The 57,671-nt window shown below is 39.8% G+C and carries 53 protein-coding genes and 1 pseudogene (2 of these 54 only partly in view); 14 read left to right on the forward strand and 40 right to left on the reverse strand.

The features are described from left to right. From QM859_RS07380 to QM859_RS07395, 4 genes and pseudogenes are all read left to right on the forward strand, one after another. Positions 1-580, forward strand: the 3' portion of a protein-coding gene (locus tag QM859_RS07380; RefSeq protein WP_006152791.1) for a magnesium transporter CorA family protein. The gene continues 365 nt to the left of window position 1, outside the view; the window shows 580 of its 945 coding nt (coding positions 366-945); its start codon lies beyond the left edge, outside the window; it ends in the stop codon at positions 578-580. A gap of 12 nt (positions 581-592) precedes the next feature. Then, positions 593-1,267: a DUF1129 domain-containing protein gene (locus tag QM859_RS07385; protein WP_016466360.1), complete on the forward strand. Its 675-nt coding sequence runs from the start codon at positions 593-595 to the stop codon at positions 1,265-1,267. 197 nt (positions 1,268-1,464) lie between these two features. Continuing rightward, positions 1,465-1,728 carry a SemiSWEET family transporter gene (locus QM859_RS07390; RefSeq protein WP_004250486.1) on the forward strand — a complete coding sequence of 88 codons (264 nt, stop codon included), beginning with the start codon at positions 1,465-1,467 and terminating at the stop codon, positions 1,726-1,728. Between the two features lie 150 nt (positions 1,729-1,878). Then, positions 1,879-2,910, forward strand: a pseudogene (locus QM859_RS07395) (S66 family peptidase). Positions 2,911-2,960: 50 nt separating this feature from the next. Here QM859_RS07395 and QM859_RS07400 read toward each other — a convergent pair. The 4 genes from QM859_RS07400 to mutL all read right to left on the reverse strand — a co-directional run bounded on the left by QM859_RS07400 (position 2,961) and on the right by mutL (position 6,877). Continuing rightward, positions 2,961-3,644 (reverse strand): CPBP family intramembrane glutamic endopeptidase, encoded by a 684-nt coding sequence (locus QM859_RS07400; protein WP_414262629.1) that lies wholly within the window; start codon positions 3,642-3,644, stop codon positions 2,961-2,963. After that, positions 3,645-4,205, reverse strand: a complete 561-nt coding sequence (locus tag QM859_RS07405) for a DNA-3-methyladenine glycosylase I (RefSeq protein WP_414262630.1) — start codon at positions 4,203-4,205, stop codon at positions 3,645-3,647. A gap of 9 nt (positions 4,206-4,214) precedes the next feature. Further along, positions 4,215-4,808 (reverse strand): Holliday junction branch migration protein RuvA, encoded by a 594-nt coding sequence (gene ruvA / locus QM859_RS07410; protein WP_414262631.1) that lies wholly within the window; start codon positions 4,806-4,808, stop codon positions 4,215-4,217. 119 nt (positions 4,809-4,927) lie between these two features. Beyond that, on the reverse strand, positions 4,928-6,877 hold the full coding sequence (gene mutL / locus QM859_RS07415) for a DNA mismatch repair endonuclease MutL (RefSeq protein WP_414262632.1): 1,950 nt from the start codon (positions 6,875-6,877) through the stop codon (positions 4,928-4,930). Between the two features lie 183 nt (positions 6,878-7,060). Between mutL and tyrS the strand changes: the two genes are divergently transcribed. After that, positions 7,061-8,317 (forward strand): tyrosine--tRNA ligase, encoded by a 1,257-nt coding sequence (gene tyrS / locus QM859_RS07420; protein ID WP_315640316.1) that lies wholly within the window; start codon positions 7,061-7,063, stop codon positions 8,315-8,317. 77 nt (positions 8,318-8,394) lie between these two features. On the opposite strand, the gene QM859_RS07425 is transcribed toward tyrS, so the two are convergent. Then, complete coding sequence (locus QM859_RS07425; protein ID WP_414262633.1) at positions 8,395-10,455, reverse strand: heavy metal translocating P-type ATPase; 2,061 nt, start codon at positions 10,453-10,455, stop codon at positions 8,395-8,397. Between the two features lies 1 nt (position 10,456). Beyond that, a complete protein-coding gene (locus QM859_RS07430) occupies positions 10,457-10,735 on the reverse strand; it encodes a DUF6110 family protein (RefSeq protein ID WP_000910903.1) in 279 nt (92 codons plus the stop codon). A 151-nt stretch (positions 10,736-10,886) separates the two neighbouring features. On the opposite strand from QM859_RS07430, the gene QM859_RS07435 reads away from it, so the two are divergent. Further along, a complete protein-coding gene (locus QM859_RS07435; RefSeq protein ID WP_414262634.1) occupies positions 10,887-11,735 on the forward strand; it encodes a putative RNA methyltransferase in 849 nt (282 codons plus the stop codon). 108 nt (positions 11,736-11,843) lie between these two features. Here QM859_RS07435 and QM859_RS07440 read toward each other — a convergent pair whose 3' ends face one another. The 9 genes from QM859_RS07440 to malQ form a co-directional block, all read right to left on the reverse strand. After that, positions 11,844-12,050 carry a hypothetical protein gene (locus tag QM859_RS07440; RefSeq protein WP_414262635.1) on the reverse strand — a complete coding sequence of 69 codons (207 nt, stop codon included), beginning with the start codon at positions 12,048-12,050 and terminating at the stop codon, positions 11,844-11,846. Between the two features lie 184 nt (positions 12,051-12,234). Then, entirely contained in the window at positions 12,235-12,984 is a 750-nt protein-coding gene (locus QM859_RS07445) for an ABC transporter permease (protein WP_414262636.1), read from the reverse strand. Further along, positions 12,977-13,801: an ABC transporter ATP-binding protein gene (locus QM859_RS07450; protein WP_414262637.1), complete on the reverse strand. Its 825-nt coding sequence runs from the start codon at positions 13,799-13,801 to the stop codon at positions 12,977-12,979. Before QM859_RS07450 ends, QM859_RS07445 begins: the two co-directional genes overlap by 8 nt. Positions 13,802-13,842: 41 nt before the next feature. After that, positions 13,843-14,064: a hypothetical protein gene (locus tag QM859_RS07455; RefSeq protein ID WP_033679542.1), complete on the reverse strand. Its 222-nt coding sequence runs from the start codon at positions 14,062-14,064 to the stop codon at positions 13,843-13,845. A gap of 159 nt (positions 14,065-14,223) precedes the next feature. Continuing rightward, on the reverse strand, positions 14,224-15,120 hold the full coding sequence (locus QM859_RS07460; RefSeq protein ID WP_414262638.1) for a helix-turn-helix domain-containing protein: 897 nt from the start codon (positions 15,118-15,120) through the stop codon (positions 14,224-14,226). Between the two features lie 78 nt (positions 15,121-15,198). Then, on the reverse strand, positions 15,199-16,101 hold the full coding sequence (locus QM859_RS07465; protein ID WP_414262639.1) for a helix-turn-helix domain-containing protein: 903 nt from the start codon (positions 16,099-16,101) through the stop codon (positions 15,199-15,201). A 150-nt stretch (positions 16,102-16,251) separates the two neighbouring features. After that, complete coding sequence (locus tag QM859_RS07470; RefSeq protein WP_414262640.1) at positions 16,252-17,154, reverse strand: helix-turn-helix domain-containing protein; 903 nt, start codon at positions 17,152-17,154, stop codon at positions 16,252-16,254. Positions 17,155-17,395: 241 nt separating this feature from the next. Beyond that, on the reverse strand, positions 17,396-19,654 hold the full coding sequence (gene glgP, locus QM859_RS07475; RefSeq protein WP_414262641.1) for a glycogen/starch/alpha-glucan family phosphorylase: 2,259 nt from the start codon (positions 19,652-19,654) through the stop codon (positions 17,396-17,398). 22 nt (positions 19,655-19,676) lie between these two features. Further along, on the reverse strand, positions 19,677-21,194 hold the full coding sequence (gene malQ, locus QM859_RS07480) for a 4-alpha-glucanotransferase (RefSeq protein WP_414262642.1): 1,518 nt from the start codon (positions 21,192-21,194) through the stop codon (positions 19,677-19,679). A gap of 416 nt (positions 21,195-21,610) precedes the next feature. Here malQ and QM859_RS07485 point away from each other — a divergent pair, with 416 nt between their 5' ends. From QM859_RS07485 to QM859_RS07505, 5 genes are all read left to right on the forward strand, one after another. Beyond that, a complete protein-coding gene (locus tag QM859_RS07485; RefSeq protein WP_414262643.1) occupies positions 21,611-22,882 on the forward strand; it encodes an extracellular solute-binding protein in 1,272 nt (423 codons plus the stop codon). 111 nt (positions 22,883-22,993) lie between these two features. Next, positions 22,994-24,286: a carbohydrate ABC transporter permease gene (locus tag QM859_RS07490; RefSeq protein ID WP_414262646.1), complete on the forward strand. Its 1,293-nt coding sequence runs from the start codon at positions 22,994-22,996 to the stop codon at positions 24,284-24,286. 1 nt (position 24,287) lies between these two features. After that, entirely contained in the window at positions 24,288-25,130 is an 843-nt protein-coding gene (locus QM859_RS07495; protein ID WP_414262647.1) for a sugar ABC transporter permease, read from the forward strand. 206 nt (positions 25,131-25,336) lie between these two features. Beyond that, positions 25,337-26,137: a DUF1189 domain-containing protein gene (locus QM859_RS07500; protein ID WP_254724667.1), complete on the forward strand. Its 801-nt coding sequence runs from the start codon at positions 25,337-25,339 to the stop codon at positions 26,135-26,137. A 9-nt stretch (positions 26,138-26,146) separates the two neighbouring features. After that, positions 26,147-27,133, forward strand: coding sequence for a LacI family DNA-binding transcriptional regulator (locus tag QM859_RS07505; protein ID WP_254724666.1), 987 nt, complete (start codon positions 26,147-26,149; stop codon positions 27,131-27,133). A 53-nt stretch (positions 27,134-27,186) separates the two neighbouring features. On the opposite strand, the gene QM859_RS07510 is transcribed toward QM859_RS07505, so the two are convergent. The 13 genes from QM859_RS07510 to hisS all read right to left on the reverse strand — a co-directional run bounded on the left by QM859_RS07510 (position 27,187) and on the right by hisS (position 46,800). Further along, on the reverse strand, positions 27,187-28,128 hold the full coding sequence (locus QM859_RS07510) for a YitT family protein (RefSeq protein WP_314944272.1): 942 nt from the start codon (positions 28,126-28,128) through the stop codon (positions 27,187-27,189). Next, entirely contained in the window at positions 28,106-29,869 is a 1,764-nt protein-coding gene (gene aspS / locus QM859_RS07515) for an aspartate--tRNA ligase (protein ID WP_414262649.1), read from the reverse strand. The genes QM859_RS07510 and aspS overlap by 23 nt, the downstream gene beginning before the upstream one ends. Before the next feature lie 137 nt (positions 29,870-30,006). Continuing rightward, positions 30,007-30,222 (reverse strand): hypothetical protein, encoded by a 216-nt coding sequence (locus QM859_RS07520; RefSeq protein WP_414262650.1) that lies wholly within the window; start codon positions 30,220-30,222, stop codon positions 30,007-30,009. Positions 30,223-30,240: 18 nt separating this feature from the next. After that, entirely contained in the window at positions 30,241-30,882 is a 642-nt protein-coding gene (locus tag QM859_RS07525; protein WP_414262651.1) for a CPBP family intramembrane glutamic endopeptidase, read from the reverse strand. A 9-nt stretch (positions 30,883-30,891) separates the two neighbouring features. After that, positions 30,892-31,593, reverse strand: coding sequence for a DUF3169 family protein (locus QM859_RS07530; RefSeq protein WP_414262652.1), 702 nt, complete (start codon positions 31,591-31,593; stop codon positions 30,892-30,894). A gap of 14 nt (positions 31,594-31,607) precedes the next feature. After that, entirely contained in the window at positions 31,608-31,958 is a 351-nt protein-coding gene (locus QM859_RS07535) for a PspC domain-containing protein (protein WP_414262654.1), read from the reverse strand. Continuing rightward, on the reverse strand, positions 31,955-32,158 hold the full coding sequence (locus QM859_RS07540) for a hypothetical protein (RefSeq protein WP_414262655.1): 204 nt from the start codon (positions 32,156-32,158) through the stop codon (positions 31,955-31,957). Before QM859_RS07540 ends, QM859_RS07535 begins: the two co-directional genes overlap by 4 nt. Continuing rightward, positions 32,158-32,361, reverse strand: a complete 204-nt coding sequence (locus QM859_RS07545) for a helix-turn-helix transcriptional regulator (protein WP_414262656.1) — start codon at positions 32,359-32,361, stop codon at positions 32,158-32,160. The genes QM859_RS07540 and QM859_RS07545 overlap by 1 nt, the downstream gene beginning before the upstream one ends. 209 nt (positions 32,362-32,570) lie before the next feature. Beyond that, a complete protein-coding gene (gene pgfM1 / locus QM859_RS07550; RefSeq protein ID WP_414262657.1) occupies positions 32,571-35,504 on the reverse strand; it encodes a glycosyltransferase PgfM1 in 2,934 nt (977 codons plus the stop codon). 22 nt (positions 35,505-35,526) lie between these two features. Continuing rightward, complete coding sequence (pgfS, locus tag QM859_RS07555; protein WP_414262658.1) at positions 35,527-36,486, reverse strand: glycosyltransferase PgfS; 960 nt, start codon at positions 36,484-36,486, stop codon at positions 35,527-35,529. A 77-nt stretch (positions 36,487-36,563) separates the two neighbouring features. Beyond that, positions 36,564-38,531, reverse strand: a complete 1,968-nt coding sequence (locus QM859_RS07560) for an Ig-like domain-containing protein (protein WP_414262659.1) — start codon at positions 38,529-38,531, stop codon at positions 36,564-36,566. Positions 38,532-38,676: 145 nt separating this feature from the next. Continuing rightward, positions 38,677-45,249: a G5 domain-containing protein gene (locus QM859_RS07565; RefSeq protein WP_414262660.1), complete on the reverse strand. Its 6,573-nt coding sequence runs from the start codon at positions 45,247-45,249 to the stop codon at positions 38,677-38,679. A gap of 273 nt (positions 45,250-45,522) precedes the next feature. After that, positions 45,523-46,800 carry a histidine--tRNA ligase gene (gene hisS / locus QM859_RS07570; RefSeq protein WP_414262661.1) on the reverse strand — a complete coding sequence of 426 codons (1,278 nt, stop codon included), beginning with the start codon at positions 46,798-46,800 and terminating at the stop codon, positions 45,523-45,525. Positions 46,801-46,996: 196 nt separating this feature from the next. Here hisS and QM859_RS07575 point away from each other — a divergent pair, with 196 nt between their 5' ends. Continuing rightward, positions 46,997-47,569, forward strand: coding sequence for an MptD family putative ECF transporter S component (locus QM859_RS07575; protein ID WP_414262662.1), 573 nt, complete (start codon positions 46,997-46,999; stop codon positions 47,567-47,569). A 21-nt stretch (positions 47,570-47,590) separates the two neighbouring features. Here the strand turns inward: QM859_RS07575 and QM859_RS07580 are convergent, their stop codons facing one another. The 12 genes from QM859_RS07580 to QM859_RS07635 all read right to left on the reverse strand — a co-directional run bounded on the left by QM859_RS07580 (position 47,591) and on the right by QM859_RS07635 (position 57,048). Continuing rightward, positions 47,591-48,283 (reverse strand): methionine ABC transporter permease, encoded by a 693-nt coding sequence (locus QM859_RS07580; RefSeq protein ID WP_373076139.1) that lies wholly within the window; start codon positions 48,281-48,283, stop codon positions 47,591-47,593. Continuing rightward, the gene (locus tag QM859_RS07585) at positions 48,267-49,346 is read right to left on the reverse strand and encodes a methionine ABC transporter ATP-binding protein (protein WP_414262663.1); all 1,080 of its coding nucleotides are present in this window, start codon (positions 49,344-49,346) and stop codon (positions 48,267-48,269) included. The genes QM859_RS07580 and QM859_RS07585 overlap by 17 nt, the downstream gene beginning before the upstream one ends. Continuing rightward, entirely contained in the window at positions 49,339-50,712 is a 1,374-nt protein-coding gene (locus QM859_RS07590; RefSeq protein WP_414262664.1) for a M20 family metallopeptidase, read from the reverse strand. Before QM859_RS07590 ends, QM859_RS07585 begins: the two co-directional genes overlap by 8 nt. A 122-nt stretch (positions 50,713-50,834) precedes the next feature. After that, positions 50,835-51,689, reverse strand: a complete 855-nt coding sequence (locus tag QM859_RS07595; protein WP_414262665.1) for a MetQ/NlpA family ABC transporter substrate-binding protein — start codon at positions 51,687-51,689, stop codon at positions 50,835-50,837. A 153-nt stretch (positions 51,690-51,842) separates the two neighbouring features. Further along, the gene (locus QM859_RS07600) at positions 51,843-52,685 is read right to left on the reverse strand and encodes an amino acid ABC transporter substrate-binding protein (protein WP_414262666.1); all 843 of its coding nucleotides are present in this window, start codon (positions 52,683-52,685) and stop codon (positions 51,843-51,845) included. 102 nt (positions 52,686-52,787) lie between these two features. Then, complete coding sequence (locus tag QM859_RS07605; RefSeq protein ID WP_414262668.1) at positions 52,788-53,111, reverse strand: AzlD domain-containing protein; 324 nt, start codon at positions 53,109-53,111, stop codon at positions 52,788-52,790. After that, positions 53,101-53,796 (reverse strand): AzlC family ABC transporter permease, encoded by a 696-nt coding sequence (locus tag QM859_RS07610; protein ID WP_414262669.1) that lies wholly within the window; start codon positions 53,794-53,796, stop codon positions 53,101-53,103. The genes QM859_RS07605 and QM859_RS07610 overlap by 11 nt, the downstream gene beginning before the upstream one ends. A gap of 140 nt (positions 53,797-53,936) precedes the next feature. Beyond that, positions 53,937-54,545 carry a hypothetical protein gene (locus QM859_RS07615; RefSeq protein ID WP_414262670.1) on the reverse strand — a complete coding sequence of 203 codons (609 nt, stop codon included), beginning with the start codon at positions 54,543-54,545 and terminating at the stop codon, positions 53,937-53,939. A gap of 66 nt (positions 54,546-54,611) precedes the next feature. After that, positions 54,612-55,622, reverse strand: a complete 1,011-nt coding sequence (tsaD, locus tag QM859_RS07620; RefSeq protein WP_414262671.1) for a tRNA (adenosine(37)-N6)-threonylcarbamoyltransferase complex transferase subunit TsaD — start codon at positions 55,620-55,622, stop codon at positions 54,612-54,614. Then, positions 55,612-56,049 (reverse strand): ribosomal protein S18-alanine N-acetyltransferase, encoded by a 438-nt coding sequence (rimI, locus tag QM859_RS07625; protein WP_414262672.1) that lies wholly within the window; start codon positions 56,047-56,049, stop codon positions 55,612-55,614. Before rimI ends, tsaD begins: the two co-directional genes overlap by 11 nt. Further along, positions 56,046-56,729 carry a tRNA (adenosine(37)-N6)-threonylcarbamoyltransferase complex dimerization subunit type 1 TsaB gene (tsaB, locus tag QM859_RS07630; protein WP_414262673.1) on the reverse strand — a complete coding sequence of 228 codons (684 nt, stop codon included), beginning with the start codon at positions 56,727-56,729 and terminating at the stop codon, positions 56,046-56,048. The genes rimI and tsaB overlap by 4 nt, the downstream gene beginning before the upstream one ends. Positions 56,730-56,841: 112 nt before the next feature. Further along, positions 56,842-57,048, reverse strand: coding sequence for a hypothetical protein (locus QM859_RS07635; protein ID WP_414254168.1), 207 nt, complete (start codon positions 57,046-57,048; stop codon positions 56,842-56,844). A gap of 272 nt (positions 57,049-57,320) precedes the next feature. Here QM859_RS07635 and QM859_RS07640 point away from each other — a divergent pair, with 272 nt between their 5' ends. Together QM859_RS07640 and rnjA are read left to right on the forward strand one after the other, a co-directional pair. Next, positions 57,321-57,554 carry a DNA-dependent RNA polymerase subunit epsilon gene (locus tag QM859_RS07640; protein ID WP_049496700.1) on the forward strand — a complete coding sequence of 78 codons (234 nt, stop codon included), beginning with the start codon at positions 57,321-57,323 and terminating at the stop codon, positions 57,552-57,554. A gap of 1 nt (position 57,555) precedes the next feature. Next, positions 57,556-57,671, forward strand: the 5' portion of a protein-coding gene (gene rnjA / locus QM859_RS07645; protein ID WP_414262674.1) for a ribonuclease J1. Its footprint extends 1,564 nt past the window's final position; the window shows 116 of its 1,680 coding nt (coding positions 1-116); its start codon is at positions 57,556-57,558; the stop codon falls past the right edge of the window.

Genomic DNA, 57,671 nt, shown 5'->3' on the forward strand with positions numbered 1-57,671 from the left:
TACCTTTATGCGTTCGCGCTTTATCTTTCAAATCCTCTACCGCAACGCTGAAATCTACCTGACAGCCCTCCGTTCAATCGAACGCAAGAGTGAGCAAATCGAAACCCAACTTCACAAATCTACTCGAAATGAAGAATTGATTGAACTCATGGAGTTAGAAAAGACCATCGTCTACTTCAAGGCCTCTCTTAAGACAAATGAGCGTGTGATTAAAAAATTGACCAGCGCAACTAGCAATATTAAGAAATACCTTGAAGACGAAGACCTACTGGAAGACACATTGATTGAAACGCAACAGGCCATCGAGATGGCGGATATCTATGGAAACGTCCTTCACTCTATGACAGAGACCTTTGCCTCTATCATTTCAAACAACCAGAACAATATCATGAAAACCTTGGCCCTCGTGACCATCGTTATGTCTATCCCGACTATGATTTTCTCAGCTTACGGAATGAACTTTAAGGACAATGAAATCCCTTTAAACGGAGAACCGCATGCTTTCTGGCTCATCGTCTTTATCGCCTTTGCTATGAGTGTTTCTCTCACTCTTTACCTCATCCATAAAAAATGGTTCTAAACAGGAGTTATTATGTCACAAATTGATTTAAAAGAATTAACAAAGAAAAACCAAGAATTTATCCATATTGCAACCCAGCAATTTCTCAAGGACGGGAAAACCGATGCCGAAATCAAGGCTATCCTTGAAGAAGTGATTCCTCATATCCTTGAGGAGCAACCAAAAGGAGTGACAGCCCGCTCTATCTACGGAGCACCAACTCACTGGGCTCATAGTTTCAGCGAAAAAGAGCAATACGAAAAAGAACATCCAAAGGAAAATGACGATCCAAAATTGATGATGTTGGATTCAGCCCTTTTCATTACAGGACTGTTTGCAGTAGTTAGTGCCTTGATGAGCTTCTTCTCAAACCAACCCGTAGCTTACGGATTGGTAACACTTATCAGTGTAGGGGCCTTTGGTGGAGTTGCCTTTTACCTTCTCTATCACTTCATCTACCGCTACTACGGACCAGATACTGACCGTAGCCAACGCCCTCCATTCTGGAAATCACTTTTGGTTATGTTAGCAACTATGTTTGCATGGGTTCTCATTCTCTTCTTGAGCAACTTCCTTCCACAAGCCATCAACATCAGCCTCCCACCACTTGTTTTGTTGGTGATCGGTGGAGCACTTCTTGCTCTACGTTTCTACCTCAAAAAACGTTTCAACATCAAGAGCGCAAGTGCAGGACCTGCTAGATATTAAGATAAACAATAAAAGTAGTGTGTTTTGTAGACAGACTACTTTTTTGTAGTTCCAAATCATTTTTCGACTCTCAAAAGAAGTAAACACATTTTCTAATAACATTCTAATGTAAAGTCTTCCCTTGGAATCCCGAGGTTTTATCCTTGAATCCAAGTTGTTTTTCTGTTATGCTAATAAAGTAATAAGGAGAAATATATATGACTAAACAGAGAATTAATCAAATTGTTGGTTCAATTGGTGCCTTTATCGGGATTATTGTATTTATAGCCTACATCCCCCAAATTTTTGCCAATTTACAAGGAAATAAAGCTCAACCATTTCAACCTTTATCAGCAGCAGTCTCTTGCTTAATCTGGGTCATTTATGGATGGACAAAAGAGCCTAAGAAAGACTGGATTCTAATCATTCCAAACTCGGCTGGGGTTATCCTTGGCGGACTGACCTTCCTTACTGCTCTATAAGAATGCAACTACTATAAAAAGCAACCACATCGAACGGTTGCTTTTTTACTACTCTCGTGATCTAAAAGCCATTTTCTGATTCTAATTCTTGTTGTTTCTCCTCATCTTTTGTGATACAATAGCATCAATTTATTTCTAGGAGGATGAGATATGGTTTCTACTATTGGTATTGTTAGTTTGTCTAGTGGCATTATCGGAGAAGACTTTGTCAAACACGAAGTGGACTTGGGTATTCAACGTCTCAAGGATCTAGGACTCAATCCTACCTTTTTGCCCCATTCGTTAAAAGGCTTAGACTTTATCAAGGACCATCCTGAAGCACGTGCGGAGGATTTGATGCAAGCCTTTTCTGATGATAGTATCGACATGATCCTATGCGCCATCGGTGGAGATGATACCTATCGTTTGTTGCCCTACCTTTTTGAAAATGACCAACTAGAAAAAGTTATCAAACAAAAGATTTTTCTTGGCTTCTCGGATACGACCATGAACCATCTCATGTTGCATAAACTAGGAATCAAGACTTTTTATGGGCAATCCTTTTTAGCAGACATTTGTGAGTTAGACAAAGAAATGTTGCCATATAGCTGCCACTACTTTAAAGAATTGATTGAGACTGGAAGAATCTCCGAAATCCGCCCTAGTGACGTTTGGTATGAGGAACGAACTGACTTCAGTTCCAAGGCTCTGGGGACACCTCGTGTCAGTCATGCAAATACAGGTTTTGACTTGTTATAAGGAAATGCCCAGTTCGAGGGAGAAATCCTCGGTGGTTGCCTCGAATCTCTCTACGATATCTTTGACAACTCTCGATACGCAGACAGCACGGAGCTCTGCCAAAAATACAAACTTTTCCCTGACTTGTCAGACTGGAAAGGAAAAATCCTCTTGCTAGAAACCAGCGAAGAAAAGCCTAATCCTGAAGACTTCCAAAAGATGTTGCGGACTTTAAAGGAAACTGGTGTATTCGAGGTCATCAGTGGACTCTTGGTCGGAAAACCTATGGATGAAACTTTCTATGACGACTATAAAGAGGCTTTAATGGACACCATTGATAGCAATATCCCGATTGTCTATAATCTAAACGTTGGCCATGCCACACCAAGAGCAATTGTTCCCTTTGGAGTTCACGCATATGTGGACGCAACGGAGCAAGTCATTCGCTTTGACTATAAAAAATAAAGCTGGGAAGAGTTTCTCAGCTTTTTTCAGTATCGTTACTAGCATTTTCATCACATACTACCGATAGCTACAATGATCAAGACTAGGCTATTGCCTAACATGTGAACAAGTAGGGGATAGTAGATATTCTCCTTTTCTTTCACATAAATAATAGAAAAGGCAAGGCCACCACCTAGATAACCGACTGCACCGACCCACTCTGACAAAGACAAACTGTGCATATGGATTAAGGCAAAAGCAAGGCCGACTATGAAGATACTCAGCCAAGTTGGCAGACTTTTTCTCAAATATCTCAATAGAATTTGACGGAATAAGAGTTCTTCCATCAAAGGTCCAATGATGCAGGCAAAAACCGCTATCAGTAGTGGTTGTTCTTGAAAGATGCTTTGAAGATTCGACTGATTTAGACTTTGTCCGTCTAGTCCCAAAAACTGCCTCAACATCTCTGATACAAATTCAAAGATAACAGTCATCAGAATGAGAAAGAGCAAGCCTTTTAAAACGCCAAAGAAGAATTTTCTTTTCGTCTTTCTAATCTCCTTCCATTGTTGGATCAATCTATCCTTGCACAAGAAAGAGCCATATAGAGCTAATACTACATAGACTAGATATTTTAGATAATTCGCAATGGCAGATGGCATCACAGAAGCCAGCAATTTAGCACCATCAAACACAAAGAGAACTGTATAGAGAATCGCAAAAATCAGAATTCCCTTATTTTTGTTAGACATCATTTAATTTCCTTTCCATTCACAATCATTCTCATGGTCATCAACCAACCCTGTAGCCTGTAGAAAGGACAAAACAGCGACTGGTCCAGTAAATTTGAAGCCTCGTTTTTTGAGATTTTTGGATAATTTCTCAGATAGAGCTGTTTTGGCAGGAGACCCTCTGTAGTCAGGTACATCATTCACAATCGTATTCCCACCGACAAAAGACCAAAGATAAGCATCAAAAGTTCCGAATTCTACCTGAACTTGTAGAAAGGCCTGGGCGTTGGCTCGCGTCGCAAAAATCTTGGCACGATTGCGGATGATAGCTGGATTGTCCATCAATGCTTCCAATTCAGAGTCGGTCATCTTTGCGACCGCTTGAATTTGATAGTCATGAAAGGATTCTCGGAAAGCTTGGCGTTTGTTGAGCACCGTCTCCCAAGAAAGACCAGCCTGATAAGTCTCCATGCAGAGTAACTCAAAAAGGGCTTGGTCGTCATGGAGAGGTTGACCCCATTCCTCATCGTGGTAGGCTACATATAGAGGGTTGTTCATTTTAACCCAGCCACAGCGTTTTGGCATAGAAATCTCCTATTTCACCAACATCTTGAGAGCAGATTTAATGTAATTTTCTGCTGTATCCGAAGTTCCTTCAAAGAATTTCTTAATTTTCTTGAGCTCAGTTGCCTTGTAGCCCAAAGCCAACATGGCTTCCATAGCTTCTTCCAGTTCTTGGTTGTCACTGCTAGATGGAACTGCAGCCTTAGCAGGGAGGTCGTCCCCTGCCACAACCACCTTACCTTCTAGATCCAATACCATCTGTTGGGCTGTTTTCTTACCGATTTTAGGAAATTTAGTCAAGTAAGTGATATTCTTAGTCTCAATCGCTTGAACCAAGCCAGCATTGTCATCGGCAGCGATAATAGCAAGAGCTGACACAGGACCAATCCCAGAGACCGAAATCAGACTGAGGAAGAGTTTTTTCTCATCTTCTGAGCGAAAGCCGTAAAGCAGATGGGCATCCTCACGGACAACTTGGTGCACATAAATCTGAGTTTCTTGATTAACCTGACCTGAGTAAGCATAGGGATTGGCTACATGCAAGATATAACCGATACCATTTGCCTCAAGGACAATGTATTTAGCAGTAATTTTGGTAATGATACCTTTTAAATATTCGTACATAATTTTCCCTTCAATTTATACTCAATGAAAATCAAATCTAAACTAGGAAGCTAACCGTAGGCATAACTTGAGTTAGGCAAGGTAAGGCTGACGCAGTTTAGAGAGATTTTCGAAGAGTATTAGTATTTTCCTAGCTCTCGGAGACTGGTATGATTTTCCTGAATGCGACGGAACATCTTTTCCATGTCCGACTTGGTAAAGTGAACCAAAACAGGACGTCCGTGTGGACAATTATAGGGGTTGTCACATTGAGAGAGTTGATAGAGGAGTTGTCTAGCCGAGTGGTCATCAATACGATGGTTGGCCTTGATGGACCGCTTGCAGGACATCATAATGGCTAGTTCAGCTCGGTATTTCTTGATTGAAACTTCCTTGGTCAAGAGGAGCATGTCGCACATCTCATAGATTCCAGACTCAATTTCCTCCTCTGCCATCCAAATGGGATGTTCGCGCAAGATAAATTGATTCTCCCCGTACTCTGCTAGAAAGACGCCTACTTCCTCTAAAAGAGACATTCTTTCCTTGAGACGAAGGGCATCATCCGCAGGAAATTCAAAGATATAGGGCACTAGGAGTTGCTGCTGGCTCTGGTCAACATTGCCAATGCTCTCACGGTACTCCTCATACTTAACCCGTTCCTGAGCCGCGTGCTGATCTATGATGTAGAGCCCATCTCGACCTTGGGCAAAGAGATAGGTTCCATGCATCTGACCGAAAAATTCCAACTCTGGGAAGCTTGAAGATTCTTCCCGCTCCAACTTGTCATAAGCCTTATCCAGACTAGCCAGGTCTAACTCTGGATGGTCTAGTTGGTCATAGTTAGCAGGCTTTCTCTCTGCAAAATGGAGTTTGGCTGGTTTGGTTATCTGGTCTAAGGTTTCCTTAGCAAACAGATTCAAATCCTGTTTCTCTTCATTCAGGTTCACCTGATGGTCTGCCACCTCAGCTTGTGTCGGTCTTGTCAGCTCCGTTTGCTCGTAGTAAAGATTATTTTCTTTAAGTGGGAGAATGGTTTGCTCCACCTTTTCACGATTGCGAACGGTAGACTTTGCAAGATTTTCCAAGGCATCTGGAATCAAGGTCTGTTCCTTTAGACTCTTTGCGATAGCTTCTGAAACCAGTGCCATCAGCTCTCTTTCCTTAGAAATACGCACCTCTTGCTTGGTTGGGTGCACATTGACATCGGCTAAGTAAGGGTCAATCTGGATGTGAATAACAGCTAGTGGAAAACGCCCCACCATGAGCTTGCTGCCGTAACCATCTAAAATAGCACGATTGAGTAGGAAGTTTTTGATATAACGGCCATTGATAAAAAGGCTGATATAATTGCGGTTAGCACGTGTCAATTCCGGCAATGAGACAAAACCAGAAATTTCAAAATCTAGGTCAGCATTCTCAATTTCAACCATCTTTTTAGCACTGGCTAAACCATAAATCCCAGCAATGGCTTGACGCAGTTGACCCGTACCAGCTGTTCGTGTCATTTCCTTGCCATCGCTAATCAGGCTAAAAGAAATCTCCGGATGGGCTAGCCCCAGACGATTGACAATATCAATGATATGAGACAACTCTGCCTGCTGGCTCTTCATATACTTGAGACGAGCCGGTGTGTTGAAAAAGAGGTCTTCCACACAAACCTTAGTCCCCACAGTACTGGTCGCTGGAATGATTTCCTCAACTTCTCCCCCACGAGCCACTAGCTTGGTCCCGTGACTGGCACCGTCCACCGCTGTCAACAAAGTCAAAACACTGACAGAAGCGATAGAAGGCAGGGCTTCACCACGAAAACCGAGGGTCCGAATCCGAAAAAGATCCGCTTGATTCTTAATTTTACTGGTCGCATGACGACGGAGGGCTAACTCGACCTCATCGTGGGCAATCCCGTGACCATTATCTGTGATTTGGATTTTCTTAAGTCCAGCTTCCTCGATTTCAACGATAATCTGGCTAGAGCCAGCATCAATGGCATTTTCAACCAACTCTTTAACTACGCTGGCAGGACGTTCGATGACTTCTCCTGCTGCGATCTGGTTGGCCAAGACTTCTGGCAATTCAATAATATGAGACATCTTTCAGCCCCTTTCTTAACGATTTTTATCTATTTCTCCGAAAATAAGCTAGTGCTATTATACCATATTTCACTCGTTTCCAAAAAAGTCCGAGTAGCAACTTTCTTCCCGATTTTACTAGGTTATTTGCCAAGTTTGTGGTAAAATAGGTAGAAATAATATTTTAAAAAGGAGAAAAGACACATGCACATTTTTGATGAGCTAAAAGAGCGTGGTTTGATTTTTCAAACGACTGATGAAGAAGCTTTGCGTAAAGCCCTAGAAGAAGGTCAAGTTTCTTATTATACTGGCTACGATCCAACTGCTGACAGCCTTCACCTAGGTCACCTTGTCGCAATCTTGACAAGTCGTCGTTTGCAGTTAGCAGGTCACAAACCATATGCGCTCGTTGGCGGTGCTACAGGTCTCATCGGAGATCCGTCCTTCAAAGATGCTGAGCGTAGTCTCCAAACAAAAGACACAGTAGATGGCTGGGTCAAGTCTATCCAAGGACAACTTTCTCGTTTTCTTGATTTTGAAAACGGTGAAAATAAAGCTGTCATGGTCAACAACTACGACTGGTTTGGCAGCATCAGCTTCATTGACTTCCTCCGTGATATCGGAAAATACTTCACTGTCAACTACATGATGAGTAAGGAGTCTGTGAAGAAACGTATCGAAACAGGGATTTCTTACACTGAGTTTGCCTACCAAATCATGCAAGGTTATGACTTCTTTGTCCTTAACCAAGAGCACAACGTAACCCTACAAATCGGCGGCTCTGACCAATGGGGAAATATGACCGCTGGTACCGAATTGCTTCGTCGTAAGGCTGACAAGACTGGTCACGTAATTACTGTCCCACTCATCACAGACGCAACCGGTAAGAAATTTGGTAAATCAGAAGGGAATGCTGTTTGGCTCAACCCTGAAAAGACTTCTCCATACGAAATGTACCAATTCTGGATGAACGTCATGGATGCTGACGCTGTTCGCTTCTTGAAGATTTTTACTTTCTTGTCATTAGACGAGATTGAAGACATCCGTAAACAATTCGAAGCAGCACCACACGAACGTTTGGCTCAAAAAGTCCTCGCTCGTGAAGTCGTAACTCTGGTTCACGGCGAAGAAGCTTACAAAGAAGCCCTTAACATCACTGAGCAACTCTTTGCTGGAAATATCAAAAACCTTTCTGTCAAAGAACTCAAACAAGGACTTCGTGGCGTTCCGAACTACCAAGTACAAGCAGATGAAAACCACAACATCGTAGAACTTCTCGTATCTTCTGGTGTGGTTAACTCAAAACGCCAAGCTCGTGAAGATGTTCAAAACGGAGCCATCTACGTCAACGGTGACCGTATCCAAGACCTTGACTATGTCTTAGGAGATGCAGATAAGTTAGAGAACGAACTCACTGTTATCCGACGTGGTAAGAAAAAATACTTTGTATTGACTTACTAAATTGTTCAACATTTACCTATAAACAAAGGAGTTAACCTCGATAAAGGTAACTCCTTTTTGCTATGAATAGTCCCCTCCTATCCCTTAATAGACAGGCTACGCAGTACAATGCGTAAGGTTGTTAGATTATGTAAGATAGAAAGATTTGAAGGGCTAAGCCAGTTAAACAAGCCAAAGCCAATCAAACTACTATTTACGACAACGGTATCTTGAATATTCTTCTTGATGAGTGTTTGCAAAGATGATGATAGCGAATCCAACTCTTGGAAGAAATCCAAACGATTATCTAACAACAAGATATCGCTCATCTGTTTAGAAATATCTGCACTCTCATTCATCACCACACCGATATCTGATAGGGTTAGAGCCGCTGAGTCATTCAATCCATCTCCAACCATCAAAATAGTGTGACCTGCTTTCTGCAGTTCCTCTACTAACTCAAATTTCCCATCAGGTTTCAAGTCTGTATAGACCTGATCAAAGGGCAAATCTTTGACTAATTCCTCTGTTCTAACCAAGGTATCCCCTGTTGCCAGAATCAATTTTTTCCCTTGTGCCTTAAGTTTCTCCAAGGCTGCTTTTGCTTCTTTTCTCAAAGGAGTATGAATACAGAACATTCCAATCAATTCATTCTGATAAGCCAAGAATAAGAGATTGTAGTGACTCTTGTACTCTTCAATTAAAGCATTTTGTTCTGAACTGATATGAATCTGCTCATCCTGCATCAAGACATAATTCCCAATAAGAACTGGTTGGCCATCTATATGAGATTTGATCCCCTTACTTGCGATATATTGGAGTTTCCCATGCATTTCCTCATGTTCAATCCCCTCTATCTCGGCTTGCTTGACGATGGCATTAGCAATAGGATGATAAATGTGTTCCTCAAGACAGGCACTGATTCTGAGAATATCTTCCTCACTATTGTCTCCAAAAGGTAACACCTTTTCAACTATCGGATAGCTAGTTGTGATCGTTCCCGTCTTATCAAACAAGAAAGTATCAACTTCCAGGTATTTCTCCAGAACATCTCCATCCTTAATCACCATTTCACGGTTCAACCCCTCCTTGATAGCTGTCAAATAAGCTACAGGAGTAGAGATTTTCAAAGCGCAGGAGAAATCGACCAATAGGAAAGAGATGGCCTTAGAAAAAGAACCCGTTAATAGGTAAGTCAGCCCAGCCCCCAAGAAATTATATTTGACGACCTTGTCCGCCATCTTGATGAAATAGCGTTGTTTCGTTTTCTTGTTTTCTTCAGATTTTTTCATCAACTCAATCAGTTGTAAAATCCGGCTGTTCATCTGATTATCGGTTATACGAATGCGTAACTCTCCGGTTTCTAATACTGTATTTGCACAAACCAAATCAGACTCTCTTTTTTCAACTGGAAAACTCTCTCCCGTCAAGGAACTTTCGTTGACCATACCTAAACCTGAAACTACTTGTCCATCAAACAGAATTTCATTTCCTTGAGAAAAGATCAAGACATCTCCTATTTGAACATCGGAACTCTTGATACTAACAACCGTATCGCCCTGTACTAAGAATACATCGCTCTCTTTTGCAAGAAGACTCTGTTCTAAATCTGTTGCAGTTTTTTTCAAGGACCACTGATCTAAATGATTCCCCAAATCAAGCATAAACATGATATTGCTAGCTGTCTTGGATTGGCTCATAAACAAAGACAATAAAATAGCCGAACAGTCCAAGACCTCCATCGTTAGTTCCTTACGCGCTAGTGTTTGATAGGCTTCTCTGATATAACCCAAAGCCTGATAACAAGTCCATATATAGCGAATAGGATACGGCACAAAAATACGAAAAATCATACGCTTAATCGCTGCACCTGAAACAATAGAATAAGCACTCTCTTCTCTACGAATGGGAAGAGTCATCAACTCAGAAACTTTCCCTTTATCAATTCTTTTTAAAAAGGCTTCTGCATTATCTAATACAGAAAAGCCTTCTTTTATACGTAGAGTAAAGTGCTGTTGATCCATGTAAAACTGGATAGACTCAATCCCCTTTTCATCTCTCGCCAAGGAACGAAGATAGTCTTGAATATCCAAGGTGAGTGAAAAAGAAGATGATAGTCGGATATGTTGGTATCCTCTATGTAGCACTTTAAAAGACATATTATTCACCTATAAGGCTATCTAATTGCTCTTCTTTTTTCTCTTGCTCGTACAAATATTTGGCATCTTGCAAGACATCGTCTCCATGTTGCTTCACAACAGAAACAGATGCATCTAGCTCGTCTTTCAACTTGTAAGCCTTAGCCAAAGCTTTAGAATAACCTTTTTTAGCTTCCTTACTTGCCAAGATTTTCAAACCAAGGGTACCAAATGCGACACCACCCAAAAAGAGTGATGATTTTTTCGCAACTTTTGCGACGCTTAATACTTCTTTTAACATACTTATTTCCTCCTTATCATTATTATATAACAATTTAGATATAAAAGCAATTTCATTCCATAAATTGGAGAATTAGTTTTATTTCTACTGAATCTCCCATCTACTTATTCCTAAAGTTGCTTTCATTTGCCTCTTTTGATACACTTAAACTATGAATACAAACCTCAAACCCAAACTCCAGCGCTTTGCTTCTGCGACTGCCTTTGCCTGTCCCATTTGCCAAGAAAATCTGACCTTGGTAGAGACTAGCCTCAAATGTAGCAACCGCCATTCTTTTGACCTAGCAAAATTCGGCTATGTCAATCTAGCTCCGCAAATCAAACAATCGGCTAACTACGACAAGGAAAACTTTCAAAATCGCCAGCAAATCCTAGAAGCTGGCTTTTATCAGGCTATCTTAGAAGGCATCTCAGACATACTAGCGACTAAATCATCTGCAAAAACTGTCTTGGACATCGGTTGTGGCGAAGGCTTCTACTCTCGTAAACTCCAAGAAAGTCACTCTGATAAAACCTTCTATGCCTTTGATATTTCAAAAGACTCGGTCCAAATCGCTGCTAAAAGTGAACCTAACTGGGCGGTCAATTGGTTCGTTGGCGACCTGGCTCGTCTTCCTATAAAAGACGCCAGCATGGATATCCTGCTTGATATCTTCTCACCTGCCAACTACGGTGAATTTCGCCGCGTTTTATCCCAAAACGGTATCTTAATGAAGATCATACCAACTGAAAATCACCTTAAAGAAATCCGCCAAATGGTACAGGATCAACTAACAAAGAAGGACTATTCCAACCAAGATATCAAGGAACATTTCCAGGAACATTTCAGCATCCAATCTAGTCAGATAGCTTCCCTGACCAAACCTATCACCGCAGAGCAACGCCAAGCCCTGCTTAGCATGACCCCCCTACTCTTTCACGTCGATCAAAGCAAGATTGACTGGAGCCAGTTAACTGAGATTACCATCGAAGCAGAGATTCTGGTTGGGAAAGCACTGTAAATAAATTTTTGAGATACTACAAAGCCCGCACCTCTTCTTGAGATGCGGGTTTAAAACACGATTTTCCACTGTCTTTCCGAAAAGTATAAAAAATTTTGACCTCTCCATTTATTTTCGATTTGAAATGAGAAATTTATCAATAAATAGCAAGTGATATAAGGCAAGTGCTGCCCCATAACAACATCCATGGAAAGAGATTTCTTGATGAGTAAGTGGAAACGAAGAACTATTACCCGTATAAAGGCATGACCAAATTACAAAAAGAATCCAAAATAAATCAGTCCATTTATATTTTGAAAAATATTTTTTCCACATATAAACACCCTCTTTCTTTACTACAATACTATTATAATACTGTTTGTAGACGAATCTAAGAAATTTGAGGTGATTTCTAAGTAAATTCTAAGGCTTAAAGGTAGTGAAAACCAGCATTGTTAAGTGCTGGTTTTTTGTCTGACGCTATACCCCATCCATAAGACTAGGTTATGGGGACTGAACATTAAGCTTTAAAAAAAGTTAGTTTTTGAAGTTGATTAAGTGTTAACTTTCCAAACGGAACTCTTTTTTTATTTTTCAATCCCCAATAACTAAGGGCAAGTAATGCTACAACCCAAGCAAAAGTAACCCCCAAACTGTCAAAATTCAACTTGAAATCTGGTTTATTAAAGAAATCTACATAAGCTCCTAAGAAGGTTGTGTCCATAAATTTCTTGACCTCTGAGCTAACTTGAGAAAACATCGGCAAGAATGAGAGACCAAGCATTGGAATCAAACCATAAACCTGAGCCTGAGTTTGTGTCTCTGAAATAGCTCCAATCACTAAATTTAAGAGGATTGTACATAATGCTACCAGAGAAGCTACTACAAGGTATACAGGATAATCTTTTGCGAAATCCACTTCAACCATAATAGGGAAAGAAATAACTGAAGCCAAGGCAAAGATTACAGGATAAAACAAAACGGAAACAAGGTATTCTCCACGGCGAACTCCGCTTAAAATGAGAGTCTTAAAAATTCTTTTTTCTTTTTCCTCTGCAATAGAGTTTGAAATCATTGATCCAGAAGAAAATGAGAATGCCATTGTTAAAGAACTAAACAATAGTGTTTTCCCTTGAGTGCCATCTGTATTCATAAAATTTTGGAAGAGTAGAACAAGAAAGAATGGGAATACTACCTGTACCAAAGTGTTTTTGTTTGTTAATAATACTTGTGTCCTCAACCAGATAAGGGCTAAAATTCTCTTAAACATCTAATTTTTCTCCTGTCAATTTAATAAAAATATCTTCTAAAGTTGGTTCGCATGAGTGAATCGTCATCATTTTTTTATAATCTTCGTGCTGCAAGTCTTCGAATCGCACTACTTTTTTAGTAGAGTCACTATAGGTTACTGCAACCTTTTTTTCCGTGTTATATTTTTGGATAATTTCGCTTGGGCTTCCTTGTTCAATAAGATCACCTTTATTCAAAAGAGCTAGGTTATCACATAATAAAGTCGCCTCATTCATATCATGAGTAGTTAAGAAAATGGTTGTTCCTCTTTCCTTTAACTCCTGTAGTAATTTGTGAATTTTCTTTGAGGTGGTGGGATCTAACCCACTTGTAGGTTCATCTAAAAATAGAACTTTAGGATAATTGATTAAAGCACGAGCTAAAAGCATTCGTTGACGCATTCCTGTAGAAAGTTTCTCAGCTGGAGTGTCTTTACTATCATACAGACCAACTTGTTTTAGAATTTCTTCAATTCTAGATTTTGAAATTCCGTATAGTCTTGCAAACAGTAACAAGTTATTGTACAAACTTAATTTTTCGTAATAACCACTTGTGTCACCTACTAAACCTAACTCTTCAAAATCTGACGGCAGTAATTTTTGAGAATCTTTCCCTAATAATTCTGTCTTTCCGCTGTTAGCCTGTAGCTGTCCTGTCAGAATATTGATCATTGTTGTTTTCCCTGAACCAGATGGCCCTAGGAATCCAAAAATTTCTCCTTCGTTTATTGAAAAACTAATTTGATTTAATGCAATATTATCTCCAAATCGCTTTGTAACTCTTTCTACCTTAATCATTGTATTACCTCTTTCTAATTTTAATTTCTATTTTAGAAACTTCACTCACTCCCATCGGTTATGTCAACAACTCTAATTCTAGGCTTTAAGTTGGAGTCCATTTTGATTTCTCTCATTTCATTTGGAAGTAAGAGAACTAATTTTAGTAGCTTCTCATCAAGTGTTACTTTACATAGGCGTCTGCTATCTAGACTATTTTTGATAATCAGATAGTCCTTCTTGACAAACTTTTCATCCATATAATAGTCAATTGTTTTTACCATATTTTCCTCCCGCCTGCTAATCTACATCCCTTTTAAATAGTAATGTTTCTAGCACTGCGTTCTGCTTAACTTATTTACAATAACAGTATATCCCTTATGAGAGTAAAAAAACAGGACATTTATGTCCACTGACATTTATGTCCTGTTTTTAAATTGAAATTATGGAAAATCCTTATTTTTTTCCTCTATCACTCTATCCCTAAATGATTTATCATTTAATAGTTCCGCACCATTTATTGCTTTATCATAGTAGTCCAAAGCAAGATCTTTATTCTGATTGGTATGAATATAATATTTGGCTTCAAAAAAATCTACTGTAGGTAGTAAAGCAAAATCTTGTATTTCATCTATTATTTCTCGTACAGCATTTAGCGTTTGGGGCATTAAATCATAATATTCAATATTAAAGTGATATAAAACAATTGATACAATAACCCTTTGAATCAAATGAATATTGTTGGCATCAGAGAAATTAGTTTGCTCCAAGATGTTAGAATAGATATTTTCAAATACATTATCAATTGGCTTAGCATTCAAAGTACACTTTAAGAAATACAAGTGTAAAATTAGTAAATCATTGGTATCATAATTTGTTTTTAAAAGCAACTGCTCAAAGTACTCCTCAATCAATCCTTCCCCAAATTCAGCGTTTTCAGAAACATATACATCATCAATGGCTTGTAGAACTTCAACAGCTACTTGTTCATCCTCAGGAAGTTGATCATAAAAACGTTCCTGAATTTCTTCAAAGATAGCCTCACGTTGGCGGATTTTTTCTTCATCTCCATGAATAGATTGACGAATCAATTTCGTTTTTAGTTTTAAATACTCTTTAGGAACAATTAACAAGCCCTCGTCAATTAACTGAGATATTGGAACTCCCAATACTTTGGCTATATAGTCTAGTTTCACTAAGCTGGGCAAGTTATTCCCTGTTTCAATTCGGCCCAACTGACGAACAGTAAGTTCTTTTTCATCTCCACAAAAGGCTTCTCTACTCAATCCTTTTTCAGTCCGTAAGGTACGAATTCTTTTCCCTATTTCCAAATTACTCATATCATCCTCTTTACTCAATCTTCATTATGATTATCTTGATAACTATTTATCAAGGCATTACAATGAAAAAGAGACTTTTCACATATCAGGTAAATCTTTTCTAAGTTCCTCTATCACTCGATTTTTAAAATTCATGTCATTCAAAAATTCTGCTCCGTTAATAGCTTTTTCATAGTATTGTAGGGCTTTTTCTTTATCTTTTTCTCCGTATAAGTAATATTTTGCTTCAATGAAGTCTACAGTTGGTTTTAAACTAGTATCTCCGATGTCAATCATAATTTCTCTTAAAATGCTCAATATTTCAGGTATAAATTCATGATAATCGATGTCAAGCTGATAAAGTACTAAACCTATTAGCACCCTTTGAAGCAAGTGAATATAGTTTGTATCATCATAATTTGTTTGAGATACAATATTTAGACAAACTTTTTTTAAAGTTATTTCATCTCGTTCTGCATTAACCGCTAAAGATAAAAAATACAAGTACAATAGTAGTAGATCATTTGTCGAATATTCTGTTCGCAGCATTGTTTGCTCAAAATACTCCTCAATCAATCCCTCTCCAAAGTCAGAGTTTTCAGAAACATACACATCATCAATAGCTTGTAGAACTTCAACTGCTACTTGTTCATCTTCAGGGAGTTGGTCATAAAAACGTTCCTGAATTTCTTCAAAGATAGCCTCACGTTGACGGATTTTTTCTTCATCTCCATGAATAGATTGACGAATCAATTTCGTTTTTAGTTTTAAATACTCTTTAGGAACGATTAGCAATCGTTCATCAATTAACTGAGATATCGGAACTCCCAATACTTTGGCTATATAGTCTAGTTTCGCTAAGCTGGGTAAATTATTTCCAGTTTCAATCCGGCCCAACTGACGAACAGTCAGTTCTTTTTCATCTCCACAAAAGGCTTCTCTACTCAATCCTTTTTCAGTCCGTAAGGTACGAATTCTTTTTCCTATTTCCAAATTTTTCATCTTATTCCTCTGTAAATAGTCTGTTGTACATAAAAATAAAAGTACTTATGCTATTTGTTATCATCTATTATTTCAAATATATTAAATTCTTACTAACAAAGCTCCCCATATTGCCTATCAGCAACCCTCAACAATAAACAAAGAGTTTTTTTACATATCAGGAAACTCTTCTTTCATCTCCTCTATCACTCGATTTTTAAAATTCATGTCATTCAAAAATTCTGCTCCATTGATAGCTTTTTCATAGTATTGCAGGGCTTTTTCTTTATCTTTTTCTCCATATAAGTAATATTTAGCCTCAAAGTAGTCTACAGTTGGTTTTAAGTTTGAATCTTGAATTTCCATCATAATTTCTCTGAAAAAACTAAAAATAATCGAGATATCTTCGTAGTATTCGTTTCTCAGTTGATACAACAGTATTGCAATTAATACTCTTTGTAGTAGATGCATGTAAGTGTTATCTGAACAGTCAATTATGGTCACGATATTATTTCTTACTTTTTTAAAAACGTCATCATTTCGTTTAAAACTAATAGCATTTGATAAAAAATATAAATATAAGATCAATAAATCATTTACAGAATACTCCGTTTGTAGCAAAGTTTGCTCAAAATACTCCTCAATCAATCCCTCTCCAAATTCAGCGTTTTCAGAAACATATACATCATCAATTGCTTGTAGAACCTCAACTGATACTTGCTCATCTTCAGGAAGCTGGTCATAAAAACGTTCCTGAATTTCTTCAAAGATAGCTTCACGTTGGCGGATTTTTTCTTCATCTCCATGAATAGATTGACGAATCAATTTCGTTTTTAATTTTAAATACTCTTTGGAAACAATTAGCAGGCCTTCATCAATTAACTGAGACATCGGGACCTCTAACACTTCTGCTATATAGTCCAGTTTCGCTAAGCTAGGTAAGTTATTTCCAGTTTCAATTCGACCCAACTGACGAACAGTAAGTTCTTTTTCATCTCTACAAAAAGCTTCCCGACTCAATCCTTTTTCAGTCCGTAAGGTACGAATTCGTTTCCCAATCTCTAAATTACTCATAATAAGCCTCTTTAAATTCTAATTTGATATTCAAATAACAAATTGTATGCGTTCTCATTTTAACACACTTTCTTACAATTTTCAGAAAAAAATAATTACAACGAACAGTTGTAATCCATAATTCTATATAGATGACCCTTTCACTATAGTATCTGAAGTCTATTTCTACACAAGTATTAAAAAAAGCGAATTTCAATTGAAACTCGCTTTTTTACAAAGTGTATTCGTATAATTTTGTATCTTAGTTCAAGTGCCAGATATCTTCGTTATACTGAGCGATTGTACGGTCAGATGAGAAGAATCCTGCTTTAGAAATGTTAACGATGACTTTATCCAACCATGCGTCACGGTCTTCGTAGTCAGCAAGCATTTGCTCTTTCACTTTGATGTAGTCTTCCAAGTCAAGAAGAGTCATGAACCAGTCTTTGTTGATCAATTCATTGTAAAGACGTTCCAAGCGTTCTTTCTTACCTACTGCAAGAACAGCATCGCTAACGATGAAGTCAACCAATGGTTTGATAGCTTTACGAGCGTAGAATTCGCTTGATTTGTAAGCTGATTTTGCGTAAAGATCAATAACAGTTTCTGAATCTTCACCGAAGATATAGATGTTTTCGTCTCCAACCAACTCAGCGATTTCCACGTTAGCACCGTCCATAGTACCAAGAGTCAAAGCTCCGTTCAACATGAATTTCATGTTACCAGTACCTGAAGCTTCTTTAGAAGCAAGTGAGATTTGTTCTGAGATATCACATGCTGGGATGAGGAAGCTTGCTGCAGTAACGTTGTAGTTTTCAACCATTACCACTTGCAAGTGCGGAGCTACTGCTGGGTCGTTTGCAATCACTTCTGACAAGCAAAGGATCAAGTGGATGATATCTTGAGCGATTGTGTAGGCAGGAGCTGCTTTACCACCAAAGAATACTGTGATTGGACGAGCAGGGATGTTACCAGCCTTGATGTCCAAGTATTTGTGAATCACATACAAAGCGTTCATTTGTTGACGTTTGTACTCGTGAAGACGTTTGATTTGGATATCAAAGATAGAGTTAGTATTGATTTCCACACCTTGGTGCTCTTTCAAGTGGCGAGCCAATTTACGTTTGTTGTGAGCTTTGATGCTTTCCAATTTTTCTTTGACAGCAGCCTTGTCTTCGTATGAAAGAAGGTCTTCCAATTTAGAAGCTTCATGGTGCCATTCGCGTCCAAGAATTTCATCCAAGTAGTGAGACAAGCTTGGGTTAGCATGCATGAGCCAACGACGGAAAGTAATACCGTTTGTTTTGTTGTTGAATTTTTCTGGGTAGATGTCGTAGAAAGCTTTCAACTCAGAGTTCTTCAAGATTTCAGTGTGGAGGGCTGCTACCCCGTTAACACTGTATCCGTAGTGGATATCCATGTGAGCCATGTGTACACGGTCGTTTTCATCAATGATTTGAACAGCTGGGTCTTTGTATTCTGCTTTAACACGGCGATCCAATTCTTTGATGATTGGTACCAAGTGAGGAACCACTTCTTCCAAGAATTCAAGAGGCCATTTTTCAAGGGCTTCAGCAAGGATTGTGTGGTTAGTGTAGGCAGTCATGCTACGAACGATAGAGATTGCTTCGTCAAGTTCGATACCACGTGCAGTCAAAAGACGGATCAATTCAGGGATTACCATTGATGGGTGAGTATCGTTGATTTGTACAACTGCGTAGTCCGCAAGGTCATGCAAGTTGCTTCCTTTTTCGATCGCTTCGTCGATGATCAATTGAGCACCATTTGAAACCATGAAGTATTGTTGGAAAATACGGAGCAATTCACCTTGACGGTCGCTGTCGTCTGGGTAAAGGAAAAGAGTCAAGTTGCGAGCGATATCTGTCTTATCAAAGTTGATACCATCTTCGATGATAGAAGAATCAACTGAATCCAAGTCAAACAAACGCAAGCGGTTTTTAGTAGCTGTTTTGTAACCAGGTACATCGATATCGTAAAGAGTAGATGTCAATGTGAAGTGTGCAAATGGTACTTGGTAGCTACGGCTTGAGCGAACCAACCAGTTTTGGTCAGTCAACCAAGCGTTAGGAATTGTTTCTTGTTGGTTGTTTTTAAGAACTTGTTGGAAAAGACCAAAGTGGTAGTTCAAACCAACACCGTCACCGTTCAAACCAAGTGTAGCGATTGAGTCGATAAAGCAGGCTGCCAAACGTCCCAAACCACCATTACCAAGTGATGGTTCCAATTCTACTTCTTCGATTTCGATCAACTCTTTACCTGCGTCAGCAAGTTCTTTTTTAACTTCGTCATAAAGACCAAGGTTAATCAAGTTGTTTGACAAGAGTTTACCAATCAAGAACTCAGCTGAGATGTAGTAAACTTTTTTCTTACCAGTGTTCACTGGTTTTTGGCTGCTTGCAAGTTTGCTGTAGTTAAGAAGAGCAAGGTAAAGCTCCTCATTGCTACATTCTGCGATAGATTTATTGTAACGATTTTGTACAAATTCTTTTAATGGTAACATTTTTATGTCTCCTGATAATGTCTTATTTCTTTAATTCTACCAAATTTTCATTGATTCGGCGATAAATTGTAGTCAAGTCAAGCAAAGTTTCTTCGACAGCAGGAGTCAGTTGATCCTCTGTCATACGCCATGACCAGTTCCCACCAAGAGTAGATGGGAAGTTCATACGAGCTGAACCATCCAACTCTAGCAAATCTTGCATAGTAGCGATAGTCATAAAGCTTACTGATAAGAAGGCTGTACGAAGCATAGCATGTACTACTGTTTCATATTCTTTGCGGTTTGTATAACGTGCCATGTACTCACGAGTTGGATCATCAATCTCATCACGGTACCAACCAAGAACAGTGTTGTTATCATGTGTTCCTGTATACATAACTGAGTTGGCTGGTGCCAAGTGTGGGCTGTCGATACTTTCGTGCTCTGGGTTGAAGGCAAATTGAAGGACTTTCATTCCTGGGAATCCAGTGCGTTCACGTAGTTCAATAACTTCATCAGTCATGAATCCAAGGTCTTCTGCGATGATGTTCAAGTCACCAAGTTCCTCTTTAACCGCTGCAAAGAGTTTGTAGTCAGGTCCTTTCACCCATTTACCAGGTGCCGCTGTTTCAGAACCAGCAGGAATTTCCCAGTAAGACTCAAATCCACGGAAGTGGTCAATACGAACGATATCGTAGATTTTGAAGCTTTCACGCAAGCGTTCAATCCACCATTTGTAGCCATCTTTGTCCATAGCTTCCCAGTCATAGATTGGGTTACCCCAGAGCTGACCAGTCGCAGAAAACTCATCTGGTGGGCATCCTGCGATGCAAGTTGCTTTCCCGTTTTCATCTGTTTTAAAGAGGTGTGGATTTGCCCACATATCGCTTGAATCCTCAGCAACATAGATTGGCATATCTCCGACAATCTCGATGTGGTTTTCGTTAGCGTATGCTTTCAATTTCAACCATTGTTGGAAGAAAAGGTATTGGGTTACTCGGTGGTAAACAAGCTTGTCAGCTAATTTCTCACGGTAGCTTTCAAGAGTTGAAGTTTTACGAGCACGGGCATCTGCATCTGGCCATTCTGTCCAAGCAAGATTATCAAAATGCTCCTTGATTGCCATATACTCTGCAAATAGTTCAAGCCAAGCTTGATTTTGTTGAGTAAATTTTTCAAAGTCTTTGACATCTCCGACTTCAAGGAAACGTTTGACAGCTTTCTCTAGAAGTGGACGACGTGCATAGTAGATTTTAGCGTAGTCAACTTCAGTTGGGTTGCTACCAAAGTCCACACCTTCAAGATCACTTGCTTCCAACAAACCTTGCTCCACCAAAATATCAAGGTCGATAAAATGAGTGTTTCCAGCAAAGGCTGAGAATGATTGGTAAGGAGAATCTCCATAGCTAGTTGTTCCCAAAGGAAGGATTTGCCAGTAGCGTTGCTTCGTGCGAACCAAGAAGTCAACGAAATCATAGGCGCTTTGACCAAATGATCCGATTCCGTATGCTCCTGGAAGTGATGAGATGTGCATCAACACACCGCTTTGACGTTTTTTCATATTAGCACCTCAAGTGTTTATATTGTTAATTATTTCAATTTTTGCGCAAACGTTTGCGCTAAGTAAAGTATACCCCATTTCTAAAATAAATGCAAGCGTTTGTAAAAAAACTTTTTCTCTACTTTTTATTTCCGAAATCGGAAATTCCCTATATTTTCATTTTCCCCCTCCATTTATTTCGTCTTCTATTTATGCAATCGTTTCCCTTCAATTATTTTTGAATTGAAATTTACACGATTTCCTATTTCTCTTCTATTATACAAACAATTTTAGGAATTAGCTAGTCGCAAGCTTTTTAAAATTTTTTCAAAAAAACGCTTGCAACCGTTTTCTGTTTGTGCTATACTAGGGTCATAAGGGAAAACGTTTGCGTTTCCTCGAAATTAAAATTTGTTATTCTTTAGGAGGAATACACTATGTCAACTAAATTCATGAAGAGCGCAGCTATACTTGGTACTGCTACTCTTGCTAGCTTGCTTTTGGTAGCTTGCGGAAGCAAAACTGCTGATAAAGCAGCTGATTCTTCTGCATCTGAAGGTAAAGAAATCACTTTCTACGTTGAAGATCAATATAAAGCTTACGCTGAGAAAGTTGCTGCTGCTTATGAAAAAGAATCAGGAACTAAAGTTAACATCAAATCTGGCGACCAACTTGGTGGACTTGACAAACTTTCACTTGACAACCAATCAGGTCAAGCCGCTGACGTTATGATGGCTCCATACGACCGTGTAGGTAGCCTTGGTACAGACGGACAACTTTCAGAAGTTAAACTAAGCGAAGGTGCTAAAACAGATGATACTACTAAATCTCTTGTAACAGCATCTGACGGTAAAGTTTACGGTGCCCCAGCAGTTATCGAGTCACTTGTTATGTACTACAACAAAGACTTGCTCAAAGAAGCTCCAAAAACTTTTGCTGAATTAGAAGAACTTGCTAAAGATAGCAAATACGCTTTCGCTGGTGAAGACGGAAAAACTTCTGCATTCCTAGCTGACTGGACTAACTTCTACTATGCATACGGACTTCTTTCTGGTAACGGAGCTTACGTATTCGGACAAAACGGTAAAGATCCTAAAGATATCGGTCTTGCAAACGAAGGTTCAATCGCAGGTATCAACTACGCTAAATCTTGGTACGAAAAATGGCCTAAAGGTATGCAAGATGGAACAGCTGCTGGAAACTTAATCCAAACTTCATTCCAAGAAGGTAAAACAGCTGCTATCATCGATGGTCCTTGGAAAGCTCAAGCATTCAAAGATGCTAAAGTAAACTACGGTGTTGCTACTATCCCAACTCTTCCAAACGGAAAAGAATACTCAGCATTCGGTGGTGGTAAAGCTTGGATTATCCCATCAAGCACTAAGAACCTTGAAGGCGCTCAAAAATTTGTAGACTACCTTGTATCAACTGAACAACAAAAAGCATTCTACGAAGCAACTAACGAAATCCCAGCTAACACTGAAGCACGTGCATACGCTGAAGGTAAAAACGATGAGTTGACTACAGCTGTTATCAAACAGTTCAAGAACGCTCAACCAATGCCAAACATCTCACAAATGTCAGCAGTTTGGGAACCAGCTGCAAACATGCTCTTTGACGCTGTAAGTGGCAAGAAAGATGCTAAAACAGCTGCAGATGATGCTGTAACATTGATCAAAGAAACTATCAAACAAAAATTTGGTGAATAATTAAATTTGTTCAAGGGGGGGATAGTCGAAATCCCCCTTTGAATTTATCAATTTTAACCTATATAATTTATCTTTCCATAAGGAAACCAGTATCATATGAAAGGAGTAATTATGGAAAAACAACAACCTAGTAAAGCAGCCTTGCTGTCTATCATTCCTGGGTTAGGACAAATCTACAACAAACAAAAAGCTAAAGGTTTTATCTTCCTTGCTGTAACAGTGGCTTTTGTCCTCTATTTTATAGTACTTGCAGCACCTGAATTGAGCAACTTAATCACGCTTGGTGAAAAACCTGGCCGTGACAACTCTCTCTTCATGTTGATTCGTGGTGCATTCCACTCTATTTTTGTAATTGTTTATCTAGCCTTTTATATTCTCAATATTAAAGACGCTCACACTATTGCAAAACGTATCAATAATGGCATCCCTGTCCCATTGACACTTAAGGATATGATTAAGGGTATCTATGAAAATGGATTCCCTTACTTGCTTATCATTCCATCTTACGTTGCCATGACATTTGCCATCATCTTCCCGGTTATTGTAACCTTGATGATTGCCTTTACTAACTACGATTTCCAACACTTACCACCAAATAAATTATTGGATTGGGTTGGATTGACTAACTTCACAAATATCTGGAGCTTGAGTACCTTCCGTTCAGCCTTCGGTTCTGTTCTTTCTTGGACTATTATCTGGGCTTTATCTGCATCTACTTTGCAAATCGTACTCGGTATCTTTACAGCTATTATTGCTAACCAACCATTCATCAAGGGTAAACGTATCTTTGGTGTTATCTTCCTTCTACCTTGGGCGGTTCCAGCCTTCATCACTATCTTGACATTCTCAAACATGTTCAACGATAGTGTTGGTGCTATCAATACTCAAGTTTTGCCACTTTTTGCTAAGGTTCTTCCTTTCTTAGATGGCGTTCTTATCCCTTGGAAGACAAATCCAACTTGGACTAAAATTGCCTTGATTATGATGCAAGGATGGCTTGGTTTCCCTTATATCTACGTCTTGACTCTCGGTATCCTACAGTCTATTCCAAATGACTTGTATGAAGCAGCTTATATCGACGGTGCAAACGCTTGGCAAAAATTCCGCAACATCACTTTCCCAATGATTTTGGCTGTTGCGGCACCTACTTTGATCAGCCAATACACCTTCAACTTCAACAACTTCTCTATTATATACCTCTTCAATGGTGGTGGTCCTGGTAGTGTCGGTGGTGGAGCTGGTTCAACCGATATCTTGATCTCATGGATCTACCGTTTGACAACTGGTACAGCTCCTCAATACTCTATGGCAGCTGCAGTTACCTTGATTATTTCAATCATTGTCATCTCTATTTCTATGATTGCATTCAAGAAACTACACGCATTTGATATGGAGGACGTCTAAGATGAATAACTCAATCAAAATCAAACGTAGACTGACTCAAACCCTTACTTATCTTTACTTAATTGGACTTTCAATCGTTATTATCTATCCTCTTTTAATCACGATTATGTCAGCCTTTAAGGCCGGTAACGTTGTGGCCTTCAAACTCGACAGCAATGTCAATTTCAGTCTTGATAACTTCAAAGGGCTCTTTACAGAAACCTTGTATGGCACATGGTACCTCAACACTTTGATTATCGCTTTGATCACTATGGTTGTTCAGACAAGTATTATCGTACTTGCTGGTTATGCCTATAGCCGTTACAACTTCTTGGCTCGTAAACAAAGTTTGGTCTTCTTCTTGATTATCCAAATGGTGCCAACAATGGCCGCTTTGACTGCCTTCTTCGTTATGGCCCTCATGTTGAACGCCCTTAACCAAAGCTGGTTCCTCATCTTCCTCTACGTTGGTGGAGGTATCCCGATGAATGCTTGGTTGATGAAAGGTTACTTTGACACCGTGCCAATGTCTCTTGATGAGTCTGCAAAACTGGATGGTGCAGGACATTTCCGCCGCTTCTGGCAAATCGTTCTCCCTCTTGTTCGCCCAATGGTTGCTGTACAAGCACTCTGGGCCTTCATGGGACCTTTCGGAGACTATATCCTCTCTAGTTTCTTGCTTCGTGAAAAAGAATACTTTACAGTTGCCGTTGGTCTACAAACCTTCGTCAATAATGCGAAGAACTTGAAGATCGCCTACTTCTCAGCAGGTGCTATCCTCATCGCTCTTCCAATCTGTACACTTTTCTTCTTCTTGCAAAAGAACTTCGTTTCAGGACTTACAAGCGGTGGCGACAAGGGGTAATATACCCCCCGCCACCCTTTTTCATTTTTGACCTTGTACATCGATTGTCTGGTGAGAAACAAGAGCTTGCTGAGATTACCTTGTTAGTTAGTGGACGAATCATAACAAACATTCACTTTTATCAAGGATTCTACTATCCCCGCTTGAAATAAAAAACATTTCTCTATATAATACTCATATAGAAAAATGCCTATAGAAAGAGATTTATGTTACCATATCCATTTTCTTATTTTAATAGTATTTGGGGATTTCGTAAACCCCTCTCTCATCGTTTTGGTCTAAACTGGTTTCAACTGATTTTTACCAGTATTTTCTTGATTAGCTTATCCATGGTACCTATTGCTATCCAGAACAGTTCTCAGGAAACCTATCCTTTAGAGATGTTCATCGATGATGTCTATGCTCCATTGACGGACGAAGTCGTTCAGGATCTAGCTACCAATGCTCAGATTGTAGATGGAAAACTAAGCTATACTGGTTCGACTCCTCATCAAGCTTCTGTACAAATCGGGGCTACTGCTAGTTCAAGTTTCCCTGAGGAATTACTTCTTAGCTTTGAACCCGAGCAACTCGTCATCAGTAAGCAAGGAAAAGAGTTAACCAGCATTCGCTATCATGCTATCACAACTGATAGTTTCCAAAGCAAGGAAAGCTTGACTCAGGCTATTTCTAAAGACTGGTATCAACAGAACCGCGTCTATATCAGCCTCTTCCTGGTCTTAGGTGCTAGTTTTCTCTTTGGACTTAATTTTTTCATTGTAGCTTTAGGTGCTAGCCTTCTGCTCTACTTCACGAAAAAATCTCGTCTCTTCTCATTTAAGACCTATAAAGAGTGCTATCATTTTATTTTGAACTGTTTAGGATTACCAACTTTACTGACCCTGGTTCTAGGTCTCTTGGGGCAGAATATGGCGACTTTGATCACTGTTCAAAACATTTTATTTGTTCTATACCTGGTCACTATCTTTTATAAGACTCATTATCGTGATCCAGACTACAAAAAGTAGGAGATTATTATGCCTGTTACGATTAAAGACGTGGCCAAAGCTGCAGGAGTTTCTCCTTCAACCGTAACCCGTGTTATTCAAAACAAATCAACGATTAGTGACGAAACAAAAAAACGAGTTCGAAAAGCAATGAAAGAACTCAATTATCATCCTAATCTAAATGCTCGAAGTCTTGTTAGCAGTTATACCCAAGTTATTGGCTTGGTCCTTCCTGACGACTCAGATGCCTTCTATCAAAATCCTTTCTTCCCATCTGTCCTCCGTGGTATCGCCCAAGTCGCCTCTGAAAACCACTACGCCATTCAGATTGCGACAGGTAAAGATGCCAAAGAGCGTTTAAACGCCATTTCACAAATGGTCTACGGAAAACGTGTGGATGGGCTTATCTTCTTGTACGCTCAAGAAAATGATCCCTTGGTGCAACTGGTTGTCGAGGAGCAATTCCCCTTCCTCATTCTTGGAAAATCACTTTCTCCCTTCATTCCACTTGTCGATAATGACAATGTCCAAGCTGGTTTTGATGCGACAGAGTATTTCATCAAAAAAGGATGCAAGCGCATTGCCTTTATAGGAGGTACTAAGCGACTCTTCGTAACACTAGACCGTCTGACAGGTTACGAGCAAGCACTTCAAGAACACAATCTGCCTCTTGATACTAATCTGACTTACTTTGCTACTGAATTTCTTGAAGATAATGGTTATCGCTTTAGTAGACTTCTCTTCAAACACAATCCAAATATTGACGCTATTATTACCATTGATAGTCTCCTTGCTGCAGGGGTCTGTGATTACATCGCAAAACACCAACTGGATGTCCCTGTCCTCAGCTTCGACTCAGTCAATCCCAAGCTCAACTTGGCGGCCTATGTCGATATCAATAGTTTGGAGCTTGGTCGTGTTTCCTTTGAAACTATTCTCCAGATCATCGATGATGCTAAAAACAACAAACAAATTTGTTACCGCCAGTTGATTGCCCACAAAATCGTTGAAAAATAAAAACCAACTCTCTATTTTGAGTTGGTTTTTTTGTATCCTATTTACCTGAACAACTAGTTTTCAACTTCGACAAATCGCCCAAGAATATGGACATTTTCTGAGACAGATACAAAGGCTGTCGGATCAACTTGTTTCATGATGAGTTTAAAATCATTAAACTCTGCACGAGTGATAACCGTTATCAAAACTGCCTTACGCTCGTGGTTATAAGTCCCTTCAGCATCGTGAATCATGGTCGCACCACGGTGCAATTTATGATGGATTTTCTCAATGACTGCATCTGGATTGCTAGTGACGATCATGGCCTGCATGCGTTTCTGTTTGGTGAAAACTGCATCTGTTACACGGCTGGAGACAAAGATGGTAATCATAGAATAAAGAGCATATTTCCAACCAAAGGTCAAGCCAGCAATCAGCATGATTGTCCCGTTCACTAGGAAGGAGATACTTCCGACGTTACGCCCCGTCTTCTTACGAATGGTAAGACTGACAATATCCGTTCCACCACTGGAAATGTTATGGCGTAGAGCAAAGCCGATACCAAGTCCCATGACTACCCCACCAAAGAGAGCATTGATGATGGGATCCTCTGTCAAGACCACCACTGGCACAAATTGGATAAAGAGCGAGCTCATGGATACCGTGATAAAGGTAAATATCGTGAACTTATGTCCAATTTGGTACCAGGCTAAAATCATCAGCGGGATATTGATAGCGTAAAATGCTACTGAAATTGGGAAATAAAAGCCAAACAAGTGATTACTAAGCGCAGAAATGATCTGAGCCAAACCTGTTGCTCCACTTGAATAAACATGTCCTGGTTGGAAGAAAAAATTGACAGCTACTGCTGATAGAAAACCATATACTAGAGAAGCTGAAATTTTTTCATCGTATTTTTCTCGGGAGATACTTTGCAAAACACGCAAAATCTTCACTCGGTGAGCAAAGCGGCGCAAATAATAGTGCCACTTTTTAGTTAGTTTCGTTTGTTTCATCTTGTTCTACTTGTAGATTGAGTTCTTCTAATTGTTTAAGAGCTACTGTTGATGGTGCTTGGGTCATTGGGTCAGTTGCTTTGTTGTTCTTAGGAAAAGCAATCACTTCACGGATGTTTTCTTCACCTGCTAAGAGCATTACAAAGCGGTCAAGTCCGATAGCCAAGCCCCCGTGTGGTGGGAATCCATAGTCCATGGCTTCCAAAAGGAATCCAAACTGGTCATTAGCTTCTTCAGCTGAGAATCCAAGAGCCTTGAACATGCGTTCTTGGAGTTCTTTTTGGTTGATACGAAGGCTACCACCGCCAAGCTCATAACCGTTCAAGACGATATCGTAGGCAATAGCACGAACCTTAGCCAATTCACCCTCGAGCTCATGAGCAGTTTCTGCTTGAGGAAGAGTAAATGGATGGTGGGCGCTCATATAACGACCTTCTTCTTCAGACCATTCAAACATTGGCCAGTCAACTACCCAGAGGAAGTTAAATTTGTTGTTATCAATCAAGCCAAGCTCTTTAGCAATACGTCCACGAAGGGCCCCAAGTGTTGCATTGGCTACTTCAAGCGTATCAGCCACAAAGAGAACCAAGTCTTTATCTTCAAGACCAAGCGCACTTGTTAAATCGCCTTGAATGCTAGTCAAGAACTTAGCAACTGGACCGTTTAATTCACCGTCGACAACCTTGACCCAAGCAAGACCTTTAGCACCATACTGTTTGGCTACTTCTGTCATCTTATCGATATCTTTACGTGAGTAGTTGTCTGCTGCGCCTTTGACGACAATGGCTTTAACAGCAGGAGCTTCTGAGAAGACTTTGAAATCAACACCTTTGACTACTGCTGTCAAGTCCTGAAGCAACATCTCAAAACGAGTATCAGGCTTGTCAGAACCATAAAGAGCCATGGCATCATCATACTTCATACGAGGGAATGGCAGTGTTACTTCAATCCCTTTTGTTTTCTTCATCACGCGCGCAATCAAGCCTTCTGTGATATCTTGGATTTCTTGCTCAGTAAGGAATGAAGTTTCCAAGTCGACCTGAGTGAACTCGGGCTGACGGTCTCCACGCAAGTCTTCATCGCGGAAACATTTGACGATTTGGTAGTAACGGTCAAATCCCGCATTCATCAACAACTGTTTTGTAATCTGCGGACTTTGAGGAAGTGCGTAGAAATGCCCTTTATTGACACGAGATGGCACCAAGTAGTCACGCGCCCCTTCTGGTGTTGACTTAGAAAGGAATGGCGTTTCCACATCGATAAATTCCAACTCGTCCAAGTAGTTGCGGATAGAATGTGTTACCTTGGCACGAAGCTTAAGGTTTTCCAACATCTCTGGACGACGAAGGTCAAGGTAACGGTAACGTAGACGCGTATCATCGTTTGCTTCAATGCCATCCTTGATTTCAAATGGTGTTGTTTTGGCTGTATTAAGCACAGTAAGAGCCGTTACATTCAGTTCTACCGCTCCAGTCGCCAATTTATCATTGGCCTGCTCACGTGCTGCAACTTGTCCAGTCACCTCGATGACAAATTCACTACGAAGACTTTCAGCTGTTGCCATCACCTCTGCAGAAACTTTTTCAGGATTGATAACCAACTGCATAATCCCTTCACGGTCACGAAGGTCGATAAAGATCAATCCACCCAAGTCACGACGACGGGCAACCCATCCTTTCAAGGTAAATTCTTGTCCGATGTGCTCCTCACGAACACGACCAGCATACATACTACGTTTCATGTTTTCTCTCCTCTTGTATTCTGTTACTATTTTACCATAAAAGCGCAGGCTCTTCATGAAAATCATCAGAAAAGTTGAGAGTTTCCTCTTATAAATGAAAAAATCCAGCAAAGTCATTCGCTGGATTTGGGTTTTCTTTATTTTTTACGCTTTTCAGAAATCTCTTCTGTCTTCTTAGGAAGGACAATTTCTGTCACATAAGCCGTCGCAAATCGTATCACTCCTGCGATAGGAGCAAAGATAACCGCTAGATTGTTATAAAAGAAATCCCCCTTAATGAAATAGACAAGTAGGCCGATGACAAAGAAGAGAAAGACAGCCTGAATGACTGCTAATAATAGTACTCGTTTCATAATTTCCTCCTGAGTCTATTATAGCATCATTATCATGACAAATGAAATTAAATTATTTAAGGCATGCAATCCCATACTATAAGCCAGACCACCCTTGTTGATATAAGCCAACCCCATACTAAGACCAAGGGCACTATAGACTAGGAATTGTTGAGGAGTCCCAGGGAAATGAACAAGTGCAAAAAGTACAGTGCTTACAAGAAGAAAGAGAGCTGTCTGCTTGATGTTATCCTGTTGAGGGAAGACATAGCGGGCTAGCATACCTCTAAAGGTTAACTCTTCTGTCAGAGGTGCAAAGACAACCACCATAAAGAAAGAGAAAAGAGGTTGATTATGAGTCAATTCTTCTAACATCTTTTGATTGACTGATGGATCATGTGGTAAAAAGTTTTCTGCAACAATAACAAGTACCCATACCAAGGCAGGTAGCCAGATGTATTTGTTAAGGGCCGTTTTTTCAATCGTAACGGTTCCTGTCTTATACCACTTGTAGGTAACGAAGGTGAAGATTCCTGCTAATAAGACATAAACAGGGACAGCAACGTAGCTAGGTGCTCCCATTATCAAGGCGGCTAAACCTACGCCCTGAATAAAACTATAGACCATAAGAAATGATAAGAAGGCAAGGCTATACCAGCCGATATTTTTAAGTGTTTTCATAATATTCTCCTATTTGAAATAACGTTTTGTTTTGCGCAATTGTGCGACATTGGTATACAAATGGATGACAACTGCCACAAGCAGAGCAACCAACTGTACTTGACCTAATACTAAAGATAGAACTACTAGAACAACATAGATACCAGGAATGAGGATCTGATTGACCTTGAACAAGATCAAGTAAGCTTCTTCCATTTCAGCCTGTTTTTCTCCCTCATCATAAGTATCAAGGTAGTCCAAAACTTCCTTAGGCGTCGCCGTAACAGAAAGTTTGTAGTTACGAATCTTGCTGGTGATTTTTAGACAGTAAGCACCAGCCCAGATACCTAAAACTATCAAAAGTAAGGATGCTGCTGATGCGCCTAAACCTCCCAAATCTATCAGTAGGCAGGAAAGCATACTAATTTGGCAAACATTCCAAGCTACTGTAGCATAATCTAAGAAGCGATACGTAGCAAGGTAGTCTTGCTCATTTCCTTCATCCTCTTCCTCTCTTTGATAATTCTGATAAGCCTGATGACTTTTTCTAGTGAAATAAAAGGTTAGAATCACCGTAAGCATCCCTAAACCAAGAAAGAATGATTTCAAGGCAACGACTACTTGCTCTTGACTGATACCTAAAGGATTAACACCAAGGAAACCAGTAAATATTCCTAATAAAGCACTTGCAAGAAAAATCTTCAGTGCAAAAATGATTTGTTTCTTTTCCATCTTTAAACCTCTTTCTAAAACAAGCCAAATAACCACTGACCAAAGGCTTTACCTGATTCAAAAATAGCGGTCAAGCCTTCTGTTCCAAGTGACACCAAAATCAAACAAACAGCAAGTAAGAGAATAGCTTGATTTCTAGCTTTTTTTGCTCCATCTCCCAAGGGTTCATTCCCAAGCCAACCTGCTAGATAGGCATAGAGAGTTACTATTATAATCCCAATCTCCGTAGAAGATAGAAACAACAAGACTGTCACCAAACGAACGATATTGGCTTGAATGTTAAAATAATTTCCTAAACCTGCACAAACACCGGCAAGTTCTTTGTTCTCAGTATCGACTTGAAAACCTGCTAAAAACTCTTTCATAACTTTTCTCCTTTTACAACTTCTAAACCTTTTGATTTCTTTTCAATCCATTCAACTACTGGTATGAGGGCAAAGTAAAGCCAAAAAGATTGCTCACCTTGATACAGATTAAACCAGCCTAAGTCTGTCCCGATAATTAGAAACACGCCCACCAATAGAGCTACAAGTGCTACATAATAGATCACTCTGTACTTGTTCATCATTCATCCTCCTCTAAGCGGAAGACCGACTCAACTGGCTCATGGAATATCTGAGCAATATTTAGAGCAATGACGATGGATGGAGTATATTCATCCCGCTCAAGCAAGCTGATGGTTTGCCTGGACACGCCAGCTAGTTTGGCCAGCTCTGTTTGATTCAGGCCATCGCGAGCCCGAAGCTCTTTTAGACGATTTTTTAGCATGTCTTTTTTCTCCTTTGTTCTTATCTTGATTTTATTGTAACACATCTTTTTATTTTTGACAAGCATATTTGTCAAAAAGTTTAATATTTTTGTCATTTTGCAAAAGAAAAAGGTCAGGGATGGTATCCTGACCGAAAAACTTGCAGAACACCATAAGTAAAAATCCCCCTAGAAACCAGCTTCTACCACTAGCTACTAAGGGGCTTTTATTAATCAAGAGATTCTTCTTGTTCTTTATATTTAAGTCGTGTGAAATAAAGAATAATGACACTAATAATTGTTATTACCGTACCAATAAATCTGCCCTTTTGTGAGAAGACAAATTCAACTTTATGTTGTCCAGAAGTAATTGGGAAAGATAAGAAACTATTCCATGCTTTTGAAGTTGGAACATCCTTTCCGTCCACTTTTACTTTCCAACTTTCGCTATACGGAAGCGAAGTCATCATGAATTTGCTATCATCTGTAATATCTACAGATCCAACGATATGAGTATTCGAAAACTTCTCAACTTGTAAACCTTGAGCTTTTCGATTCTCCAATACCTTTTGAATTTGATTAACATCTGCACGATAAACTCCTGCTTGGGAAAGATCTACCTTATCTGTTTTAAAGCGAAATTCTAAGATACTTTCTTTTCCTGCCGCATTATCTGCAAACTGCCAAAGTTGACGTTGCGTGTTTCTCTTAGAATGAGTGAACCATTTCCCATTTAACAATACTGAATATTCTTTTTCCGAATTTAGAGAGGCTGGCACAAAGAAGTAATAAGTCAAATCTGTTTGAGGAGTAATTCGATAGCGGACAATTGCTTCCTTACTGGAATCTTCACGTTTATAGACCGCCGTACCCTTTTCTTTATTTACATCTTCCGCTACTAGATTCTCAGTTTCGACTTCCCCATATGCCAGAGGTTTAAAGTATTCAAAATAATTTTCCTGATCTTTTTGAACACCCTCCATGGAGTTAAGAATGATATTTTGGTTTTTTACAGCATTATTCGTTCCAAAATTTATATTTCTAACTAAAGCATTTGTTCCAAAGGCAATCGGGAATGAATTAGGATTTTTATAAACTAGGTAACGTTCATCTTCATAAACTTTTTCAGTGAAATAACGATTCATATCGTAACGACTAGCAAAGCGAGTAAAATACATTTTATCAGGATGAGCGTCTTTCTCCTTTTGATCGATATCCTTAACATCCATGTAATAACGAATACCATACAAGGCATCTGTTAAAGGAGTACCATTCTCATATTCAGTTGCCGCATTGATTCCTTGATCTCCCATAAAAGCAAATTGGTCCATAGTTGTTCGCTCTAAACTTGAACTAAAGGTGCTCAATCCTGGATACCCAATAAGAGATGGTGTTGTTCGTGAATAGGCAAAAGTACTAGCAATACGATAGAAGGGTTGATCTGCATTTTCTTGAACGCTATCTGTCACACGTTTAACAGAAACCGTTGCATCTACAAATTTATCAACATCTGCGTAACCCAAAGTCACTTGTGAAAGATATGCATTATAGCCAAGCTCAAAAATAGTTAAGGCCGACAGCACAAGAACTGATAAGCGATTTATTCTTGGGCGCAATAAAACAAGTACAGCTAGATAAATAATTAAAGTCAAAATTACTCGTGAGAAAAGATATCCTGATTGTAGCAATCCGACCAAGACAAGAATAATTCCCGTTGCAATGACCAGTATCATTTTTTTTTCTTTACTTGTTTTAAAAGAACGATCCCAGTATAGATAAAATCCAACAACTATTCCAGTTATTAAGAGAACTATAAAGATAACAAAATGATTTGCGATAAATTTAGTCAAGACTTCAGGTTGTTTTTTTGGTAGGTAGGTGAAATCTTTTGTGTAGAGATAAATTGCTGATAAGATTAATACTGCAATTGACAACAATTTCCCTTGACGAGTGACTTCAATTTTCTCCTTCAATACTTGATAGGCAAGAATTAGCATAAAGAAAGAGAAAATCCATGAAAAGCGGAAGAAAAATCCAGCAGGATTTTGTCCCATATGCCAAATTTTACTGACAAATTCATTCACAAAGGAAGTTAAAAAGATAAGAGTAACAACTCCAGCAGCTATTTTTCTTTCCTTGAGCATTTTATTTGAAACAAAGAACAAGATAAAGCCAATAAAACCAAGAGATCCAATATAGATATTTGGTAAATTTGGACCAGCTGACCAACCTGAAGTATTATCAAATCCTCCAATAGATAGTTTTGACAAAATATCTAGAGGATTGATTTGAAAAGCAAAGGAGAATGTCATCGCACCACCCACTTGTCCTTTACTTTCAAGTAAGTTAAAAAATACTGGAACCAATATAATCGAAGCCATTGCTACTCCAAGTATAGAGTAGATAAAAAACTTCCATAAGGGTTGAAGATAATATTTTAATTTTTGTTTCCAATCACCCTCATTTGCAAGACGAGGTGAAACATAATAACAAGCATATAAGACGATAAAAATCGAAGTCATATAGCCCATGTAGAATTGTAGTAATACCGTTATACCTAATACAAAAGCATAGGGATATGGAGCTTCGCCCTCCAATAATTGCTCCAAATACACGATAACGATAGGAAGCATAATCATGGCATCATAAAAAATGACATTCATTTGATAAGATACCAGCATCCCCGAAAGAGCATAAGCAGTCGCAAATAAAGGGACCATCCAACGCTTAGACTCTGCTCCTTTATACCGTTTAATTAGTAAGTGTGCTAGAGAAAGTCCGATTGCTCCATATCTGAGCCAAATGGTCAAAAATACTGCTAAGGCATAGTGTTTGAAAGGGATAATAATATAAAAAATATTAAAGGGACTCATCAAGTAATAAGCAAGAACACCTATCATATCCCCACCGAGAGATTTGGTAAAGGAATAAGTCAGGCTACTTAGATTACCAGTAAGCACCGCATTCTTAAGCAAGCCAAAAAAACTAATGTACTGTTGACCAAAATCAACTGCCATCAGACTTTTATTTCCAAAGGGATAACTACCCATGAAAAACCAGACAACTAACATGATTGTCATCGGTAGTAAGGCACTTAGCGCATAAAGAACACCTTTAGGATGCTTTTCATTTAATTCTCGCCATCGCGTTAACCAATTTTTCATTATTGATTTCTCCTAAATGATTTTAACCAATTTTATCTTTTTCAGCTTGTATAATATTACTTTTAGCTACAATAAAGTGAGGACGATTCTTCACTTCATAGTAAATTTTACCAATATACTCTCCGAGTATTCCAATAAAGATTAACTGAACACTACTAAAAAGAACAATGGCAGCTATTGTTGTGAAGTAGCCACTTGTATATTCAGAAGCAAAGATAACTTTAAAAAATTCAAAAATTATATAAAAAAGAGAAAGAGCCATACTGATAAATCCAAATTGAATACAAATCCTCAAAGGACGATCATTAAAAGAAATGATTCCTTGAACAGCATAGTTCATAGATTTCTTAAAACCAAATTTACTCTTTCCTGCTTTACGAACTTCATTTTTGTACGAAATAACTTTTTCTTTAAAACCAATCCATTCGTAAAGTCCTTTGTTAAATCGATTATATTCTGGAAGTGAGACAAATACATCAACCGCCCTCTTGCTTAATAGACGCAACTCAGATTTACCATCTGTTAGTTGAACATCCATGGAGTGATTTGAAAATGCGTAAAAACAGCGTGCAAAAAAACTACCTATCACAGACTCACCTTCACGGCTTCTCTGACCACTCACAATATCATATCCTTCTTTATAAGCTTCTACAAAGAGAGGAATCAAGTATGGTGGATGCTGCAAATCTCCATCCATTACCATGACAGCATCACCAGTAGCATATTTAAATCCTGCAAGAATTCCACTTTCACGGCCAAAGTTTCGACTAAAGCTAATATACTTGACACGGTGATTTTCTTTGGCAATAGTATCAATTAGCTCCAAGGTCTTATCGCGACTCCCATCATCGATATAAAGAATTTCATAGTCAGATAGCTCCTCTGATATGAGCATGCTATCTAATTTCTCAGAAATGGCTTTATGAGTTTGAGATAGAACTAATTCTTCGTTTAAAAGGGTAATTAGAATTGATAGTTTCATCTAAATGCTCCATAGTCTTTATACTTTTAAAAAGGAGAGAGCACTGCTCTCTCCTCTCTAAAGAAACTCATCTAATATTATTTAGAAAATTTACGTTTCATTACTACAGTACCTGACAAGATTACCACACCTGCCAACACAAGTGTTGCTCCTGTAGCTTCACCAGTAAATGGAAGACCAGGTTTATCTTCTGTTGTTGTAACAGAAGGTGCTGGTTTTTCAGAAGTTCCTTCTGTTGTCTCAGATGTTTCTTCTGATGTTTCTTCTGTTGTTGTACTTGTTGGACCATCATTAGGAACATATGGTGTTGGTGGTGTTGTAGGTTCCGGCGTGGTTGTTGGACCATCATTAGGAACGTATGGTGTTGGTGGTGTTGTAGTTTCCGGTGTAGTTGTTGTTTCTTTGTCGTTTTGGTTTTCAGGAGTCACTGTAGTTTCAGTAACAACCGGCTCTTCTGTTGTTGTCGTCGTTGTTGAAGTAGTGCTTGGCTCTTCTGACGTTGTTGTCGTCGTTGTTGAAGTAGTGCTTGGCTCTTCTGACGTTGTTGTCGTCGTTGTTGAAGTAGTGCTTGGCTCTTCTGACGTTGTTGTCGTCGTTGTTGAAGTAGTGCTTGGCTCTTCTGACGTTGTGGTTGTCGTTGAAGTTGTGGTTGGCTCCTCTGACGTTGTGGTTGTCGTTGAAGTTGTGGTTGACTCTTCTGACGTTGTGGTTGTCGTTGAAGTTGTGGTTGACTCTTCTGACGTTGTGGTTGTCGTTGAAGTTGTGGTTGACTCTTCTGACGTTGTGGTTGTCGTCGTTGAAGTTGTTGTTGGCTCTTCTGACGTTGTGGTTGTCGTTGAAGTTGTGGTTGACTCTTCTGACGTTGTGGTTGTCGTTGAAGTTGTTGTTGACTCTTCTGACGTTGTGGTTGTCGTTGAAGTTGTTGTTGGCTCCTCTGACGTTGTGGTTGTCGTTGAAGTTGTTGTTGGCTCCTCTGACGTTGTGGTTGTCGTTGAAGTTGTTGTTGACTCCGTTGTTGTTGTCGTCGTTGTAGTAGTTGAAGTTGTAGTTTCCCCTTCACCTTCACCAGACGCAGTGTAGATAAGTGTTTTAGCAGGGTAGCTACGTTCCTTAGGGAAGTTTTTCGCTGTCCATTTAACTACGTTATTAACTACATCACCTTTTTTCTTAGTTTCAGTCAACTCAGTAGTGTATTCAATGTAGATTGGCCATTTGTAGTTGTCCCCAAAGTTAAAAGTAAATCCAGTAATCTTACCTTCTGCATTTTTTGTAAATACAGCTTTTTTAGTGAAGTTGTCTGTTGGATCAAGTTTGGTAAGTTGCTCTTCACTTTCGATAGCTTTTGGTTGTGTTGCATAACGAACAGCACGAAGCGTTTTTTCTATCAATACTTGCCCGTCAGCAAGCTCATCTTTAATTTGCAGCCCATTCAATTGGTCTTGACCAGCGTTCAAGATCACACGCCATTTGATTTGTTTAGGATTTTGTGGGTCTTGGTATCCATACTTGTATTCGTATTGACCAATTGCAGTAGAATCTGGATCATATGTCAAATTATAAGTTTGCTCACCATACTTGAATGTTTGTGGTCCTGACTTAGTAACATTCTCCGCATTAATAACAATATCATATTTCAATGACATTCTCTTGTTTTGTGGGTTTTTAGAGAAATAGTCAGTGAACGTTACTGTAGTTTTACCAGTAGTTGGGTCAGCAACTGCATTACCAATGATTTCAGACCCATTTTTGATTGGAAATTCTGACTTAACTGGCCAGTTCAATGCTTTTGGCAACTCAAGAACAAGTGTATCACCTGCATTGATTGCTTGAGAATCTGGGAAAGTAATGCTGTTTGTAGCCTCCATGGCTTGGCCTCTACCTACTTTTGTATCAGCAGTAATTGGTTTGCCATCAAGGGTAATACTAGTGTTGTTAGTATAGTTTGTAACTTCAGCACCAAAGACTGTCGTCAATGTTACCAATGAAAGAACAAAGATACTTACAAACGCCAAGAGACGTGTTACGCTCTTTTGTGAAATCTTCATCACAATAAACTCCTTTAATTTAATCAGACATATCATAGCATTTTTTAAATCCTTTTACAAGCACTTTAAAGGTTTTTTTAAAAGATTTTTGTTTTTTTTTGCTAGAAATATTCTTTTTTTCTATCGTTTTATACGAATTTTGTATTTAACAGTCGTCTTTTTTCTCTTTAATGCCGACCATTGTTAAGAACATCATCAAGATTCCAAGTAGGCTAATCCACCAGTTTGACTGGTCTCCAGTCTCTGGCAAGAGCTGATCTTGGACAACTGGCGCTTCAGCTGTTTGTGGTTCTTGAGCTGAAACTGCTACTGGCTTCATTTCCTCCTCCTGTTTAGGAGTTGGAACTGCTGGGATAACCTTATCGGCTGGTGCCATTGGTTTTGATTTGGGTTTCAATTCTGGCTTCTCAACCAGTGGTTGAAACTCAGGGGTGTGAGCCTGTGGTTTTTCAACCAGTGTTCCGATTTCAATAATCTCTGTTTGTGGTTCTTCTAAGACTTCTGAGCCAATCAATTCTTTCTTGATCACAACTCCATCCTGAAGAGTCAAACGATAAACATATTGACGTTTGCCAGGTTTTCCTTTTTGTAGAAGTATAGTAGTTCCTTGGGCTAACTTAGGATTTTCAACTATTTGTTTCTCAAAGTCAATCTCTTCTACTTGGATGTTTTCTTCTATAATAGAAGAAACTTGCTTGGTTCCGATCTCAGTGATCTCTGCTTGTGGTTTTTCTAGGATTTCTGAGCGAATCAATTCTTTCTTGATTACAACTCCATCCTCAAGAGTCAAGCGATACACATCTTGTCGTCTACCTGCCTTGCCTTCTTGTAAAACATTCACAGTTCCTTTTGCTAGCTCTGCATTTTCAACTGTTTGTTTCTCAAAGGCTACTTCTTCTACTTGGATGAGTTCTTCTGTTGTAATAGTAGGGACTCGTTTTGTTCCTACTAAAATAACACGATTTACTGCTTTTCGGATTACTTTCGTATCAACCAATGTTGCAGAACGTTCTTCATCATTGAAGTAGTATTTTTCAAAAGTCTTATGGATCAGCCCATCTTGGCCTTCTTGGAAGACTCTAGTTTCACCTTCTGGCAAGCTATCGTCATTGCGATATTCAGTTTCATGAGTAATAACTTCATCCTCAGTTACCAAGACTGTACGCTCAACTCCAGCACCCACTACAAGAACTTGATTGACAGGTTGAGTCGTAATCACAGTTCTTAGATACTCACGTTGAGTTTCTTTGCCATTGACGTAGGTTACTTGATAGTAGTCTGTTTGAGTTCCTTCTTGACCTTCTACTTCGACCAGACGATAGCTAGTAGGCTTAGACTTGTCTTCGCGAATGATAGTGTTGTAAGGAATTGCACTTGTTGTGCTGATTTCCCTAGTTTCAGTCACTTGAGAACCGATATGGATGATCTGTTCGAGGGCTGGAGTCAACTCCTTGACGCTAATCAAATCAGTCTTGACCAAAATTCCATCTTTATAAGTTAGTTGATAAACTTTTTCTACTTGGCCAGGACGACCTTCTTGAACAAGCTTACGTTCACCCTTCGGCAAGTTTTCATCAATGACAGTAACAGTTCTAAAGTTAGTCTCTTCGATTCGTGTATCCTGTTTCACTTTAATGTTTGGAACATGTTTTGTTCCTACTAAAATGATTGTCGGGACTGCTTCTCTGACAACTTTACTTTCAATTAATCTTGAAGAACGTTCTTCGTCATTGAAGTATTGCTTCTCGATTGTCTTATGGATTAGACCATCTTGACCTTCTTGGATAATCTTCGTTTCACCTTCTGGAAGAGTGTCATCATTACGGAATTCCGTTGGACTTGTGATTCTCTCTTCTTGAATTTCGAAGATTGTACGTTCAATACCAGAACCTTCAACTAGGACTTTATTGACAGGTTGAGTTGTAATGACAGTTCTGAGGTGTTCACGCTTGGTTTCCTTACCATTGACATACGTTACTTGATAGTAATCTGTTTGAGTTCCCTCTTGGCCCTCTACTTCAACAAAACTGTATCCAACTGGCTTGGTCTTATCCTTACGGATAATAACATTATATGGAATTGGACTTGTTGCGTTGATTTCCTTAGTTTCAGTGACTTGAGTACCGATATGGATAATCTCATCTTGAACTTTTTGAACTTCCTTGCTACTGATCAAGTCTGTCTTAATCAAGACTCCGTCTTTGTAGGTTAGTTGGTAAACTTTCTCAATGAGACCAGTTCGACCCACTTGAACTACCTTAGTTTGACCTTTTGGTAGGTCTGGATCCTCAATCTTTTGAGTCTTATAGGCAATCTTCTCAGTTTGAATATCCTGCTCTACCTTGATAGTTGGCACGTGTTTTGTACCTACTAAGATGATAGTAGGAGTTGCTTCTTTGATTAGTTTGCTGTCTACTAATTTCGTAGAGCGCAATTCATCATTAAAGTATCGTTTTTCAATCGTCTTACGAAGAAGTCCTTCTTCACCGACTTGGGTAATCTTCGTTTCACCTTCTGGAAGAGTATCGTCATTGCGGTACTCAGTTGTGCTTGTAATCTTTTCTTCTTGAATTTCAAAGAGGGCACGTTCTACTCCGGCACCTTCGACAATCACCTTGTCAACAGCTTCTTTAACGACTGTTGTCTTGAGATGTTCGCGTTTTGTTTCAGTACCATTGATGTAGGTTACTTTATAGAGGTCTGTCTTCTCACCGTCTTGACCTTCTGCCTCAGTCACTCGGTAGCCGATTGGCTTCGTGGTGTCTTTACGAACCTTAATGGTAAATGGAATTCGACTTGTCTCGCTTGCTTCTCTAATTTCTTTGATACGAGTTCCAACTTGGATGATCTCATCTACTGGATCTGTAGTAATGTTAGATTCTACAAATGAACGAGATGTCTCTTCTCCATTCACTTTCGTTACAGAGTAACGATTTGTTTTCTGACCTTTCTTACCTGGTTGGATAACCTTAGTTGTTCCTGCAGGAAGTTGGTCTGAAAACTCTTTGAAAGTATTGTAATCGATTGATTCTGTCTCATCTATAAGCTCAGTTGTTTCCACAATAGGTGTCGCATTTCCGACACGAACGACACGGTTGACTGCATCTGTAATCTTATGTTCAGAAACGATGGTACGACCGATTTCTTTACCATTTCGATAGCTTACCAAGAAAGTACGGATAATTTGTCCAGGACTTCCTTCTTCGTCGACAACACTTTCTCCTGCCGGAAGTGTATTGTCAGAAACATAAACTGTCTTGAACGGAACATCAACCTGCTCATCCAAAGTACGTTCTGTCATCTTAGAAGTACCGATTACTGTGATTTCGTCTACAGCTTTTGGATCCTCAACTTTTGAGATTTCTTTACGAGCAACTTCTACATCGTCCTCATAGGTCACTTCATAAGTTGTTGTGATGGTACCAGGAGATCCGACTTGAGTAATCTTGCTGTAGCCTTCTGGTTGGGTTTCATCTTTTTCGATAACCTTGTTGTAGTCTTTTTCTTCGACAACAACTACGGATCTGATTGATACAACCACACCTAGACCTTTAACAACAATCTTGTTCTTCTTCTCTTTTAGGGTGTTTTCATTGACTAAGCTACGGTCAACAAGTTCATCATTGAGGTAGGTAAGTTTATATTGACTTTCAATACGACCTTTCTCACCGTCTTGACGGACTTCTTCGTAACCTTTTGGTTTCGTATAGTCATATTCAACCACAGTTTCAAAGTCTACATCTTTGATTTCAGTAGTGTATTCTACTTTTTCTACTGCACTACCAACTGTGATAATGCGTTTGACTGGTTGGTCAATCACTGTTTCAGACGTCAAAGTCTTACCGGCTTCCTTACCATTCAGTTTTCTGATTTGATAAGTCTTTTCAACAGAACCATTCTTACCAGCTTGATTTTCAAATTGATAAGTTTTTGGTTTTGTTGGGTCAGTTCTAATTTCTGTTTCGTATGCAACAGTTTCTTTCTCAGTAACAGTCTCAAATGTTTCTGTCGCTGTACCAATCAAGACGATTTCTCTCGTAGGCTCTTGAATTACTTCCTCAGATTCAATCTGACGACCTACAATTGTATCACCAACTTTGGTAATCTTATAAACATTAACTTTCTTACCAGGTACACCTTTTTGTACAGTTTCTTTAAATCCGATAGGAAGTTCATCTGTCTCACGAGTTTCGATGATGTACTCTGTCGTTGTTGTTGTACGAAGTGTTTCAACCGTTTTATCACCAACGATATCTACTGGAGCTAGTGGCTTCCCATCTAGAGTATTACGTCCAAGGAAGACATTATTACTCTTAGCATTTAAGTTCACCCAATCACCATTGTATAGTCTAAAGAAACCATTCTTGTTTGGTGTGTCGGCGATGAATTTATTGTCTGTAGCTGTTACTTTAACAGTGTCGTTTAGACGGTTGATACCAAAGAAAGCTTGCATTATGTCTTTGATAACCCTACCGTCCGTTTTACGGGTAACATCATAACGTTGCCACGGCTCATTGTCTTTATACTTAAAGGTATTGCTATTGACATCAATAGAAGCTGCGTTTGTGCTTTCAATAGCGACCGCATTCTTCCATCTTGATTTGATTTTCGATACAGTCAACTCATTGTTGTCAATATTGATACTTCCTCTAGTTTTGGTAAATGGTACTTTTGTAACCTTGTTGACACGTTTACCAGTTGTACGGTCAATAACACTTGCTACATAAGTTGTATCATCATTGATGTAAATCGGTAACTGCTTGATGTCATCTACTTCAATCTTGTTTCTTGAAATAGTGATGTCACCTGAACCGCCACCTTCAACACCTCTAGATGCTTGAGCAGTATTGTTGTTGACAGAGATGATATAGTCTGTCGAATCACCAGTGATGGTGTTTCCTTCAATGTTTAGACTATAATCGTTTGAACTTTCGTTGTTTCTAAAGAGAATACCAAACGTTCCTAGTTGTCCATTTTCAAATGGTTTTGTCAAACCTTCAATGGTGTTATTTGAAATGACGTAACGACCTTTATCAAGAGGTTTGGTCCATTTATGGTTTTTCTCATTTGTCAGGATAGAGATGGCTGTGTAACCACGGTAACGAGCTGGATCATCATCATCGTTTTCCAACTTAGAGTTTGGATCTTGTGTTACCTTGTTGTTACGAATAATGACATCTGTCATTGGATTGGCACGGTTATAAACCTCAATACCATTCAAACGGTCTCCAAGTGAGACGTTATTTTCGATGAGGATTTTATTCCCGTCGTGAATATCCAAGCCTTTACGGTAGTTGTAGTTTGTATAGTTTCCAGTATAGGTAATGCCATCATTATAAGACCCTGCCATTGAGGCAGCACCATATCCAGTACCACCGTCCAACACATGACCGTTGTATGACAAGATATTATTGTCTACCACAAAATTACGTTGGTAACCGAACATAACACCAGCAACACGGTTGTTATGAAGGAAAGAGTTGGTTACCTTGTTACCGTCCATGATAGGAACATCTGGATCTCCAATAGACTTGACTTCATTTGAAACCTTTTCAGAGATACTGCTATAACGGATTGGCTTCCCGCTAGCATCATACTCTTGAGCAGTCGCCTTACTTGAACTAAAGAAGACACCGGCTCTGTTGAATTTCATAGCACGAACGTCATTGATCGTAACATTTGAAGAATCATTTACGTAGATCCCGTTTGAACGTCCAAAGTAAGATTTTCCTTTACGGTAAAACTCATTATCCTTAGTGTAGTCTGATGAATCATAGGTATGTTCAACAGTCAAGCGACCTACAGTAAAGTCCTTCTGATTTTGAATGAGGATTGCAGACTCGTAACGGTTATCCGTCAAGTTTGTTTCAGGATCGTGCTCTCCATCTTGTTTTTTGTTGAACAAGATTTTTGTATTGTTACGACTTGGACCACTACCAATCAAACCTTTTACATTGGCATAGTTCTCATCGATAACCAAGGTTTTCTTCAAGAGGACATTCCCTGAAACCATTACGGCAGCTCCACCCTCAACCTCATTGGCTGCTTTCAGAGCTTTTTGAAGAGCATCACTTGCTTCAACCTTACCAGTTGTATCTAATCCGAAATCCGTAGCCTTTACATACTTACCGTATGTTGCATCTTCATATACTTTTGTATTGCTAGTAGCAGCTCTTCTACGACGAGCTCTAGGAGCTGCTGATTCATCTTTAGGAGCTTTCGGTTCCTCTTTAGGAGTCGTTACCCCCTCTTGAGGTGTCTCTGACAACTTTTTCAGTTCTTCTTCAGGTGTTGTTTCAGCTGCTGGTTTTTCTACCTTAGGCTGTTCTGCTTTTGGCTGCTCAGTTGTTGGTTGCTCTTGGACAGGTTGTTCCGCTTTTGGTTGTTCTGCTACTGGTTTTTCTTCAGCAACTTCCTTCTCAGCAGGAGACTTGTCTACTTCCTTTTCTGCCACTTCCGTTGTAGAAGTAGAGTTTTCCGGCGTTAAAGCTGCAGGCTTTCCCTCATTAGCAACCGGCTCTTTCTTATCATTAGCAGTGGCTTCACTCTTTTGATTTGAGTTCTTATTTAATGAAGTGTCTTTTTCATCCTGATTTTGAACAACCGTATTTTTTGAAAAATCAATTGTATCAGCTTTGACATGCACTTGACCTAATTGGAAGGTAGTTAAAATCCCAATTGTCAATAGTGAATATTTTGTTGATTTTTTAATATTCATTTCCTTTTCTCCAAACTCTCATTTAGCCATCATCTCTTTATAAGATTTGAATTATGCATAAATATTTCCACCACACCTAAATTAGGGCGCAAAATATTTATTCTATACTATTCAATAATACAGTGATAGAGGGCGAAAGTCAATAAATTTTAACCAAAATTTTTATTTATCCAACTAATACTTTTCGTTTATGATTTTTTCTAAAATTTGTGTCTTTTTGGTACTTTTTATTCAAAAAAGCTAGGAGTTTTTTCCTAGCTTTTTTGGGTTCTTTTATACCAACTTTTCAAATATTTCTGAGAAATTTTTGCTAATAGTTTCAAGCGAAACTTCTACTTCCTCTCGAGTTTGGTTGTTCTTAACCTTGACTTGTCCACTTTCGACTTCACTCTCTCCTAGAGTGATAAGAGTCTTAGCTCCAAAAACATCGGCTGACTTAAACTGAGCTTTGAGTTTACGGTTGAGGTAATCACGCTCTGCTTTGAAGCCTTGTTGGCGAAGAGCTTGTACCAACTCCAAAGCCTTCAGATTAGCCTCTTCACCAAGGACAGCAATATAGACGTCGAGAGCGTTTTCGATAGGTAGGGCCACCCCTTGTTTTTCAAGGACTAAAAGAAGACGCTCTACACCAAGTCCAAAGCCAAAGCCAGCAGTCTCAGGACCCCCGAAGTAAGCAACCAAGCCATCGTAGCGACCACCTGCACAGACTGTCAAGTCATTGCCCTCAATCTCTGTGATAAACTCAAAGATGGTGTGGTTGTAGTAGTCCAGACCACGCACCATATTGGTATCGATGATATAGTCTACTCCGAGATTTTCCAACATCTGGCGAACAGCATCAAAGTGGGCTTGGCTTTCTTCATCCAGGTAATCCAAGATAGATGGTGCATTCTCCACGGCCACCTTGTCTTCTTTTTCCTTCGAGTCCAAGACACGAAGAGGATTTTCCTCCAAACGACGTTGGCTATCCTTAGACAAGCTATCTTTGAGCGGTGTTAAGTAGTCAATCAAGGCTTGACGGTAGGCTGTACGGCTCTCAGGATTTCCAAGAGTGTTGAGGTGTAGTTTGACACCTTGAACACCAATTGTTTTCAAGAAGTGAGCTGCCATAGCGATAGTTTCTACATCGGTAGCTGGATTGCTAGAGCCAAAGCACTCCACACCAATCTGGTGGAATTGGCGTAAACGACCTGCTTGTGGGCGCTCATAGCGGAACATTGGCCCCATGTAGTAGAACTTGCTTGGTTTTTGAACTTCTGGTGCGAAGAGTTTGTTTTCCACATAAGAACGAACGACTGGAGCAGTTCCTTCTGGACGGAGGGTAATATGGCGATCACCCTTGTCATAGAAATCATACATTTCCTTGGTTACGATATCGGTTGTGTCTCCAATAGAACGACTGATGACTTCATAATGCTCGAAAATAGGAGTACGCACTTCTGCGTAGTTGTAGCGTTTGAAAATTTCACGCGCAAAGCCTTCAACGTACTGCCACTTGGCAGACTCAGCAGGTAAAATATCCTGCGTTCCTTTTGGTTTTTGTAATTTCATAGAGAATCCTCTTTCTAACTTAATAGTCCTATTTTACCATAAATAAAGGGATTGGGACAGTCAGAGGAGTAAAGAAATAGCTTTAGTCTATTCCTTTTTCATCTAGTTTACGGACAAATAGCAAATGTAGGCCAGCATTTACAATCTGCCACAAGCATGGTACAATGAAAACCATCAGATATACGAAGGAGAATTTATGAAAAAGAATATCTTGACAACTCTTGTGGCTGCCCTTGTCTACTTTCTCTGTATCGGAGTGGGGGTTCTACTAGGAAGCCTTGTCGACCATACTGGAAATATGTTTTACGCCCCTGCCTTTTCTGCTCTTGTGGGTGGTAGCGTCTATATGATCCTTTTAGCAAAGGTTCCTCGCTTTGGAGCGATTACAACGATTGGGCTCGTTATCTCTCTCTTTTTCCTCGGGAGCAAGCATGGTGCTGGAGCTTTTCTGCCAGGGATTATCTGCGGGCTTGCAGCAGATGGAATCGCACACTTAGGACATTACAAGGATAAGGTCAAGAACCTTCTCTCCTTCCTAGTATTTGCTTTTGGAACTACTGGTCCCATCCTACTTATGTGGATAACCCCTCAAGCTTATATAGCCACTCTAATCGCTCGTGGAAAATCTCAGGACTATATCGATCGCATTATGGTTGCACCGAATCCTGCTAATATCCTCCTCTTTATCACAAGTATTCTCATCGGCGCTTTACTTGGTGCCCTGATTGGACAAACAATTAGTAAAAAATTAGCACATAAAACATCATAAAAAAGAGCCAACTGGCTCTTTTTATTTATGACTTAATTTCTTGGTCAAAAAGTCTCCCAAGAACTGAATTGTAAAGATAATCAGGATAATGATGAGAGTCGCAAGGACTGTTACATCATGATTGAAACGGTTAAATCCATAGGCGATAGCTACGTTACCGATACCACCTGCTCCGACCGCTCCCGCCATAGCTGTTTCACCGACAAGGGAAATCAAGGTTACAGTTGTCACACGGATCAAGTCTGGTAGACCTTCTGATAGGTAAACACCTACGATGTCCCAGAAAGTAGCTCCGCTAGCTTGAGCTGCCTCGATGACACCACCATCTAGCTCAGCCAATACCACCTGTACTTGACGGGCAAAGAAGGCAAAGACTGCAAAAGATAGGGGTACAATAGCCGCATTTGGTCCGATACTTGTCCCTACGATTAGATGAGAGAAGGGTGACAAGACAGCCAAGAGAATGATAAATGGCACCGCACGGAAGATAGAGGTAATCTTGTCTAAAATCCAGAAAACAACTTTATTTTCCAAGACACCACCTGGAGCTGTCAAGACAAGGAAAAGTCCTGCAACCAGCCCTAGGAAACCTCCGATGATAAAGGAAAGAACCGTCATATAAAGGGTCAAGTAGATTGCTGTTCCCCAGCCAGCCTGACCAGACCAACCCATCTTATAGACGTTTGGTAAGTATGTTTTAATCAATTCTGCCATCTTGCTGTCCTCCCTTCAATACTTTTAGTTGCACACCAGCTTGACGAATAGCTTCTTGCGCCTCTGCAAGAGCTTCTTTTTCTCCTGATAAGACAACTACTAATTCACCAACAGGGGTGCCGTCAAGAATCTCAATATTCCCGTAAAGGATATTGGCTGTGACTTGATAATGTTTGTATAATTCATTCAAAAGCGGCTCATCTGTAGAGGCTCCTGCATACTTGAGTTGCACCAAGAGGCTACTCTCAGATAGGTGTTCCACAATTTCCTGCTGCTCGATTTTGTCCATGGCTTCATCAATTCCAGTAGCTGTTGAAATGAAGTCCTGGGTCAATGGTTGTTTAGGATCTGAGAAGATCTCAAGAACACTACCCTCTTCAATCAAACGTCCATCCTGCATCACTGCTACGCGGTTAGCAATATCTTTGACAATCTGCATTTCATGCGTGATTAAGACAATGGTCAAGCCTAATTTTTGGTTTAAATCTTTAAGCAAAGCTAAAATCTGCTTGGTTGTCTTAGGGTCTAGGGCAGAAGTTGACTCGTCTGAAATCAAGATTTTTGGATCATTGGCCAAAGCACGCGCAATAGCCACACGTTGTTTTTGTCCCCCAGATAGTTGAGACGGATAGTTTTCAGCACGGTCTGCTAGGCCAACCAATTCCAATAATTCAGCAACTTTGGCTTTCTTTTCATCCTTACTGAGTCCTGAGTGTTTAAGTGCAAAAGCCACGTTTTCCTCAGCTGTTTTTTGACTCATCAGGTTAAAGTGTTGAAAAATCATCCCAATATCTTGACGTTTATGGCGTAATTGCTCTGCTGTCAAGGTCACCTTGCCATCAAAAATCACATCATCATCAATGGTAATTCTACCTGCAGATGGTTTTTGCAAAAGGTTAATCACACGAACTAGGGTTGATTTCCCTGCTCCAGAATATCCAACGATTCCGTAGATATCCCCTTCTTGGATGTGAATGGTCACATCCTTGACCGCTGTGATGATTCTTTTCTTTTGGTGGAAAGTCACATCAATCTGGTCTAACTTGATAATGTCTCTACTCATAACTTCTAATCAGCTCCTCTACTAATTCAATATGGGTGTAATAGTCGGCGATTCGCACATTTTCGTCTCCACCATGGTCTCGACTATTAGCATTTCCTAGACCAAAGGCAACCATCGGTACTTCTAAGGCATCGAATACCGTATGCATAGGACCTGTCCCTGCAGTTGTCGGTAAGACAGATACGCCCTGTGGATAGAATTTCTTGGCCAGCTCAATAACATTGAGAATGGCCGGCGCACTCATGTCACTTCGATAGCTCATCTCACCCAAAGTATAGTACAATTCTACCTTATCAAAGCCGTTTTTGTCTAGTTGTTTCCGGATTTTCTCCAAAACATCATGGGGTTCAAGCCCTGGAATCAAACGGACTTCTAGCTTGGCACTAGCCTCAGCCGGCAAAATCGTTTTAACTCCTTGCCCTTGATAGCCAGACTGAATTCCTTCGATATTGAGCGCTGGTTCAAAGAAGAATCGTTTGAGAAAGGCTGTACGTTCCTCTTGTAAAAGAGGCAATTCCAAGCCATAAATCTGGCTGATCTCCTCTGGGTTGCGTTGGGCATAGGTTTCAACCAAGGCCAACTCACGTTCATTAGGCTCCTGCACATCATCGTACAAGCCCTCGACTAAAATACTTCCATCTGCAGCTCGCAAACTGGTCAAAGCTTGAATGAGATACCAGGGAGCTGACTCTACAATTCCGCCGTAGCTAGAGTGGATATCCACATCGGCACTCTTAACCTTGGCATCAAAGGTCACAATCCCCTTGTTCCCACCAGAGATTTCTAGCTGTTCCAAGGCATTTTTGGTTCCTTGTTCCCAGACTAACAAATCCGCACCACGAAGCTTATCCGCGTGTTTTTCTAGATATTTGTCCAAGTCCATAGAAGCAGACTCTTCAGCTCCTTCCATGATGAAACTGATATTGACTGGTAGATCATCATGATGCTGCATGTATTTTCTAAGAGCACTCAAGCGGGCAGTGATATGCCCCTTGTCATCATCAACCCCGCGTCCATACATAATGCCATCACGCACAGAGAGCGTAAATGGATCCTCTGTCCAAACTTGATCACCATCTGCTGGTACTGTGTCATAGTGGTTGTAGAAAATGATAGTCTTGGCATTTGGGCGTGAACTTTTAAAATGCGCCATGACAAAAGGTGCTGTATAGCTCTCGTCAATCTCGATCTCTGCACCTACGCGCTTGAAGATTTCGCCTAGATAACGAGCCACCTCTTTCAGGCCAACTTGTTGGGCAAAGACTGATTTTTTAGAAATCAAGGTACGCAAAACTTCAAAGTAATGCTGCGCTACATGATCCTTTTCAAACTTTTCAATTTGCTCTTCTTGGCTAGGGAAAACCATTTTCTCTCTACCTTTCTACTAGGACTTGTACCTTTAGAATCAATACAAGTGGATGTTCCTTTTCTTTAGTCTCTATATAAAAGCAAGAGGTGGAAAAAATCTCTCCCACCTCCCTGTGTTTATTACCAAACTGGTTGATCCAAGCCGTCTGAAGTTTCTTCGATGACTTTTTTCACTTCGTCAGTGTGGTAAGCTGCGATAATTTTCTTGATTGCATCAGCTTTAGGTGATGATTCCCAATCTTTTTTCGCAACGATGATGTTGTACCATTGTTTTGAGTTTTCGTCAGCTTGCTCTTTAAAGAGTGCTTTCTTGTAGTCCAATTTTGCTTCTGTAACAAAAGTGTTGTTTACAACTGCTGCATCAACTGAAGTCAATGAACGAGCTGTTTGGCTAGCATCCAATTCAGTAATTTTCAAGTTCTTTGGATTTTCTTTGATGTTTGCGATGGTAGCAAGTTCAGTTCCTGAAACATCCAATTTAATCAAACCTGCTGATTGAAGAAGGTAAAGGGCACGGCTTTCGTTAGTAGCATCGTTTGGAATTGCAATTTCACCGTTATTTGGGATTTCTTCCACTTTAGTATACTTGTTTTCTTCCCCATTTTTACCTGAGTAAAGGCGGATTGGTGAGATATAAGTATCTGCAATCGCTACAAGGTCTTTACCGTTTTCTTTGTTCCAGTTGTTCAAGAAGTTGTAGTGTTGGAAAGCGTTCAAGTCTACTTCACCATCAGCAGTTGCTTTGTTTGGTTGTGAGTAGTCTGTAAACTCTGTGAATTCCAATTTAATTCCATCTTTTTCAACCAATTCTTGGATTTTGTCCCAACGTGCTTCTTCTGAACCACTACGGTTAACTGTTGCAATTTTAACTGTAGTTGTATTGTCCGCTTTCTTGTCTGAATTTCCGCAAGCTGCAAGTGTAAAGCCTGCTACTGTAGCAATCGCTGCTACGCTTAACCATTTTTTGATTTTCATGATTCGTTCTCCTTTAAAAATAATACCGTAATAGTATCTCATACTTTATTTGATTTCGCAAATTGTTATAAGATAGGCAGACATATAGTTTGAAACTATATGTCTAAAAGTTGCAAAATCATCCACCTACGAGAGAGCGGATGATTTACAAACTTATTTAATGTCCGCTTCTGCTGGGAGGTAAGAACCACCGAAGAACTGTTGAGATAGTTTTTCAAGAGTTCCGTCTTTATATAGTTCTTGGATGCGTTTGTCTACAAATGATTTCAATTCATCTTGACCTTTTGCAAGAAGTGGGTATACGTAAGGTTGTTGGTCGCTTGGAAGTTCGATGACTTTCAAGTTATCCAAACCTTGGTTTTTGATAACTGTTTCTACACCGATTTTATCAAAAATCTTGTAGTCGAATTGTCCGTCACTCAAGCGAGACATGATTTGTTGGAAATCAGCTTTTGTATAGTTAAGGACAGTTGGATTATCTGTATGTTGTTTGTTGTATTCTTCTAGCTGTTTAGCTGATGTTGTTCCCTGAACGACTTCAGTAGATTTTCCACCGATATCATCGAGTGATTTGATGCTGTTGTCATCTTTCTTCACTACAAGGACATTAGGGTTTTGGGCAGTTGGTGCTGCATAAAGATATTTTTCTGCACGTTCTTTAGTGTAGCTGATGTTGTTAACTGCCATTTGGTAACGATCTGCGTCAAGACCTGCAAAGATACCTGACCATTCTGTCTTTTCAAACTTGACATCATATTTGTCAGAGTCTTTAAAGATAGCACGAATAACTTCGATTTCGTAACCAGTCAACTCACCATTATCTTCATAGTTAAATGGTTTTGGTGAAGCGTTAGTCGCTACGATAATTTCTTTCTTACCAGATGTTGCTTCACTAGTTGCAGCATCTTTCTTCTCACCGCCTGAGCAAGCTGCTAATACACCTGCGGCAACAAGCCCTAGGGCAGCAAGTGATGAATATTTAACGATTTTTTTCATGATAATTCCTCCAAAATAAAATACAGTCTTATCTTAACAGAAAAAATGAGATTGCGCCATTATATGATTTCTATATTTGTGATAGGTTTTCTTTATGGCTGATTAAAAAACCAAACGTAGGACTGCTATCAAGACTACTCCAAAGAGAACCATCCCCACTAGATTGCGGTAACGAAAAGCCACAAAGGCTGTCGGAAAGACTGCTAAAAAGTCTAACCATTTTATCTGTAGGAAGCTTCCAACTTTTCCTGTCACCACACTTGAAAGAATCAAGGCAAAAATAATAGAAACTGGTAGAAATTTCAAAAAGCGTTCGACAATAGGCGGCAACCCCTTGTACTTAGCAAGGATGAAAGGAATCATTCTCGGAATCCAAGTCACCAAGCCAGAAAAGACGATTGCCATTAAAATATACTTACTGACCATCCAAAATCACCCCCATGGTACAACCCAACAAGGTCGCAAATAGGACAGCTAGCGACTGAGACACTACTGTCAAGAGCACAAAAAAGGAAACAGCAACAACTCCCAGAATGATGAAGAGATTACGTAAGGGAATCCGTTTTTGCATAATCTGAAACTGGGAAGTGAAAATCCCAATAAACATCCCCACTAGAGCAAAATCTAAGCCAAAAACTTCCGGATTTGGTAAAAGCCCACCAAGAGCTGTTCCAACAACTGTTCCCAAAAACCAAGAAATATAGCTATTGAGATTGTTTCCATGCATCCACATAGGGTTGATCTTATCCGTATGAACCAACTCTCCCATCAAGACCCCGTAAGTCTCATCGGTCAAGAGACTAGACATTCCGATATTATGCCAGAGACTAGTGTGGCGGAAATAAGTCGACGCATGCAAACTCAACAAAAAGAGACGCAGATTGATCAAAAAGACCGTCATAGCTATGGCTGCCACAGGTGCTTGAACTGCTATTAAGGCTATCATGGCGAACTGGGCGCTCCCAGCATAGACAAAGAGGCTCATCAAGCCCATCTCTACAGGGGTTACATAAGGGGAACCAATAATGCCACAAGCAAGACCGATGCTGATATAACCTAAAGCCGTCGGTACAGCAGCCTGCACACCATCCCAAAATCCTTTTTCTTTCATAAACCTCCTCACTATTCATTCCTTCATCAACTGCTTTCCAGACAGTCACAGCAAAAATTATTATAACACATTCAAAGAGGAGAAAACAGTCTGGAATTTGAAACTAATAGCAAGTATCAGACCCTGAACAGTATGGTTCATTATGGATACATGAGAAATTGATCAATTCGAATTCTATACTTATAGCCTTCATTTTTTTCAGTATATTCATCTTCTATCGGGTAGACATCAACCCAGAGTTCTCTCCTTTGGCCTTGCAATTTGACTTTATAGCGATAGCCATCATCGTATAATCCTACTGTCTCGGTAGTTACGGATTTGATAGTCGGAAGAGCTTCAATTTCTTTTTTTATAGTCTGGGATAAATTGTAGAGCGCTACTTGTTGCTCCATTTTTGAAGCTACAGGAATATGAACTGTCACTTCTTCCAAGCGATGTGATTTTGAAAATGTGAAATCCGCTCGACCTGTATAACCATTCAATGCAATATTTTCGTAATGATAGAAAAGCCGGCCTGTTTTATAGAAATAAGGATCCCTTGCATGCCAAGTGTCCCGAAAGGCGGTTTCCGTTTCTTCTATCACTTCATCAGCTTCTCCAAACACTTTTTCAAGGGATTTGAGGGACATATTGAATGACAGTGACTCAAATAGAATCAATTGTGTCTTTGGAATATGCTGGCAAGCTGACATACAGAGCAATAAAGCTCCAAGAGCAAGCACAACACTCATTGTTTTTTTTAATCTCATATTTCTACTATACTAAAAAACTCGGGCATTTGTCCAAGATAAAAGAGCTAACCCTAGGCTAACTCTTTATTCCATGGTATCAAAAGCCAGGCTAGGTTTGGCATTTAGCTCCAAGCCTGCAAAGTTTTCTTTGTTCCACTCGCTAACGCTAGCGTAGGCAATCATTCCTGCATTGTCTCCGCAAAGTCGCAGAGGAGGAATGATAACCTTGACATCTGTGATTTCAGCTGCTAAGCGTTCTCTAAGACCTTTATTGGCCGCCACACCACCAGCCACGACTAGGGTTTTAACAGGATATTTCTCCAAGGCCTTCTTGGTTTTTGCCATGAGAATATCCATGACTGCTGCTTGGAAGGATGCGGATAGGTCTTCCTTGGATAAACTTTCTCCCTTCTGCTCGGCATTGTGGTGCAAATTGATAAAGGCAGACTTCAACCCTGAGAATGAAAACTCCAGATTGTCTTCCTTAATCATGGCACGAGGAAAATCATACACATCCTGACCTTGATGAGCTAACTCATCAATCTCACGACCTGCTGGATAGGTCAAGCCCATGACACGGCCGACCTTATCATAGGCCTCACCAACTGCATCATCACGTGTTTCGCCAACAATCTTGTAATCACCAGCCTCAGACACATAGACCAACTCTGTGTGTCCACCACTGACTAAAAGAGCTAACAAGGGGAATTCCAAAGGCTCCACACTTTGAGCTGCCATGAGATGACCAGCCATGTGATTCACAGGAATCAAAGGAAGGCAATGTGCCCAAGCAAAGGCCTTGGCAGCTGACAAACCAACAAGCAAGGCTCCGACCAAGCCTGGTCCGTAGGTAACCGCCACAGCTGCCACATCGTTTTCAGTAATTCCTGCTTCTGCTAACGCCTCCTCGATACAGGCTGTAATGACTTCAACATGGTGGCGGCTAGCCACTTCTGGCACCACGCCACCAAAACGTTTATGACTCTCAATTTGACTAGCAATGACATTGGACAAGAGCTCATCGTCGTTTTTCAGGACGGCGACACTGGTCTCATCACAGGATGTCTCAAATGCTAAAATATATCTATCCTTCATCTATTTCTCTCTTCATGATAATGGCGTACTCAACTGGACTATGGTAATAGGCCTTTCGCTCAGCGATGACTGCCATTTTTTCTTTCTTGTAAAATGCTTGCGCTCTTTGATTTGACTTTCTGACTTCGAGGAAAATCTCCTTGTCCGTCGGTAAAGTTGCAAACAAGTCTGATGCTATCCCCTGTCCTTGATAGGCTTTTTTGACAGCAATTTGCAGGACTTCTGCTTCAAAAAGATTCTCCTGAATTGCTATAAAACCTATCACTTCTTCCCCATCATAAGCTAGAGCATACCAAGTCTGGTCTTGAGACAGGTCTGCTTGGATTTGTTCCAACGTCCAAGGACTGACGGGATAAACATCTGTCATCACTTCGTAGATAGCTTGTGCCACATCAGGCTGCTGTTGGATTCGTTTGATTTCAATCATAGGCGTTTGATGTAAGATTCTCCAGACTCGGTGTGATTCTTGAGCCAGTTTTCCTCAGCTTCTACACGCTTGAGGTAATTTGGCACAAAGTCATGCAAAGAGTCTGCTTCCTTATCCCAAGCCCAAAGAGCTAGATTCGCTGCATTTGGTAAGGTTTCTTGATAGTTAGCCTGTGGTAATTGCTCTTGAATCTGCTCGACAAAGGGACCCACTTCACCGACAAAGGTTACCTGGTCAGCATCCTTGACTTGCTCAAGGACTTCCGCAAAGGACAGATGCGCTTGTGGAAAGACATGTTGAGCATGTTCATAAAATCCTGCGTATACATTGTTACGGCGTGCATCCATCAAAGGAACAACCAGACCTTCCTGTTGATTCGGTACCAGGGCTAAAAGGCTAGACATCCCTACTAACTCAATGTTTAGGGTATGAGCCAGGGTCTTGGCAGTGGCTACTGCGATTCGCAAACCTGTATAACTACCTGGTCCCTCTGCCACGACGATTCGATCCAAATCCTTGGGCGTCAAATCTAGACTGGTCATCAAAAAATCGATGGCCGGCATGAGGGTAATGCTGTGATTTTTCTTGATATTTATCGTAGTCTCGGCAAGAAGCTGCTTATCCTCTAAAATAGCTAGAGAAAGAGCCTTGCTGGACGTATCAAAAGCTAATACTTTCATAACACATTCCTATCTTTTTGTCTGTTTACTATTATACTACAAAAGCCGACACATGGGAATTTTCTTTGTTTCCAAACAAAATTGTCCTGCCAAACAGACAGGACACAAATACTCAAGAATTCAAACCAAAGTAAAACACAAACCAGACCACATAGGTCACAAGAAGAAGGAAAAACGAATACAGAGTCACGAAGCCAATCTTCCAAATGAGTTTGGATTTCTGATACTCTAGCCGAGTATACAAAACATTTCCTCCGTAAACACAGGCAACGAATGCCGCAAAGGCCAGAAGACGAATGATAATAGCTAGTTGAAACATATCGCACCCTCCTTAATAAAGAAAAACCTCTTTTCTATCTTTATTATAGCATTTGAATCTGAGGTCTTCAAATACTTATACAAGGTAAAATGAAACGCATTTCAAGCTCCTTACTTTCATGTTTCCTGCTTTTACTAATTCCCCTTTTTATGTTATAATTGAGATAATTGTAACGAATCAAGGTCAATACAGGCAGAAAATGAAATAGAAACAAACAGCTTCAAGCTGGTAATTTTTTGAATACAGCTGACCTGAAAACAGAAAGGAAACACATGATTTACAAAGTTTTTTATCAAGAAACAAAAGACCGTAGCCCACGTCGTGAAACAACACGCTCACTTTACTTAGACATTGATGCTAACTCAGAACTTGAGGGACGTATCATTGCCCGTGAACTTGTTGAAAAAAACCGTCCAGAATTCAACGTTGAATATATCGAGCTCTTGTCAGACAAATTGCTAGACTACGAAAAAGAAACTGGCGCATTCGAAATTACGGAGTTCTAATATGGCCTATACTCTTAAACCAGAAGAAGTGGGCGTTTTTGCCATTGGTGGTCTAGGAGAAATCGGAAAAAACACATATGGTATCGAATATCAAGACGAAATCATCATCGTTGATGC

The sequence above is a fragment of the Streptococcus infantis genome (assembly GCF_047463175.1).
Classification (GTDB): Bacteria; Bacillota; Bacilli; order Lactobacillales; family Streptococcaceae; genus Streptococcus; species Streptococcus infantis_AC.

Bases quoted from the DNA above. Each gene is read 5' to 3' on its own strand.
- QM859_RS07435 (WP_414262634.1), top strand. From the start codon at position 10,887: ATGAATACAAACCTCAAACCCAAACTCCAGCGCTTTGCTTCTGCGACT.
- QM859_RS07525 (WP_414262651.1), bottom strand. From the start codon at position 30,882: ATGAAAACACTTAAAAATATCGGCTGGTATAGCCTTGCCTTCTTATCA.
- QM859_RS07440 (WP_414262635.1), bottom strand. From the start codon at position 12,050: ATGTGGAAAAAATATTTTTCAAAATATAAATGGACTGATTTATTTTGG.
- QM859_RS07635 (WP_414254168.1), bottom strand. From the start codon at position 57,048: ATGTTTCAACTAGCTATTATCATTCGTCTTCTGGCCTTTGCGGCATTC.
- QM859_RS07465 (WP_414262639.1), bottom strand. From the start codon at position 16,101: ATGAAAAATTTGGAAATAGGAAAAAGAATTCGTACCTTACGGACTGAA.
- tyrS (WP_315640316.1), top strand. From the start codon at position 7,061: ATGCACATTTTTGATGAGCTAAAAGAGCGTGGTTTGATTTTTCAAACG.
- QM859_RS07400 (WP_414262629.1), bottom strand. From the start codon at position 3,644: ATGATGTCTAACAAAAATAAGGGAATTCTGATTTTTGCGATTCTCTAT.
- malQ (WP_414262642.1), bottom strand. From the start codon at position 21,194: ATGAAAAAACGTCAAAGCGGTGTGTTGATGCACATCTCATCACTTCCA.
- QM859_RS07500 (WP_254724667.1), top strand. From the start codon at position 25,337: ATGTTACCATATCCATTTTCTTATTTTAATAGTATTTGGGGATTTCGT.
- rimI (WP_414262672.1), bottom strand. From the start codon at position 56,049: ATGATTGAAATCAAACGAATCCAACAGCAGCCTGATGTGGCACAAGCT.
- QM859_RS07600 (WP_414262666.1), bottom strand. From the start codon at position 52,685: ATGAAAAAAATCGTTAAATATTCATCACTTGCTGCCCTAGGGCTTGTT.
- QM859_RS07590 (WP_414262664.1), bottom strand. From the start codon at position 50,712: ATGGTTTTCCCTAGCCAAGAAGAGCAAATTGAAAAGTTTGAAAAGGAT.
- QM859_RS07385 (WP_016466360.1), top strand. From the start codon at position 593: ATGTCACAAATTGATTTAAAAGAATTAACAAAGAAAAACCAAGAATTT.
- tsaB (WP_414262673.1), bottom strand. From the start codon at position 56,729: ATGAAAGTATTAGCTTTTGATACGTCCAGCAAGGCTCTTTCTCTAGCT.
- QM859_RS07610 (WP_414262669.1), bottom strand. From the start codon at position 53,796: ATGAAAGAAAAAGGATTTTGGGATGGTGTGCAGGCTGCTGTACCGACG.
- QM859_RS07470 (WP_414262640.1), bottom strand. From the start codon at position 17,154: ATGAGTAATTTAGAGATTGGGAAACGAATTCGTACCTTACGGACTGAA.
- QM859_RS07595 (WP_414262665.1), bottom strand. From the start codon at position 51,689: ATGAAAATCAAAAAATGGTTAAGCGTAGCAGCGATTGCTACAGTAGCA.
- QM859_RS07545 (WP_414262656.1), bottom strand. From the start codon at position 32,361: ATGCTAAAAAATCGTCTAAAAGAGCTTCGGGCTCGCGATGGCCTGAAT.
- QM859_RS07455 (WP_033679542.1), bottom strand. From the start codon at position 14,064: ATGGTAAAAACAATTGACTATTATATGGATGAAAAGTTTGTCAAGAAG.
- QM859_RS07535 (WP_414262654.1), bottom strand. From the start codon at position 31,958: ATGAAAGAGTTTTTAGCAGGTTTTCAAGTCGATACTGAGAACAAAGAA.
- aspS (WP_414262649.1), bottom strand. From the start codon at position 29,869: ATGAAACGTAGTATGTATGCTGGTCGTGTTCGTGAGGAGCACATCGGA.
- QM859_RS07485 (WP_414262643.1), top strand. From the start codon at position 21,611: ATGTCAACTAAATTCATGAAGAGCGCAGCTATACTTGGTACTGCTACT.
- ruvA (WP_414262631.1), bottom strand. From the start codon at position 4,808: ATGTACGAATATTTAAAAGGTATCATTACCAAAATTACTGCTAAATAC.
- QM859_RS07405 (WP_414262630.1), bottom strand. From the start codon at position 4,205: ATGCCAAAACGCTGTGGCTGGGTTAAAATGAACAACCCTCTATATGTA.
- QM859_RS07640 (WP_049496700.1), top strand. From the start codon at position 57,321: ATGATTTACAAAGTTTTTTATCAAGAAACAAAAGACCGTAGCCCACGT.
- QM859_RS07540 (WP_414262655.1), bottom strand. From the start codon at position 32,158: ATGAACAAGTACAGAGTGATCTATTATGTAGCACTTGTAGCTCTATTG.
- QM859_RS07490 (WP_414262646.1), top strand. From the start codon at position 22,994: ATGGAAAAACAACAACCTAGTAAAGCAGCCTTGCTGTCTATCATTCCT.
- QM859_RS07445 (WP_414262636.1), bottom strand. From the start codon at position 12,984: ATGTTTAAGAGAATTTTAGCCCTTATCTGGTTGAGGACACAAGTATTA.
- QM859_RS07585 (WP_414262663.1), bottom strand. From the start codon at position 49,346: ATGAGTAGAGACATTATCAAGTTAGACCAGATTGATGTGACTTTCCAC.
- QM859_RS07530 (WP_414262652.1), bottom strand. From the start codon at position 31,593: ATGGAAAAGAAACAAATCATTTTTGCACTGAAGATTTTTCTTGCAAGT.
- pgfS (WP_414262658.1), bottom strand. From the start codon at position 36,486: ATGAAACTATCAATTCTAATTACCCTTTTAAACGAAGAATTAGTTCTA.
- QM859_RS07580 (WP_373076139.1), bottom strand. From the start codon at position 48,283: ATGGCAGAATTGATTAAAACATACTTACCAAACGTCTATAAGATGGGT.
- QM859_RS07560 (WP_414262659.1), bottom strand. From the start codon at position 38,531: ATGAAGATTTCACAAAAGAGCGTAACACGTCTCTTGGCGTTTGTAAGT.
- QM859_RS07425 (WP_414262633.1), bottom strand. From the start codon at position 10,455: ATGTCTTTTAAAGTGCTACATAGAGGATACCAACATATCCGACTATCA.
- QM859_RS07575 (WP_414262662.1), top strand. From the start codon at position 46,997: ATGAAAAAGAATATCTTGACAACTCTTGTGGCTGCCCTTGTCTACTTT.
- QM859_RS07615 (WP_414262670.1), bottom strand. From the start codon at position 54,545: ATGAGATTAAAAAAAACAATGAGTGTTGTGCTTGCTCTTGGAGCTTTA.
- QM859_RS07460 (WP_414262638.1), bottom strand. From the start codon at position 15,120: ATGAGTAATTTGGAAATAGGGAAAAGAATTCGTACCTTACGGACTGAA.
- QM859_RS07390 (WP_004250486.1), top strand. From the start codon at position 1,465: ATGACTAAACAGAGAATTAATCAAATTGTTGGTTCAATTGGTGCCTTT.
- QM859_RS07505 (WP_254724666.1), top strand. From the start codon at position 26,147: ATGCCTGTTACGATTAAAGACGTGGCCAAAGCTGCAGGAGTTTCTCCT.
- QM859_RS07450 (WP_414262637.1), bottom strand. From the start codon at position 13,801: ATGATTAAGGTAGAAAGAGTTACAAAGCGATTTGGAGATAATATTGCA.
- glgP (WP_414262641.1), bottom strand. From the start codon at position 19,654: ATGTTACCATTAAAAGAATTTGTACAAAATCGTTACAATAAATCTATC.
- QM859_RS07510 (WP_314944272.1), bottom strand. From the start codon at position 28,128: ATGAAACAAACGAAACTAACTAAAAAGTGGCACTATTATTTGCGCCGC.
- QM859_RS07520 (WP_414262650.1), bottom strand. From the start codon at position 30,222: ATGAAACGAGTACTATTATTAGCAGTCATTCAGGCTGTCTTTCTCTTC.
- QM859_RS07605 (WP_414262668.1), bottom strand. From the start codon at position 53,111: ATGGTCAGTAAGTATATTTTAATGGCAATCGTCTTTTCTGGCTTGGTG.
- tsaD (WP_414262671.1), bottom strand. From the start codon at position 55,622: ATGAAGGATAGATATATTTTAGCATTTGAGACATCCTGTGATGAGACC.
- QM859_RS07430 (WP_000910903.1), bottom strand. From the start codon at position 10,735: ATGTTAAAAGAAGTATTAAGCGTCGCAAAAGTTGCGAAAAAATCATCA.
- QM859_RS07495 (WP_414262647.1), top strand. From the start codon at position 24,288: ATGAATAACTCAATCAAAATCAAACGTAGACTGACTCAAACCCTTACT.
- mutL (WP_414262632.1), bottom strand. From the start codon at position 6,877: ATGTCTCATATTATTGAATTGCCAGAAGTCTTGGCCAACCAGATCGCA.
- hisS (WP_414262661.1), bottom strand. From the start codon at position 46,800: ATGAAATTACAAAAACCAAAAGGAACGCAGGATATTTTACCTGCTGAG.
- QM859_RS07565 (WP_414262660.1), bottom strand. From the start codon at position 45,249: ATGAATATTAAAAAATCAACAAAATATTCACTATTGACAATTGGGATT.
- pgfM1 (WP_414262657.1), bottom strand. From the start codon at position 35,504: ATGAAAAATTGGTTAACGCGATGGCGAGAATTAAATGAAAAGCATCCT.